Origin of the sequence: Massilia sp. MS-15 (assembly GCF_020176695.1) — a bacterium.
In the GTDB taxonomy this organism is placed as follows: Bacteria; Pseudomonadota; Gammaproteobacteria; order Burkholderiales; family Burkholderiaceae_D; genus Telluria; species Telluria hydrophila.
Window position 1 is genome coordinate 334534 of record NZ_JAIWIA010000001.1, and the last position, 50466, is coordinate 384999.

Annotated in this window: 37 protein-coding genes (1 of these 37 only partly in view); 10 read left to right on the forward strand and 27 right to left on the reverse strand. The window is 67.2% G+C overall.

What is annotated here, in order from left to right; all coding sequences use genetic code 11:
- From leuB to LCI23_RS01655, 6 genes are all read right to left on the reverse strand, one after another.
- Positions 1 to 372: the 5' portion of a 3-isopropylmalate dehydrogenase gene (gene leuB / locus LCI23_RS01630; protein ID WP_224942900.1), read on the reverse strand. Its footprint begins 699 nt before the window's first position; only the first 372 of its 1071 coding nucleotides appear in the window; its start codon is at positions 370 to 372; its stop codon lies beyond the left edge, outside the window.
- On the reverse strand, positions 369 to 1028 hold the full coding sequence (gene leuD / locus LCI23_RS01635; protein ID WP_224942901.1) for a 3-isopropylmalate dehydratase small subunit: 660 nt from the start codon (positions 1026 to 1028) through the stop codon (positions 369 to 371). The genes leuB and leuD overlap by 4 nt, the downstream gene beginning before the upstream one ends.
- A gap of 16 nt (positions 1029 to 1044) precedes the next feature.
- A complete protein-coding gene (locus LCI23_RS01640) occupies positions 1045 to 1167 on the reverse strand; it encodes an entericidin A/B family lipoprotein (protein WP_224942902.1) in 123 nt (40 codons plus the stop codon).
- Positions 1168 to 1206: 39 nt separating this feature from the next.
- On the reverse strand, positions 1207 to 2607 hold the full coding sequence (gene leuC / locus LCI23_RS01645) for a 3-isopropylmalate dehydratase large subunit (RefSeq protein WP_224942903.1): 1401 nt from the start codon (positions 2605 to 2607) through the stop codon (positions 1207 to 1209).
- Positions 2608 to 2962: 355 nt separating this feature from the next.
- Positions 2963 to 4837, reverse strand: a complete 1875-nt coding sequence (locus tag LCI23_RS01650) for a chemotaxis protein CheA (protein ID WP_224942904.1) — start codon at positions 4835 to 4837, stop codon at positions 2963 to 2965.
- Positions 4837 to 5682: a protein phosphatase CheZ gene (locus LCI23_RS01655; protein ID WP_224942905.1), complete on the reverse strand. Its 846-nt coding sequence runs from the start codon at positions 5680 to 5682 to the stop codon at positions 4837 to 4839. Before LCI23_RS01655 ends, LCI23_RS01650 begins: the two co-directional genes overlap by 1 nt.
- Before the next feature lie 384 nt (positions 5683 to 6066).
- Here LCI23_RS01655 and LCI23_RS01660 point away from each other — a divergent pair, with 384 nt between their 5' ends.
- The 3 genes from LCI23_RS01660 (at position 6067) to LCI23_RS01670 (ending at position 8496) form a co-directional block, all read left to right on the forward strand.
- Positions 6067 to 6573: a universal stress protein gene (locus LCI23_RS01660; protein WP_224942909.1), complete on the forward strand. Its 507-nt coding sequence runs from the start codon at positions 6067 to 6069 to the stop codon at positions 6571 to 6573.
- 72 nt (positions 6574 to 6645) lie between these two features.
- On the forward strand, positions 6646 to 7290 hold the full coding sequence (locus LCI23_RS01665; protein WP_224942912.1) for a response regulator transcription factor: 645 nt from the start codon (positions 6646 to 6648) through the stop codon (positions 7288 to 7290).
- Between the two features lie 414 nt (positions 7291 to 7704).
- Positions 7705 to 8496, forward strand: coding sequence for a Crp/Fnr family transcriptional regulator (locus LCI23_RS01670; RefSeq protein WP_224942915.1), 792 nt, complete (start codon positions 7705 to 7707; stop codon positions 8494 to 8496).
- 68 nt (positions 8497 to 8564) lie between these two features.
- Here the strand turns inward: LCI23_RS01670 and LCI23_RS01675 are convergent, their stop codons facing one another.
- From LCI23_RS01675 to LCI23_RS01770, 20 genes are all read right to left on the reverse strand, one after another.
- Positions 8565 to 9647, reverse strand: a complete 1083-nt coding sequence (locus tag LCI23_RS01675; RefSeq protein WP_224942918.1) for a glycine zipper 2TM domain-containing protein — start codon at positions 9645 to 9647, stop codon at positions 8565 to 8567.
- 95 nt (positions 9648 to 9742) lie between these two features.
- On the reverse strand, positions 9743 to 10417 hold the full coding sequence (gene pdeM / locus LCI23_RS01680) for a ligase-associated DNA damage response endonuclease PdeM (protein WP_224942921.1): 675 nt from the start codon (positions 10415 to 10417) through the stop codon (positions 9743 to 9745).
- A complete protein-coding gene (locus LCI23_RS01685; protein WP_224942924.1) occupies positions 10414 to 12876 on the reverse strand; it encodes a ligase-associated DNA damage response DEXH box helicase in 2463 nt (820 codons plus the stop codon). Before LCI23_RS01685 ends, pdeM begins: the two co-directional genes overlap by 4 nt.
- Positions 12873 to 14534: an ATP-dependent DNA ligase gene (locus tag LCI23_RS01690; RefSeq protein ID WP_224942928.1), complete on the reverse strand. Its 1662-nt coding sequence runs from the start codon at positions 14532 to 14534 to the stop codon at positions 12873 to 12875. Before LCI23_RS01690 ends, LCI23_RS01685 begins: the two co-directional genes overlap by 4 nt.
- Complete coding sequence (locus LCI23_RS01695) at positions 14527 to 15582, reverse strand: ligase-associated DNA damage response exonuclease (protein ID WP_224942931.1); 1056 nt, start codon at positions 15580 to 15582, stop codon at positions 14527 to 14529. The genes LCI23_RS01690 and LCI23_RS01695 overlap by 8 nt, the downstream gene beginning before the upstream one ends.
- A gap of 16 nt (positions 15583 to 15598) precedes the next feature.
- Positions 15599 to 17323, reverse strand: coding sequence for an ATP-dependent DNA helicase RecQ (locus LCI23_RS01700; RefSeq protein WP_224942934.1), 1725 nt, complete (start codon positions 17321 to 17323; stop codon positions 15599 to 15601).
- Positions 17324 to 17701: 378 nt separating this feature from the next.
- On the reverse strand, positions 17702 to 20530 hold the full coding sequence (locus tag LCI23_RS01705) for a PAS domain S-box protein (RefSeq protein WP_224942943.1): 2829 nt from the start codon (positions 20528 to 20530) through the stop codon (positions 17702 to 17704).
- Between the two features lie 112 nt (positions 20531 to 20642).
- Positions 20643 to 21170, reverse strand: a complete 528-nt coding sequence (locus LCI23_RS01710) for a GNAT family N-acetyltransferase (protein WP_224942946.1) — start codon at positions 21168 to 21170, stop codon at positions 20643 to 20645.
- Entirely contained in the window at positions 21167 to 21745 is a 579-nt protein-coding gene (locus LCI23_RS01715) for a helix-turn-helix domain-containing protein (RefSeq protein ID WP_224942948.1), read from the reverse strand. The genes LCI23_RS01710 and LCI23_RS01715 overlap by 4 nt, the downstream gene beginning before the upstream one ends.
- 106 nt (positions 21746 to 21851) lie before the next feature.
- Positions 21852 to 23429 carry an alkyl hydroperoxide reductase subunit F gene (ahpF, locus tag LCI23_RS01720; protein WP_224942951.1) on the reverse strand — a complete coding sequence of 526 codons (1578 nt, stop codon included), beginning with the start codon at positions 23427 to 23429 and terminating at the stop codon, positions 21852 to 21854.
- Between the two features lie 88 nt (positions 23430 to 23517).
- Positions 23518 to 24081: an alkyl hydroperoxide reductase subunit C gene (gene ahpC / locus LCI23_RS01725; RefSeq protein ID WP_224942955.1), complete on the reverse strand. Its 564-nt coding sequence runs from the start codon at positions 24079 to 24081 to the stop codon at positions 23518 to 23520.
- Positions 24082 to 24311: 230 nt separating this feature from the next.
- The gene (locus tag LCI23_RS01730; RefSeq protein ID WP_224942958.1) at positions 24312 to 25526 is read right to left on the reverse strand and encodes a hybrid sensor histidine kinase/response regulator; all 1215 of its coding nucleotides are present in this window, start codon (positions 25524 to 25526) and stop codon (positions 24312 to 24314) included.
- A complete protein-coding gene (locus LCI23_RS01735) occupies positions 25523 to 26140 on the reverse strand; it encodes a chemotaxis protein CheB (RefSeq protein ID WP_224942960.1) in 618 nt (205 codons plus the stop codon). The genes LCI23_RS01730 and LCI23_RS01735 overlap by 4 nt, the downstream gene beginning before the upstream one ends.
- Positions 26137 to 26928 (reverse strand): protein-glutamate O-methyltransferase CheR, encoded by a 792-nt coding sequence (locus tag LCI23_RS01740; protein ID WP_224943039.1) that lies wholly within the window; start codon positions 26926 to 26928, stop codon positions 26137 to 26139. The genes LCI23_RS01735 and LCI23_RS01740 overlap by 4 nt, the downstream gene beginning before the upstream one ends.
- A gap of 47 nt (positions 26929 to 26975) precedes the next feature.
- A complete protein-coding gene (locus tag LCI23_RS01745) occupies positions 26976 to 30485 on the reverse strand; it encodes a response regulator (protein WP_224942962.1) in 3510 nt (1169 codons plus the stop codon).
- Between the two features lie 122 nt (positions 30486 to 30607).
- The gene (locus tag LCI23_RS01750; protein WP_224942964.1) at positions 30608 to 33172 is read right to left on the reverse strand and encodes an excinuclease ABC subunit UvrA; all 2565 of its coding nucleotides are present in this window, start codon (positions 33170 to 33172) and stop codon (positions 30608 to 30610) included.
- Positions 33173 to 33271: 99 nt separating this feature from the next.
- On the reverse strand, positions 33272 to 34522 hold the full coding sequence (locus LCI23_RS01755) for a glycosyltransferase (protein WP_224942966.1): 1251 nt from the start codon (positions 34520 to 34522) through the stop codon (positions 33272 to 33274).
- A gap of 10 nt (positions 34523 to 34532) precedes the next feature.
- Positions 34533 to 35069, reverse strand: a complete 537-nt coding sequence (locus tag LCI23_RS01760; RefSeq protein ID WP_224942968.1) for a pyridoxamine 5'-phosphate oxidase family protein — start codon at positions 35067 to 35069, stop codon at positions 34533 to 34535.
- Between the two features lie 302 nt (positions 35070 to 35371).
- Positions 35372 to 35839, reverse strand: a complete 468-nt coding sequence (locus LCI23_RS01765; RefSeq protein ID WP_224942970.1) for a DUF1854 domain-containing protein — start codon at positions 35837 to 35839, stop codon at positions 35372 to 35374.
- Positions 35840 to 35853: 14 nt separating this feature from the next.
- Entirely contained in the window at positions 35854 to 38130 is a 2277-nt protein-coding gene (locus LCI23_RS01770) for an ABC transporter ATP-binding protein (protein ID WP_224942972.1), read from the reverse strand.
- 334 nt (positions 38131 to 38464) lie between these two features.
- Here LCI23_RS01770 and cphA (LCI23_RS01775) point away from each other — a divergent pair, with 334 nt between their 5' ends.
- The 5 genes from cphA (LCI23_RS01775) to LCI23_RS01795 all read left to right on the forward strand — a co-directional run bounded on the left by cphA (LCI23_RS01775) (position 38465) and on the right by LCI23_RS01795 (position 47935).
- Positions 38465 to 40642, forward strand: coding sequence for a cyanophycin synthetase (gene cphA / locus LCI23_RS01775; RefSeq protein WP_224942974.1), 2178 nt, complete (start codon positions 38465 to 38467; stop codon positions 40640 to 40642).
- Positions 40643 to 40655: 13 nt separating this feature from the next.
- Positions 40656 to 43226 (forward strand): cyanophycin synthetase, encoded by a 2571-nt coding sequence (gene cphA / locus LCI23_RS01780; RefSeq protein ID WP_224942976.1) that lies wholly within the window; start codon positions 40656 to 40658, stop codon positions 43224 to 43226.
- A complete protein-coding gene (locus tag LCI23_RS01785; RefSeq protein ID WP_224942979.1) occupies positions 43226 to 44095 on the forward strand; it encodes a MaoC/PaaZ C-terminal domain-containing protein in 870 nt (289 codons plus the stop codon). The genes cphA (LCI23_RS01780) and LCI23_RS01785 overlap by 1 nt, the downstream gene beginning before the upstream one ends.
- Positions 44096 to 44258: 163 nt before the next feature.
- Entirely contained in the window at positions 44259 to 46934 is a 2676-nt protein-coding gene (mutS, locus tag LCI23_RS01790) for a DNA mismatch repair protein MutS (RefSeq protein WP_224942981.1), read from the forward strand.
- Positions 46934 to 47935: a hypothetical protein gene (locus LCI23_RS01795; protein WP_224942984.1), complete on the forward strand. Its 1002-nt coding sequence runs from the start codon at positions 46934 to 46936 to the stop codon at positions 47933 to 47935. Before mutS ends, LCI23_RS01795 begins: the two co-directional genes overlap by 1 nt.
- A 72-nt stretch (positions 47936 to 48007) precedes the next feature.
- Here the strand turns inward: LCI23_RS01795 and LCI23_RS01800 are convergent, their stop codons facing one another.
- Positions 48008 to 48544, reverse strand: coding sequence for a peptidylprolyl isomerase (locus LCI23_RS01800; protein WP_224942987.1), 537 nt, complete (start codon positions 48542 to 48544; stop codon positions 48008 to 48010).
- Positions 48545 to 48640: 96 nt separating this feature from the next.
- Between LCI23_RS01800 and LCI23_RS01805 the strand changes: the two genes are divergently transcribed.
- Both LCI23_RS01805 and LCI23_RS01810 read left to right on the forward strand, forming a co-directional pair.
- Positions 48641 to 49762, forward strand: coding sequence for a cupin domain-containing protein (locus tag LCI23_RS01805; RefSeq protein WP_224942990.1), 1122 nt, complete (start codon positions 48641 to 48643; stop codon positions 49760 to 49762).
- 30 nt (positions 49763 to 49792) lie between these two features.
- Positions 49793 to 50272, forward strand: a complete 480-nt coding sequence (locus tag LCI23_RS01810; RefSeq protein ID WP_224942993.1) for a hypothetical protein — start codon at positions 49793 to 49795, stop codon at positions 50270 to 50272.
- The last annotated feature ends 194 nt before the right edge of the window (positions 50273 to 50466 follow it).

A 50466-nucleotide genomic window follows, 5' to 3' on the forward strand; every position in this document is an offset into this window, starting at 1 on the left:
GATGTCCAGCCCGGACACGACCTCGGGCTTGAGGGTGGACGCGCCGGCCAGCTCCGGATACAGGATGGCCGGGCGCAGGTTGGCGAACAGGCCAAGTTCGCGCCGCAGGCCGAGGATCGCCTGCTCCGGACGCAGCGCGCGCTCCAGCGTGTCGTAGCGGTAGTCGCCGACGGCGCCGAACAGCACCGCGTCGGCCTGGCGCGCCAGCTGCAGGGTGGCCTGCGGCAGCGGATGGCCATGGGCGGCATAGCCGGCCCCGCCCACCTCGGCGCGCTCCATCTCGAAGCCTTCGCCCAGGGCCTGCAGCACTTTCACCGCTTCGTCCATGATTTCGGGGCCGATGCCGTCGCCCGGCAGGATCGCGATCTTCATGCGCGCTCTCCGATCGTGTTGGCCAGCCAGGGCTGGGACGCCAGGTGGCGCGCTTCGAAAGCGCGGATCTCGTCGGCATGACGCAGGGTCAGGCCGATGTCGTCCAGGCCCTTGAGCAGGCAGTACTTGCGGAAGGCGTCGATCTCGAAACCGTAGGAAATGCTGCCGTCGCGGGTGCCGATGCGCTGCTGTTCCAGGTCGACCACCAGGCGAAAGCCCGGGTTCGCCGCCACCGTCCGGAACAGGCCGTCGACCTCGACTTCCGACAGCACGATCGGCAGCAGGCCGCTCTTGTAGCAGTTGTTGAAGAAGATGTCGGCGAAGCTGGGCGCGACGATGGCCTTGATGCCGAATTGCTGCAAGGCCCAGGGGGCGTGCTCGCGCGAGGAGCCGCAGCCGAAGTTCTTGCGCGCCAGCAGGATCGAAGCGTCCGCGTAGCGCGCCTGGTTCAGCACGAAGTCCGGGTTCAGCGGGCGGGTGCTGCAATCCTGGCCCGGCTCGCCGTGGTCCAGGTAGCGCCACTCGTCGAACAGATTGGGGCCGAAGCCGGTGCGGCGGATCGACTTCAGGAACTGCTTGGGAATGATGGCATCGGTATCGACATTGGCGCGGTCGAGCGGCGCCACCACGCCTTCGTGTACGGTGAACTTGTCCATGGTCGCGCCTTCCCGCTTACCTGCCGCCGGCGCTGGTGACCACCTGGCCGACCTTCTGCACGTCGCGGCCGATGCCGGAAATGGTGTTGCAGCCGCTCAGGACAATGGCGGCGAGGACGAATGCGAATGCTTTTTTCATGATGTTCCTAGTTCGGTACAACGGATTGCGTGGATCGGTTCAGAGGGCGCGCACGTCGACGAAGCGGCCGGCGATGCCCGCCGCCGCCGCCATCGCGGGCGAGACCAGGTGGGTGCGGCCGCCCTGGCCCTGGCGGCCCTCGAAGTTGCGGTTCGAGGTCGAGGCGCAGCGCTCGCCCGGTTCGAGGCGGTCGGCGTTCATGGCCAGGCACATCGAGCAGCCCGGCTCGCGCCATTCGAAACCTGCATCCCTGAAGATGCGGTCCAGGCCTTCGCGTTCGGCCTGCTCCTTCACCAGGCCGGAGCCCGGCACCACCATCGCCAGCTTGACGCTCGCCGCGCGCCGGCGGCCGCGCACCACTTCGGCGGCGGCGCGCAGGTCCTCGATGCGCGAATTGGTGCAGGAACCGATGAAGACCTTGTCGATCCGGATGTCTTCGATCGGGGTGTTCGGCGCCAGGTCCATGTAGGCCAGCGCCTTCTCGATGGCGTCGCGGCGCACGGCGTCGGGCTCCTGGCCGGGGTCGGGCACGCGGCCGTCCACCGGTATCACCATTTCGGGCGAGGTGCCCCAGGTGACCTGCGGGAGGATCTGTGCCGCGTCGAGTTGCACGACGGTGTCGAACACCGCGCCCTCGTCCGAATGCAGGGTGCGCCAGTAGGCGAGCGCCCCCTCCCATTGCCCGCCCTGGGGCGAGAACGGGCGGCCCTTGACATAGTCGATGGTGGTGTCGTCCACCGCCACCATGCCGGCGCGCGCGCCCGCTTCGATCGCCATGTTACAGACCGTCATCCGGCCTTCCATCGACAGCGCGCGAATCGCCGAGCCGCCGAACTCGATGGCGTAGCCGGTGCCGCCGGCGGTGCCGATCTTGCCGATCACGGCCAGCACGATGTCCTTGGCGGTAACGCCCGGCCCGAGTTCGCCGTCGACCTGCACCAGCATGGATTTCGACTTCTTGGCCAGCAGCGTCTGCGTGGCCAGCACGTGTTCGACTTCCGAGGTGCCGATGCCGTGCGCCAGGCAGCCGAAGGCGCCGTGGGTCGAAGTATGCGAGTCGCCGCAGACCACGGTCATGCCGGGCAGCGTGGCGCCCTGCTCCGGGCCGATCACGTGGACGATGCCCTGGCGCTTGTCGTTCATGTCGAAATAGGTCAGGCCGAAGCTTTTCGCGTTGGCGTCCAGGGTCTCGACCTGCAGGCGCGAGGTGGCGTCCAGGATGCCGTGGGCGCGGTCGGTGGTCGGCACGTTGTGGTCGGCCACGGCCAGGTTGGCGGAGGTGCGCCATAGCCCGCGCCCGGCCTCGCGCAGGCCCTCGAAGGCTTGCGGGCTGGTGACTTCGTGCACCAGGTGGCGATCAATGTAGAGGACCGTGGTGCCATCGGCGTCGGCACGCACGACATGGGAATCCCAGAGTTTGTCGTAGAGCGTTTTTTGCATGGTCTGTCCGGTGAGGGCGGCCCCGCGGCGATGCCGGGACGGGGTGGATTTTGATTATGCCATAATTGTGCAGTGCCGCACCAAGCCGGGGAGGCGCATTTTTCTGCCAATCAATCCGCCCTCATGCAAATTTTATTTGCATAGACAACTTACAGTGCAAATAAAAAAAGCCTGAGCAGGCTTGCCCAGGCTTTTGTATGCGCTTTTGTCACAGAGTGGCGCAACGGTCATATTGCGCGTTGCACCGTAGGGTGGGCGGCTTTGGCCGCCCACATGGTGATCGATGCGGGCTCCGCTCTCGGGCGCAATGATCTTGCTGCTGACTATCACCGCGTGGGCGGGAGACCCGCCCACCCTACGCCGCCAGGCGGACGTTCGAACGGCACCCGTCCATCAGGAAGGACAGGCCCACCACCAGCACCAGTTCGCCCTCGGCCGAACGCGCGGTACCGGTGATGCCTTCGACCGACAGCGCGGTCATCGGCTTGATCACCAGGTCGGCCGTGCCATCCACGGCCTCCACCGCCAGGATGTAGGGCTGGGGCGCGTTGACGACGATGCCGACCCGTTCCGAGCACGCTTCGTAGCCCAGCGCCAGCGCCAGCGAACGCACCGGCAGCGGGCGGCCCTGGTCCTTCAGCACCGGAGCGCCGCCCACGCACTGGAACTCTTCCGGCAGCTCGACCACGCGTTCGACCACGGCCATCGGCAGCGCCAGCGAGGCGCCCGAGGTCGAGACCAGCATGGTCGGCACGATCGACAGCTCGATCGGCAGTCGGATCGCGAAGCGGGTGCCCGCGCCCAGGGTCGATTCGATCCGGATCGCGCCGCGGTTCTTCTCGACCGCGGTCTTGACCACGTCCATGCCCACGCCGCGGCCCGACACCGAGGACGCCACTTCCTTGGTCGAGAAGCCCGGCAGGAACACCAGCTGGTAGGCATCGTCGTCGTTGGGGGCGCCGTTCTCGCCGATCAGGCCCTTGTCGATCGCCTTGCGGCGCAGCTTGACCGGATCCATGCCCTTGCCGTCGTCCTGCAGCACGATCATGACGCTGTTCGCTTCCTGCCAGGCTTTCAGCAGGATGAAGGCCTTGGCCGGCTTGCCGGCGGCGACGCGCTCTTCCGGCGACTCGACGCCGTGGTCGAGCGCGTTACGGAGCATGTGCACCAGCGGGTCGTACAGGCTGTCCACCACGACGCGGTCGACCTCGGTCTCGGCGCCTTCGATGGTCAGCTCGACGTCCTTGCCGAGGTCCTTGGCCAGCTCGCGCACCAGGCGCGGGAATTTCTGGAACAGGCGGCCCACCGGCTGCATGCGGGTCGCCAGCGTGGCGCGCTGCAGTTCGGCCGAGTAGCGCGAAGCGCGTTCCAGGGTCTCGGTGAGCGTGGCCATGAGCGCGGCGGCCGGCCCCTCGAACTTGAACTGCTGCAGGCGCTCGAGCAGCACGGCGGCCTGGTTGGCGGCCTGCACCGATTCGCCCGCCACTTCCAGCAGGGCGTCCAGCTTGACCGCATCGATGCGGATGCTTTCGTCCTTGGCCGGCGCGGCGGCGGCGCGCGCATCGGCCACCTTGTCGTTCTGGCGGCGGTCGATGCCATCCCAGCCGCCCTGTTTCGCCGCCGGCGTGGCTACGGCGGCCACCGGTGCCGCAGCCGGCGCGGCGCTTCCCGCCGTGGCGGGAGCCGCAGCTGCCGCGATCGCGGAAGCGGCAGGCACCACCGCGTTGTACATGCCGATCCAGTCCAGTTCGTCCCCGCCCACCGCCGGCGCAGCCGGCGCAACCGCGACCGCAGGGGCGGCCGCGACCGGGGCAGGCGCGGCGACCGGCGCCGGTGCGCTCGCGCCCTTGCCTTCGATCGCATCCTTCAGGATGCGCTCGAGCGCTTCCGGCATCGAGGCCAGGCCTTCCGGCGGCGTGCCGTTGTTCAGGTCGTTCAGCTGGTCCGCCACGAAGCCGGAGGCTTCGAGCGCCGCTTCGATCGCCAGCGGCGTCACCGGCGCGGCGCCGGTGCGCAGCGCATCGAACAGGTTCTCGGTGAGGTGGCAGGCGGCGACCAGTGCGGGCAGTCCCATGAAGCCCGCCCCACCCTTGATGGTGTGGAAGGAACGGAACACCGCGTTCAGCGTTTCCTTGTTGTCCGGATCGCGTTCGAGGCGCAGCAAATGTTCTTCAACATTCACCGCAAGGTCCATCGCCTCGACGACGAAGTCCTTGAGCATATCGTCCATTAGAACCCCAGATCGGCCAGAAGATCGTCAACGCTGTCCTGGTTCAGTGCCGTGTCCGGCACCGACGGGCCCTGCATCAGCGGCGCAGGTGCTGGCGGGGCTTCCTTCTTCGCCAGCTTTTCCTTCAGGTCGGCCGGCGCGTTGTCGCGCAGTAACTGGGCCAGTTCCGATTCGACGGTCTGGGTGATCTTGACCACTTTCTTGATCAGCTGGCCGGTAATGTCCTGGAAATCCTGGGCCATCATGATTTCGAGCAGGCGGGCCTTCTCGGCTTCCGTGGCTTCGTTGACGGTGGCGGCGAACTGGCGCGCGTCGCCAGCCAGGGCCTTGAACTCATCCAGGCTGAGCTTGCCCGAGAACAGGTCGGCCCAGCGGCTTTCCATGTCCTTGGCCTGCTTCGACAGCAGGTCCTGGGCCGGCATGCCTTCGTCCAGGGTATTCAGCACCTTGTTGGCGGCCTGCTCGGTGAGGGTAGCGACGTATTCCAGGCGGTCCTGGGCGTCGACGATGGCCGACGAGGCCTCGGTCAGCGCCTTGTCGTAGCCGAGTTCGCGCAGCGAATCGTGCAGCAGGCGCACGATGCCGCCGAGGCGCTCGTACATGCCGTGCTCGCCATCGCCGCCAGTGGCCGCCGCCGGCGCCGGCGCCGGATCGGCGGCGTCCGTAGTGGGCGCCGCTGCGGGCGCCGCGACGCTGGCTGCGGCCACCTGGTCGAACAGGGATTCGAGGTCGTCTTCGTCAGTCACGACGGCGACCGGCTCGGGCGCCGGGGCGGCGGGAGCGTTGGCGCGCTGCGCCGCCACTTCCTCGAATAGTGCGTCGAAATCGTCAGCGGCGTCGGTCATAATCCCTGCTTCTCCATGAATATATAAGTTCGCAATGCGCTCTTGCGTCGGTATTGGATGCGTCCATCCGGCCGCGCCCTGGCGCCGTCAAGGATGGTGAAAATCTGCATGGGAGTGTAGCAGTGTGGTTGCCGTAGGTAAATCTCAGAGACTGAGACACAACAAAATGGACAGCGAAACTTAATTCCGCGACAATTAAACAGCTGGGTTCCTGAATATTTACGCAAGCCAGGTGTTGTTTTTCGTAACGTATGCACTGTTGACATCGTTTCCTGCGACCCGGTTGCAGTTTCGAAAGTTTGACCGGGATCAATAGCTTGAGTTTTTGCAATGACGGCCGCGACCGCGACGTTCCAGAATGGCGTGGCCCTTGGAGGAATGACCATGTACCGCAAAATCCTGATCACCACCGATGGCTCGGCCGTCTCGCAACATACGGCCTGCGCCGGCGTCAAGTTTGCACAGCAGATGGGCGCAGAAGTACTGGCCCTGTTCGTCGCGCCCGACTACCAGTATCCGGTGTATGTGGAAATCATCCCGCCCTCCTACCCCAGCGAAGAGGAATACATCGCCCAGATGCGCCGCATGGGCGAGGAATACATGGGAAGGATCATGCGTTCCTGCGCCAATGCCGGCCTGCAGCATAGCTGCATGACCGCGTTTTCCGACAACGCCGCGCTGAAGATCGTCGAGGTCGCCGAGCAGGAAGGCTGCGACCTGATTTTCATGGGTTCGCACGGCCGCAGCGGCTGGGGCCAGCTGCTGCTGGGCAGCGTGACCAACAAGGTCCTGTCGCACACCAGCAAGCCGGTGCTGGTGCACCGCCTGATCAGCGAACCGTCGCCGGACAGCCACGACACGCCGCCAGCGCCGGGTGCCGTGCCCGGCTAAAGTGGGACGAATTGCCGGCAATCCTGTGTTAGCCTGCCCAAGCCCAGTCGCTGCCACCTGAAGGAAGGATCCATGATACGCATCGTAATTGCCGACGACCATACCATCATGCGCGAAGGCCTCAAGCGGATCCTGGACGGCGCCGCGGATATCGCCATCACGGGGGAAGCAACGAATGGCTTCGAAGTCCTGGCGCAGGTGCGGCAAGGGGGCTTCGACCTGCTGCTGCTCGATCTGTCGATGCCGGGCCGCAGCGGCGTCGACCTGATCCGCCAGGTGCGCAGCGAAGCGCCCAAGCTGGCGATCCTGATCCTGACCATGCACGAGGAAGAACAGTACGCGGTGCGCGCCATCCGCGCCGGTGCCGGGGGCTATCTCACCAAGGAAAGCGCCGGCACCCAGCTGGTGGGCGCGATCCGCAAGGTCGCTTCGGGACGGCCCTATATCAGTACCGAAGTGGCCGAGCAGCTGGCGCTAAACATCATGGCGCCGAGCGAGCAGCTGCTGCACAAGCAGTTGTCGGACCGGGAGTTCGAGGTCTTTTCCCACCTCGTCGGCGGCAGGTCGATTACCGAGATCGCGCACGGCCTGCACCTGTCGGTCAAGACCGTCAGCACCCACAAGACGCGCATCATGCAGAAGATGGGCATGAGCTCGCTTTCCGAAATGGTGCAATACGCCGTGGCGCACCGCCTGCTGTCACCCATGAACGCCTAGGTCAAACGAATTAGACAAAAAACCGCCGGTTTGGTGCCGACGGTTTTTTTTTGCGTTGCCTCCTCGCCACTCATCAACGCTTCCGCGCGCAGGTTCGCATGCCACTTCTCCTCTATAGGCTAGCGATCGACGTCAGAGCATTCCTACAAAGCGATCATCCGTCCTACATACATATTCAGCACTTGCTGATATCCGAGCCGGACTCGTGTTGGCATACTGAATTCAGCGTTTTGACTTGCTTGCGATCCAAGTCCCAGTGAGCCAGCCTGCGGCGGGGCCTTAGCCTCCACCGCGGTGCCTGCGGCTCCACCCCGTGGTCGCCGCCTGAAACCCAGTCTTTCACCGGAGATGAGCATGCAGTCCCAGCCAACGTCAGAACAACGCAACCTCACCCAGCCCACCCTGCATACCCCCATGGAAGCCGGTCGTCAGCGCCAGGGGCGCCTCTGGTCGAATCTGAAGGAAGTCTGCGACCTGCTGCGCATTCCCGCCAGCGTCTCGGTCACCTCCGAGGAACTCCTGTTCCAGCACGTGCAATTCAAGACCGGACAACGCGTGCACACCATCGGCCAGGCGTTCGACACCCTGTACATCGTGAATTCGGGTTTCCTGAAGACCGTGCTCATCGACGAATTCGGCAACGAGCAGGTGCTGAGCTTCCCCATGAAGGGCGACATGCTCGGCGTGGATGGCATCCATACCCGCCACTACGCGTCGGAAGCGGTGGCCCTGTCCGACTGCGACCTGATCCTGCTGCCGTTCAAGAAGCTCACCGCCCTCGGCCGCGTCCACGCCGAACTCGAGAACATGATGTACGGCGTCATGAGCCGCGAACTGGTGCGCGAGCAGACCATGATCGGCATGCTGGGCGCGCTGTCGGCCGAAGCACGCGTGGCGCGCTTCCTGGTCTCGCTGGCGGACCGCTTCGCCGCCATGGGTTATTCGAGCAAGCTGTTCAACCTGCGCATGACGCGCCACGAGATCGGCAGCTACCTGGGCCTGACCCTGGAAACCGTGAGCCGCACCTTGTCGGCCTTCAATGAAATCGGCCTTATCACCGTCGACCAGCGCACCATCGGCATCAAGGACGCCGACGCGCTCAAGACCCTGCGGCGCCTGCCCCCATCGCGCTCGCGCACCAAGGGCGCGCGCCAGAAGGCGGAAAGCGAACTGCCGGGCGACGACCAGGTCCTGGCGACGGCCTGAACGACCAGCCAGCAGCAAACGGCCGGCCTCCCGATGGGACGCCGGCCATTGCTTTGCCCCGCTGCGCCTTACTGGTCGCGCACGAGCACGCCCTTGTTGACGCGCACCCGGTCGCCCTGGCGGAAGCCCGGATCGTTCTCGTACTGCAGGGTCTGGAGTGCGCCACTGTTGGTATAGCGCACCACGACCTCGTAGCGCTGTTCGCGGTGCATGTTGCGCTCGATATTCCGGCCGGCGATACCGCCCGCCACCGCGCCGGCCACCGACGCCGCGGTACGGCCACTGCCACTGCCGACCTGGCTGCCGAGCAGGCCGCCGACCACGGCGCCGCCCACCGTGCCCAGGTAGCTGCCATTGCCCGACACCTCGATCACATTCACCGTTTCCACCACCGCGCAATTGCTGCAGTAGCGGGCCTGGCGTGGTGCCTCCATGCGCCCACCGCCCAGCAGCGGCCGGCCCAGCACCGAGGTGGTATAGCGGCCATTGGCGCGGATGGTGGCGGTGACGCGGCTGTCGGGCGCGATGCGGTCGGCGCCGCGGATCGTGTAGACGGCATCGTATTCGCCGGGACGCACTTCCGGCAGGAAGAACACGCCGCGCGCGCCCGCGATCGCGACCTCGACCCGGCCGCCCGGCGTGCCGAACACGGTGAAGCGCAGTTCGTTGCCCGGGCTCAGTTCCGGGCTGCCCTGCACTTCGAAGCGCTCGATGGCCGGCATCGAAGCCAGCTGGCCGCTGCGGCTGCGCGGCGCATTCGCCCGCAGCAGCGATTCGCGCAGCAGGCTGGTCGCCACCTGGTTGCCCAGGCGCAGGTTGGCGGTGACGCCGCTTTCCGGACGGATGCGGTCATGGGTGCCAATGATGTAGGTGCCGCTGTACTGGCCGGGCTCGACCTCGGTCAGGTTCAGGTTGCGCGTGGCGCCATCGATGCGCAGCGTGGCGCTGCCGCCCGGGGTGCCGTAGAGCTCGAAGTGCAGCTCGACGCCGGGCGTCAGGCGCCGCACTTCCTCGACGTTGAATCCATTGATGATGGGCGTGTAGACGCGGTTGCTCTGGTATGACTGCGCCTGGGCATGCGCGCCCATGGCGAGCGGGCCCAGCGCCAGCAGCGCGGCGCACACGGCTTGCAGCAGCTTGCGGAAATACATGGTCATTCCTCCCTGTCGACGATGTGATGGGAACACCTTGCTATCCGGGTGGAATGTACGCCCGCCCGTGCTGGGGGTCGGTACGCTAACGAACGCTAGCCTATGCCGTGGACGGCCTCGCCCGAACTGACGTAGATGCGTTCGCCCGGCGCGGGGCGGATCGCATGGCCGCCGGTGAACGCGCCGAAGGAAGGCAGGATCATGCGCTCGGGTCCGACCACGAAACAGGGCAGGCGCAAGGCGTCGAAGCGGGTCGCCAGCACGTACACCGGGTGGATGTGGCCGGCCAGCGCATAGCCCGCGGCTGCCCGGTCCAGCGCCAGGTCCGGATGGTGGCAGAAGGCGAAGGGGCCGAGCGTGTGCGGCTCGTCGACCAGGGCGATGCGCAGCAGCGCGGCCGGGTCGCCCGCATGGCGATCATGGTTGCCGCGCACCAGGGTCAGCGCCAGGTCGCGGCGCCGCTCGCGCCAGGCCAGCATCGCTGCCTGGGTGGCGCTGGCGTGCGCCGCGCGCGCATGCAGGAAGTCGCCCAGGAACACCACGTGGCGCGCGCCGTGCGCGTCCACCAGGGCGTCCAGCCCGGCCAGGTTCTCGCTGGTGGTCCCGCGTGGCACCGGCACCCCGAGGGCGCGGAAGGCGGCCGCCTTGCCGAAGTGGATGTCGGCGATCACCAGCATCTGTTCATGGGGCCAGTACAGGGCCTTCTCGGGCAGCAGCAGCACCCGCTCGCCCGCCACCTCGACCGCCAGCGCGCCCTGTGCGGCCGTCATGCCGCGGCCGCCTTTTCCAGTTCGCGCACCATGCGCGCCACGCGGTCGGACAGCTTCTCGGTGCTGACCTTTTCGCGGAAACGCTCCACCATCAGCGCGAAGCCGAAGGGCGTGGCGCGCCTCACCTCGCGCAGGACGATGCGGCGCCGGTGCAGTTCGTCCAGCGTCCCGCGCAGCCGGGTCAGTTCCAGCTCCTGCTCCAGCACCTCGCGCTGGGCCTGGGTGAGCAGCAGGTTGCCGCTGTCATGCTTGCGGAAGACTTCGAAGAACAGCGAGGACGAGGCCTGCAGTTGCCGGTTCGATTTCGGCTGGCCCGGATAGCCCTGGAACACCAGGCCGGCGATGCGCGCCACCTCGCGAAAGCGCTGTTGCGACAGCTGGGTCGCGTTCAGGCTGTCCAGCACGTCCTCGAGCAGGCAGCCGGTACCGAGGAGGGCGACATCGGCGCCGGTGGCGCCGGCGAACAGGCGCTCCCAGCCCACCGGCTCCGGCGTGAGCAGCTCGAACCCGTAGTCGTTGACCGCGATCGAGAAGGTCGCGGGCTGCATGCGCCCCAGCCGGTAGGCCAGCAGCGCGGCCAGGCCGGTATGCACCGAGCGGCCGCCGAACGGATACACGAACAGGTGGTGGCCTTCGCGGCTCTTCATGCTTTCGATGACCAGGGTCTCGTTGGTCGGCAGCGCCGACCAGCGGCACTGGATCTCGATCAGCGGGCGCAGCGCCTGCATTTCCGGGCCGTCGTAGATGCCCTGCGAGGCCAGGCGCAGTTCTTCCAGCGCCGCGTGCGCCAGCTCCGAGGACATCGGCATCTTGGCCCCGCCCCAGCGCGCGATGGCGCCGCGGCTGGCGTTCGCGCGCTTCACGAAGGCCGTCATCTCGTGCACCCGCACGAATTCCAGGATGCGCCCGCCGAACAGGAAATGGTCGCCCGGCTTCAGGCGCGCGATGAAGGATTCCTCGACGCTGCCGATGCGCCCTCCGCTCATGTACTTCACCGAGATGCTGGCATCGGACACGATGGTGCCGATGCCCATGCGGTGGCGGCGCCCGATGGCGGCGTCGGGCACGCGGTAGACGCCCTCCTCGTCCGGCAGCACGCGCCGGTATTCCGGGTACACGGTCAGGCTCTGGCCGCCGCGCGCGACGAAGTCGAGCGCCCACTGCCATTCTTCCTCGTCCAGGTGCCGGTAGGACCAGGCGCGCCTGACTTCCTGGTACAGTTCGCCGGAGCGGAACCCGCCGCCCAGCGCCACCGTCACCAGGTGCTGCACCAGCACGTCGAAGGGTTTGTTGGGCACGTAGCGGCCCTCGATGCGGCGCGCCGCCACCGCTTTCTTGGCGCCGGCGGCCTCCAGCAGTTCCAGGCTGTTGGTCGGCACCAGGGTCACGCGCGACACCCGTCCCGGTGCGTGGCCACTGCGTCCGGCGCGCTGCAGCAGGCGCGCGATGCCCTTGGCGCTGCCCACCTGCAGCACGCGCTCGACCGGCAGGAAGTCCACGCCCAGGTCCAGGCTGGCGGTGCAGATCACGGCCTTCAGCTCGCCCTTCTTCAAGCCCGCCTCGACCCATTCGCGCACCTCGCGGTCGAGCGAACCGTGGTGCAATGCGAGCACGCCCGCCCAGTCGGGGCGCGCATCGATGATGTTCTGGTACCAGATCTCGGACTGGGCCCGGGTGTTGGTGAAGACCAGGGTCGCAGCGTGTCCTTCGATCTCGCGGATCACCGGCTCCAGCATCTGCAGGCCCATGTGGCCGCCCCAGGGAAAGCGCGCCACGTTCTCCGGGATCAGGCAATCGACCTGGATCTTCTTGCGCAGGTCGCCCTCGACCAGCACGCCCTCGTCGCCGCCCAGCAGCACCTGGCGCGCCAGGTCGAGGTCGCCCATGGTGGCCGACACGCCCCACACCAGCAGCTCCGGACGCCAGTGGCGCAGCCTGGCCAGCGCCAGCTGCACCTGCACCCCGCGCTTGCTGCCCATCAGTTCGTGCCACTCGTCGATGACGATCATGTCCAGCTGCCGGAACTGCTCGGCCGCCTGCGCATGGCTCAGCATCAGCGACAGGCTCTCGGGCGTGGTCACCAGGGCGGCCGGCATCCTGCGCGTCTGGCGCGCGCGCTCGGCGCTGGACGTGTCGCCGGTGCGCGCGCCGACCTGCCATTCGGGCAGCAGCTGGGCGGTGCTCTCTTCCAGCGCGCGCATGGTGTCGGCCGCCAGCGCCCGCATCGGCGTGATCCACAGCACCCGCAGACCGCTTCCTGCGCGGCCGCCCTGCAGGCCGGCACGCTGCAGGGCCGCGAACCAGACGGCGAAGGTCTTGCCGGCGCCGGTGTTCGCATGCAGCAGGCCGGACTCACCCTGCAGCGCCGCCTTCCACACCGCGCGCTGGAAGGGAAAAGGCTTCCAGCCGCGCGCCGCGAACCAGGCGTCGACGCGCTCGGTGACGGGGTTTTTACTCATGCTTGGCCCATGCCTTCGCCATGGCCCGGCCCTGCCGCGGCCAGCAGGCCCTTCAGGGTGTCGAGGGTATCCGCGTCCTCGACCGGCTTGTCGTCGCGGCGCCGCAGGATGCGCGGGAAGCGCACCGCGATGCCGGCCTTGTGGCGGGTCGACAGGGCGATGCCCTCGAAGCCGATCTCGAACACCATGGTCGGCTTCACCGAGCGCACCGGCCCGAATTTCTCGATGGTGGTCTTGCGCACGGCATGGTCGACCTGCCGGATCTCGGCGTCGGTCAGGCCGGAATAGGCCTTGGCGAACGGCACCAGGCGGCGCTCCTCCGCTTCACCATCCCAGACCGCGAAGGTGTAGTCGGTGTACAGCGAGGCGCGCCGCCCGCTGCCGGCCTGGGCATAGATCAGCACCGCGTCCACCGTATACGGATCGATCTTCCACTTCCACCAGGTGCCGACATCCTTGGTGCGGCCCACCCCGTAGCGGGCGTCGCGCGCCTTGAGCATCATGCCCTCGACGCCGCGCGCGCGCGACTCGGCGCGCAGGACCGCGAGCGCGTCCCAGCTGTCGGACCGGATCACCGGCGCCAGACGCAGCTGCGGCGCCGCGATCGCCGCCAGTTCGGTCTCCAGCAGCGCGCGCCGTTCGTGCTGGGGCAGCGCACGCAGGTCGACGCCACCGAATTCGAGCAGGTCGTAGCAGCACAGCACGGCCGGCAGCTCGGCCAGCAGCTTCGGGCCGAGGGTCTTGCGCCCGATGCGCTTCTGCAGGTCGGCGAAGGGCGCCGGCGCCTCGCAGCCGGGCTGCCAGATCAGCACTTCGCCATCGAGCACCGTCCCTTCCGGAAGGCGCAGGTTGGCCAGTTCCGGGAAGCGTTCGGTGATCAGGTCTTCGCCGCGCGACCACAGGAAATTCTGGCCGCCGCGGCGCACCAGCTGGGCGCGGATGCCGTCGTACTTCCACTCCACCTGCCAGTCGTCGATCTCGCCCAATGCCGCCGGCTCGCCCTGCAGCTGGTGGGCCAGGAAGAAGGGATAGGGCTGGCCGCCGCGCAGCTGGTGCTCTTCGTCCGACTGGGCGGCGATCAGCTGCAGGAAGCTGGCGGCAGTCGGCCGCACCGAATTGTCGGTCCAGCCCATCAGGCGCTGCGCCACCAGCTTGCTGTCCACCGCGGCGATCGCCGCCAGCGCGCGCGTCACCAGCAGGCGCGAGACGCCGACCCGGAATCCGCCGCCGATCAGCTTGACGAACAGGAAGCGCTCGCGCCAGTCGAGTTCATCCCAGGCCGCGAACAGGGCTGCGCGGATGGTACCCGGGTCGGCGCCGCGCAAGGGACCGATCCTCTCCTCCATCCATTCGGCCAGGCCGACATCGCTGCGCCGGCTCGGCGGCGGCAGGATATGGGCGATGGTCTCGGCCATGTCGCCCACGGCGTGGTAGGACTCGTCGAACAGCCACTCGTCCAGGCCCGCGTATTCGATCGCGTACTGGCGCAGCAGCTTGGTGGGCACGGCCTGGCGCGGCTTGCCGCCGGCCAGGAAGTACACCGCCCAGGCCGCGTTCTCGGGCGCGGCCTGCGAGAAATAGGATTGCAGGGCGTCGAGCTTGCGGGTGGTGGACGTGGTGTCGTCGAGTTCGGCGTAAAGGCGGGCGAATTCACGCATCGGGCGCTCCTTCCGGCGCCGCCTCCCTGCCCGCTGCCGCCCCGGCCGGCGGCAGCGCCTCGTCCTCTTCCTCGTCGCCGTACTCGGTGTCGAAACCCTTGGCGTCCAGGCCGTTCTGGCACAGCCAGCGCACCATGGTCGGGATCGAACCGTGGGTGACGATCACCTGTTCGGCGCCGGTGGCCTGGATCGCGCTCATCAGCCCCGGCCAGTCGGCATGGTCGGACAGCACGAAACCGCGGTCCACGCCGCGCCGGCGGCGCGCCCCGCGCAGCAGCATCCAGCCGCTGGCGAAGGAATCGCTGTAGTCGCCGAAGCGCTTCATCCAGGGCGAGCCGCTGCTCGACGGCGGTGCGATCACGATGGCCCGGCGCAGCAGGGCCTTGTCGATCTCGCTGACCATGTGGGTTTCCGGCAGCGCGACGCCGCCCGCGCGGTAGACGCGGTTGAGCGGCTCCACCGCGCCGTGGCAGACGATCGGGCCGATCGATGGATCCAGGCGCGACAGGATACGCTGGGCCTTGCCGAAGGAATACGCGAACACCACGCTGCAGCGCCCCTCGTCCGCGTTGCGGCGCCACCAGGCGTTCATCTCGTCGATCACCTGCTGTTCCGGGTCCCAGCGGTAGATCGGCAGGCCGAAGGTCGATTCGGTGATGAAGGTGTCGCAGCGCACCGGCTCGAAAGGCGCGCAGGTTTTATCGGGTTCCACCTTGTAGTCGCCCGAGGCGACCCAGACTTCGCCGCCGCACTCCATGCGGATCTGGGCCGAACCAAGCACGTGGCCGGCCGGGTGCAGTGAAATGCGCACGCCGTTGTGGGTGACCGTCTCGCCGTATTCCAGGCCCTGTACGTGGATGTCGCCGAGGCGCGACTTCAGCACGCCGACGCCGGGCGCCGCTGCCAGGTAGTGGCCATGGCCGTAGCGCGCATGGTCGCCGTGGGCATGCGTGATCACGGCGCGGTCGACCGGGCGCCAGGGGTCGATGTAGAACCCGCCGGGCACGCAGTACAGGCCCTCCTTGCGAACGACGACCATGTCTCCCATGCGGTCCTTTCCCGGTTCAGTGCTGTGCGTCGGCCGGCGCGAGAAACTCGGCCAGGAAGGTGCGCGGCTCTTCCTGGTCCGCGAACGCCAGGGTCACCTGGTCGCCGGCGATGGCGACCACGGTCCCTTCCCCATATTTCGGCGACTTCGCGCGGCCGCCGACTTCGAACTGCGGACCACTCGGCGCAGGCACAGGGTCATGGGCGAACTCGTCGTCGCGGATGACGATGTCCTCCGTGAGCGTGAGCGCCGGCGGATTCAGGCAGTTGTCGCACTTGCAGCACTTCTCGAAGCCCTCGACCGTGTCGCCAAAATAGTCCAGCAACAACTTCCAGCGGCAAAAACCGCTGACGGCATAGCCTACCATCTGGTCAAGCGCTTCGCGATCCCGTTCGGCCTTCTGGACATAGACCTCGGCCAGTTCCGTGAACTGTCCCGGGTCAGGTTCCTTACTCGTCAACAAGAACTCGAGCTTGCGGTTCTGGCGCAGCAGCTTGCCGTCCTTGAGCAGCTTGAGGCAGACCTTCAGCTTGGCCTCGCCCGCCTCTTCCAGCGTCTCACCGAGGCGTTCGTAGATGACCGCGCCCTCCTGCGCCAGTTCGCGCACGGCGCCATACACGGTCTGCAGCTCGGCGGCGCTCGGATAGTGCTTCACCAGGAAGAATTGCTGGATGCGCTTGTCGTCCTGCAGGAAGAGCAGCGTGCAGTGCGCATCCAGACCGTCACGTCCGGCGCGGCCCGATTCCTGGTAGTAGGACTCGAGGTTGGCGGGAATCTGCAGGTGGATCACGAAGCGGGTGTCGCTCTTGTCGATCCCCATGCCGAAGGCATTGGTGGCCACCATCACGCGGCGTTCGCCGTTCATGAACATGTCCTGGTTCAGCTTGCGCTCGGCCGCCGGCAGTTTGCCGTGGTAGATCGTGACCGATTCGCCCGCCTCTTCCAGCACGGCCAGCATCTCCTCGGCCACCTTGACGGTGGCGGCGTAGACGATGCCGACGCCGTCGGTGTCCTGCACCAGCTTCAAGGCCTGCGCCAGCTTTTCCTGCGGATTGGTCACCTGCACCACGCCATAGTGCAGATTCGGCCGGTAGATGCCGGTGTTAATCACGTTCATCCTGGGGCGGCCCAACTGCTTGCGGATGTCGGCGATCACGTCCTCGGTGGCGGTCGCGGTCAGGGCCAGCACCGGCGGCTTGCCGAGCGCATCGATGGCGGCGGCGATGCCGATGTAGGCCGGGCGGAAGTCGTGCCCCCACTGCGAGATGCAGTGGGCTTCGTCGATCACCACGATGTCGAGCGTGACCCCCTTGAGCACCGCGATGAACTCGGGCGAGAGCAGGCGCTCCGGGGTACAGAACACGATCTCGCAGTCTTCGTTCGCAATCGCCTCGATGGCGGCCGCTTCTTCCTCGGCATTCAGGCTGCTGTTGACCTGGACCGAGCGGATGCCCAGCTCTTCGAGTTTCTCGAGCTGGTCCTTCATCAGCGAGATCAGGGGCGAGACCACGATGGTGATCCCGTCCAGCATCTTGGCGGGGATCTGGTAGCACAGCGATTTGCCGCCGCCGGTCGGCATGATCGCCAGCGTGTCCTTGCCGTCGAGGACGCTGTCGATGACCTGTTGCTGGCCTTCGCGCAGCTGCTCGATACCGAAAACGGAGCGCAGCAGGCGACGGATGGTGTTGCGGCGCACGGCCAGCAGGCCGCGGTGCAGGAGTTTGGGTTCGTGTCGGGTCATGATGGAAGCTACTCTATGCCTGCCCCATGCGCACAACTATAGGACGCCACCTACCAAACCCGTAGGAAGTCATCGATAACACGGCCTCGAACCGTCGTGACAATGTCACAAGGTTTATTCCTACAATTGGACGGAGTTTTTGCCGATGGCAAGCAATGAGGGCGATGCCTAAGATGACACCATCGCTACTACGCATTCAACCGATTAGGAGTCTCATCATGGCACGCCACCATCCAATGACCTGGACCGCAGTCCACCTGGCCCTGGCCAGCGCGGCCACCTGGCTGCTGCTCGAGACCGAAGCGCTGACCGGCGCCCTGTTGGTGGCGTTTCACTGACTGGTGCCCTGGCTACCCTGCTCGATGGAGCAGGAAGTGCTCAGGCGGTGACTGTCGCGGCCTGCAGCGCTGTCCGTAGCATATCCAGGGAATACGGCTTCGGCAGGATTTCCACACCGCTTTCTTCCATGAGCCCGCCAATGCCGCTTGCCATCAAGAATTGGAGGTGGGGGTAACGGGCTTTCGCGAGCTGGACCAGGTCATCGCCCTGGATACCTGGCAACTGGTGGTCAGTCATCAGGATCTGGATGTCGGGTGCGAGCTTTGCCAACGCTTCCTCCGCGCTAGCGACCGCCACTACCGCATATCCCAGGAACTCGACCATGTCGCGCGTATTGGCACGGATATCGGCGTCGTCTTCCACCAGCAATACCTTGACGCATGCAGATGCAGGCGACGAGATTTCGCAAGCGGCCTCGAGTGGCAACTGTGCCTGCGGGGCGACGTGCCGCTGCTTTTCGTTGGCCAAAACATGCCGGATCTTTCTGGCCAGACCCTCCGTGGTGTAAGGCTTCCCAATCAGCTCGACGCCGCGGTCGAGGCGGCCTCCGTGGACAATCGCATTCTCCGTATAGCCTGAAGTGAAGAGTACGGCAAGTGCTGGCAGGCGCTCTTTCGCCTTACGCGCAAGTTCCGGGCTGCGCAAGGGCCCCGGCATCACGACGTCGGTGAACAGCAGGTCGATGTGCACGCCGCTGTCGATGACGGTCAGCGCGGCGCTGGCATCATTGGCCTTGAGCACGCGGTATCCCAGCGTGGTCAGGATATCGACCGCCGTCGCCCGCACAGCATCGTCATCCTCGACCACCAGGACGGTTTCGCTGCCCCCCACCACCGGCTGCGTCTCCAGAGGGACATAGGCATCTTCTGCATCGAGCGAACGCGGCAGGTAAAGCTTGATGGTCGTGCCTTCGCCGATCTCGCTGTAGATCTTGATGTGCCCTCCGGACTGCTTGACCAGGCCATACACCATCGATAGTCCCAGGCCCGTGCCCTTTCCTTCCGCCTTGGTCGAAAAGAAGGGTTCGAAGGCCTGGCGCATGACTTCGGGTGTCATGCCGCTGCCCGTATCGGTGACGGCGATGACCACGTATTGCCCAGGAGAAACATCCGGATGGGTGGTGCAGTAAGCGGCATCGAGCAAGGCGTTGTTGACTTCGATCGTCAGCTTGCCGAGGCCGTCCATCGCATCGCGCGCGTTGATGGCCAGGTTGAGTATGGCGTTTTCCAGTTGCACGATGTCGACCGAGGTGCTCCAGAGGCCACCGGAGACTACCGATTCCATCTCGATTTCCTCGCCCAGGCTGCGGCGCAGCATGTCTTCGATGCCCGTGATCAGGCGACCGACCTTGATCACCTTTGGTTCAAGCGGCTGCTTGCGCGCGAAGGACAGCAGGGAGCTGGCCAGCTTGGCGCCGCGCTCGACGCTGGCCAGCGCATTCTCGGCCCTGCGGCGAACGGATGGCATGGCGTTCACCTCGGCCGCCATCAATTGCAGGTTACCGGAGATCACCTGCAGGAGATTGTTGAAGTCGTGGGCCACGCCGCCGGTCAGCTTCCCGATCGTTTCCATTTTCTGGGCTTGTTGCAGGGCCGCTTCGGTCTGCCGCATGGCCTCGGCATGTTGCAGCTCCGCGGTGATGTCCCTGCCGATCGCGTGGATGAAATGCGCATCGGGCACGGCCGTCCACGACAGTGTGCAATACGTGCCATCCACCCGGCGGTAGCGATTCTCGAAACGGAACACATGGGCGCCACTGCTCAGTGAGCTGACGCGCTCGATGGTAGCCTGCACATCGTCGGGATGGACGAAGTCGAGGAAGGACGTCCCGATGACGTCCTGCTCGCGCCAGCCCAGGGTGGACATGAATGCGGGGTTGACGGCCGTCAGGCTGGCATTGAAGTCGGCGATGAGCATGATGTCTTTCGACAGGCGCCAGATGCGGTCGCGCTCGGCAGTCCTGACCGAGACCTGTTCCTCCAGGGTTGCGTTGAGGCTGACGAGTGCCTGGGCGGTCGCCTTCTGCTCTTCGATATCGGTGTTACTTCCGATCCAGCGCACCACCTCGCCATGCTCGTTGCGCATCGGCACGCCCCGCACCAGGTGCCAGCGGTAGGCGCCGTCCTGGCGCCGGATGCGGAACTCCACTTCGTATTCGATCCCGGCCGCGATCGATGCGGACCAGCGCTCGACGACAGTCGGCAGGTCGTCCGGGTGGATGATGCTGGCCCAGGCATCGCCATCGAGTTCGCCTTCGCGGACGCCGGAATACGCATAGACGCGCTGGTTGAACCAGTCGAGCCGGCCATCGGCCGGCGCCGTCCATACGTGGTGCGGCATTGCCTGGGCAAAGGTGCGGAATTTGACCTCGCTCTCACGCAGTGCCGCTTCGGCCTTGATCTTCAGGCTGGTTTCGATAACGACCGCTAGCACGCCGACGATGCCGCCGTTCTCGTCGACGACCGGAGAATAGTCGAGGTTCATCCAGACCTGTTCCGGCGCGCCGCTTCGGTGCAGGGTGAGCTCCTGGTCAACATAACTGAGCGTTTCGCCACGCATGACGCACTTCATCACATTGTCGTTGAAGTCCGCCACTTCGGGCCACCCTTCCCGCACTTTCGAGCCGAGCAGCTGCGGATGACGTCCTCCGGCAAAGCCCGAGTACGCATCGTTATAGATCATGAAGCCATCCTCGCCCCACAAGGTCACGATGGGTACCGGCGAGCGAAGGATCGCGCCGACCGTGGTCTTGAGCACACCAGGCCAGCCATGAATCGGCCCCAGTGCGGTCCGGTCCCATGGATAGGCGCGAATCAGTTCTGCGGTCTTGCTACCGACGTTCATGAAGCCGAAAGGATCGAGTGGCATGTGCGACGCCCGGATGAGCCAAAGAGCACGATTTTACGCGGACACGTGCGCGGATGGTAGCGCCACGCCAAGCGTGCGCGGGCTTGGGCAGCGTTCCGGCTGCATCGCCTGCTCAGAGATGCTTGTAGAAGAAGCTCGTCGCGCAGAATGTGCCGTCGGGCATCAGCGCAAACTTCGGCACCACGCCCGCGCGCTGCCAGCCGGCCCGCGCGTACAGGCGTTCAGCGTCGCCGCCCGTCACCGTATCGAGCACCAGCACCGTTCTGCCCTCTTCCCGCGCCACCGCGTCGAGCGCCGCCAGCAGCCGCTGGCCGACGCCGGCGCGGCGCGCGCGGCGGTGCACAAGCATCTTGGCGACGTCGGCCCGGTGTGGCTGGTTGTCCGGCAGCGCCATGAGCAGCTGCACGGTGCCGGCGATGCGGCCGGCGCCGTCCTCGGCAACCAGCAGGGCGCGCTCGCCGCGGGCGACGGCGTCGGCCACGCCACGCCAGAACCCCAGCGCCCTGTCGCGCGCCAGCGGCAGCATGAAGCCCACCGAAGCACCCCCTTCGACGCAGTCGACCAGGACGTCGGTCAACGCCTCGACCGCGGCGGCGGCTTCGCGGGAGCCGAGGCGCCGTACGGTGATGGTGCCGCTCATGGCTTCCTCCAGTTCGACGTGACCAGGCTCACCAGGTAGCGCGCCGCCTTGCCGCCTGGATTATGGAAGCTGACCGGCCGGTCCACGCGCATGGCCAGGCAGTCGCCGGTATCCAGGTGCCATAGCGCGTCGCCGACCGTGATATCCATGCCTCCTTCGAGCATCCACACCTGCCGCTGGATGTCGACGTCGCGGGTCGAGCTGTCGAAGGCGACCCGCTGCCCGGGCGGGAACACCACTTCGACCAGCTGGATCGGAGACGGCGCCGCGGGCGACAGGTGGCGGCGCAGGTAGCCGCTCACGGGATCGGTCCATACCGGCTGCTGCGCGGCACGCGCCACTGGCGAGGGCTCGGAACTGTCACCATCAGGCTGCTCGAACAGCGAGGCGAGAGGAACCCCAAGGGCGCTGGCCAGCTTGTCGAGCACCGTGGCAGTGGCACTGCTCTCGCCGCGCTCGATGAGCGAAATGGTGGAACGGCCAACGCTACTCCGCTCGGCAAGTGTCGCCAGGGAGTGGCCACGTTCCTCGCGCAATGCCCGCACGCGGCGGGAAATCACATTGTTGATGTCCATGATTCCATCATACTGGATTATTTCTTCCAGTAAAGCGGATTCTACAGACAAAGAAACACGCCATCCCCATAACAGGAATGGCGTTTTTGCTTAGCCGGACGTCAGCTTACGCGGCCTTGGCTTGCTCGGTCTCGTCTTCCACCGGCAGGCGCATCAGGTAGTCGAATGCCGCCAGCGAAGCCTTGGCGCCCTCCCCCACCGCGATGACGATCTGCTTGAACGGCACCGTGGTGACATCGCCCGCTGCGAACACGCCCGGCACCGAGGTCTGGCCCTTGGCGTCGACCTCGATCTCGCCGTGCGCCGACAGGTCCATCGTGCCCTTGAGCCATTCGGCGTTCGGCACCAGGCCGATCTGGACGAACACGCCTTCCAGGTCAACGCGCTTGAGTTCGCCACTGTTGCGGTCCTTGTAGGACAGGCCGTTGACGATCTTGCCGTCGCCGTGGATCTCGGTGGTCTGCGCCGACTTGATCACGGTAACGTTCTTCAGCGAGTACAGCTTGCGCTGCAGGACCGCATCGGCACGCAGCTCGGCGCCGAACTCGATCAGGGTCACTTCCCTGACGATGCCGGCCAGGTCGATCGCCGCTTCGACGCCCGAGTTGCCGCCGCCGATCACGGCCACGCGCTTGCCCTTGAACAGCGGACCATCGCAGTGCGGGCAATAGGCCACGCCCTTGTTGCGGTACTCGCGCTCGCCCGGCACGTTGATCTCGCGCCAGCGCGCGCCGGTGGCAATGATCACCGATTTCGACTTGAGCACGGCGCCGCTCTCGGTATGCACCTCGATCAGCTTGCCCTCGACCAGCTTGCTGGCGCGCTGGGTGTTCATGATGTCGACCTCGTAGTGCTTCACGTGCTCTTCGAGGGCAACGGCGAATTTCGGGCCGTCGGTTTCCTTCATCGAGACGAAGTTCTCGATGGCGAGCGTATCGAGCACCTGGCCGCCAAAGCGGTCGGCCAGCACGCCGGTACGGATGCCCTTGCGGGCGGCGTAGATCGCCGCGGCCGCGCCGGCAGGACCGCCGCCGACGATCAGCACGTCGAACGGGTCTTTCTGGTTCAGTTCTGCGGCCTTGCGGGCGCCGGCCTTGGTGTCGATCTTGGCCAGGATCTCTTCCACGCTGGTGCGGCCCTGGCCGAAGTGCTGGCCGTTCAGGAACATCATCGGTACCGCCATGATCTGGCGCGCTTCGACTTCTTCCTTGAACACGCCGCCATCGATGGCGACGACCTTGATGCGCGGGTTAATCACCGACATCGAATTGAGCGCCTGCACCACTTCCGGGCAGTTATGGCAGGACAGCGAGATAAAGGTTTCGAAGACGTAGTCGCCTTCCAGGTTCTTGATCTGGTCGATCACGGCCTGGTCCAGCTTGATCGGGTGGCCACCCACCTGCAGCAGGGCCAGCACCAGCGAGCTGAATTCGTGGCCGAGCGGGATGCCGGCGAAATCCACGCCGATATCGGTGCCCACGCGGCGGATCGAGAACGAAGGCTTGCGGGCGTTGTTGCCATCATTGCGCACGGTGATCTTGTCGCTCAACGCGGCAATTTCGCGGAGCAGTTCATCCATGTCGCGCGCCTTCGGCGAATCATCCAGCGATGCAACGAGCTCAATCGGCTGCACCACTTTTTCCAGATAGGCTTGCAACTGCTTCTTGAGGGTTGCGTCCAGCATGATGTATTTTCCTTAAAATTCGTTAAACCAGACCAGAAAAGAAACGGGCCGCCGCGGCGGCCCGGCTCCGTACTACTGCACTACTTGCTTAGATCTTGCCGACCAGGTCCAGCGACGGGGTCAGGGTTTCCGCGCCTTCGGTCCACTTGGCCGGGCACACTTCGCCCGGGTGCGATGCGACGTACTGGGCAGCCTTGACCTTGCGCATCAGTTCCGATGCGTCGCGGCCGATGCCATTGTCGTGCACTTCCATGACCTTGATCTGGCCTTCCGGGTTCATCACGAAGGTGCCGCGCAGTGCCATGCCTTCTTCTTCGATCATGACTTCGAAGTTGCGCGCCAGGGTGCCGGTCGGGTCGCCGATCAGCGGGTAGTTCACTTTCTTGATGGCGTCCGAGGTGTCGTGCCATGCCTTGTGCGCGAAGTGGCTGTCGGTCGACACGCCGTAGACGTTCACGCCCATCTTTTCGAATTCAGGCTGGAAAGCAGCGAGGTCTTCTAGTTCGGTCGGGCAGACGAAGGTGAAGTCGGCCGGGTAGAACATCAGGATCGACCAGGTGCCCTTGAAGTTCTCTTCCGTCAGATCGATGAACTTGCCGTTGTGGTAAGCGGTGGCTTTGAACGGCTTGATCTGGGTGTTGATGAGGGACATGTAATCTCCTGTTTTCGGGTGGTTGAAAGATTTGATAGACGCCAGTGTACCGACCTGGACGACTTTTGTGAAATTGATTGATGCGATACTCGCGATTGATTTTAACTATCGTGCAAGTATTGCTCTTCCAATTCGAGGGCCATCACGCCGGCACGCCGGCGCAATCCGTGAAGTGTGGACGAAATGACAGCGGCGTGCAACCCGCGCTTCGTTTGGGCCGCTGCGCCGGCTCAGCTCATGGTGGCGGCCGGCACGGTCTGCTCGCAGGTCGGCAGCACCAGCGTGAACGTCGAGCCCTCGCCCGGCCTGCTCGTCACGCGCAGCTCGCCGCCGTGCGACAGCGCCAGCTGGCGCGAAATGTACAGGCCCAGTCCCAGGCCCTTGGGCTCGCCGTTGCGCGCGCCGCGCTCGTAGGGTTCGAAGATGCGTTCCAGGTCGTTCGGCGAAATGCCCTTGCCTTCGTCGCGCACGTGGATGCTGACCAGGTCCTGCGCATACTGCACGCTCACCTCGACCGGCTGGCCGCCGCCGTAGCGCAGCGCATTGGTGAGCAGGTTGACCACCACCTGCTCGATGCGGAACTCGTCCCAGCATCCCTGGACCGGCGGGTGCGGCAGCAGCGACAGCCTGCAGCCGGTGGCCGCGGCCTGCAGCGACAGGTCGCTCACCACCCGCTCGAGCAGGTCCATCAGCTGGACCTGGCCGGGCCGGATCGACAGCTGGCCGCTGCGCATGCGCGACACGTCCAGCATGTCGTCGATCAGGCGGATCATCGACTTGATCTGGCGCTCGTCGCGCCGGATCATGGCCTCGAACTGCTCCGGGGCGATGGTCGCCAGGGTGCCCCGCTTGAGCTGCAGGCTGCGCATCTGCGCTTCCAGGAACAGGGTGTTGAGCGGCGTGCGCAGCTCGTGCGCCACCAGCGACATGAACTCGTCGCGCATGCGCAGGGAGCGCTGCAGCTCTTCCTGGGTCTGGTGCAGCTCGCGCAGCAGGGTTTCCTGCTCCTGGCGGCTGTGCTCCAGGGCCGCCATCTGGCGCTGCATCTGGCGCCGCTGCTGGTCGAGCGTGACGAACACGTTGACCTTGCTGCGCACCGCATCGGAGTCGAGCGGCTTGTACAGGAAATCGACCGCGCCCGTCTCGTAGCCCTTGAAGGCGTAGTTCAATTCGCGTCCGGCGGCCGACACGAACACGATCGGGATGTTGCGGGTGCGCGAGGTCGAGCGCATCACCTCGGCCAGCTCGAAGCCGTCCATGCCCGGCATCTGCACGTCGAGGATGGCGAGCGCGAAGTCGTGCTCGAGCATCAGCGTCAGCGCTTCCTCGCCCGACGCGGCCTGGTACACCGCGCGGTCCTCGCCGCGGATCAGGGCATCCAGCGCGCGCAGGTTTTCCGGCAGGTCGTCGACGATCAGGAGTTTGCTCGGATCTTGGGAATTCATGGGGTCCTCAGCATGGGAAGCAGGGTCCGGATGCCGGACAGGGGCAGCACGAGATGCGGCGCGCAGCGGCGGATCGCTTCCTCGGGCATCGCGCTGGAGGAGGCCTCGGCCGGGTCCTGCACCACGGTCAGGCCACCGCGCTCGCGGATCCGGCGCATGCCGTCGGCGCCGTCGTGGTTGGCGCCGGTGAGCAGGATGCCGGCCAGGCGCGGTCCGTAGGCGTCGGCGGCGGACTCCATCAGCACGTCGATCGCCGGCCGCGCGAACTGCACCGGCGGCTCGCAGCTGAGCGAGAAGCAGCGCTCGCGCTCGACCGACAGATGATAGCCCGAACCGGCGAAATAGATCACCCCCGGCATCAAGGGCTCCTTGTCGCGCGCCTCGCGCACCGGCAGCGCGGCGCGCAGTTCGAACAGTTCGGCCAGGCGGCTGTCGCGGTCGGCCGGCACGTGCAGGATGCAGACCACGGTGGGGCCGTAACCGGCCGGCAGTTCCGGCAGCAGGCCGATCAGCGCGTCGACGCCGCCGGCCGAGCCGCCGATCACGACCAGCTCGATGCGCCGGCCCTGCAGCGCCGGACCGATATCGCCGATGCGGTCGGCCGCGCTGCTCATGCGGCGCTCTTGCGGTAGAGGCGCTCGCGCCGGGCCAGCACGTCGAAGCGCCCGGCGTAGCTGGAGAACTCGATGCTCTCCTTGCTGCCCAGGCCCAGGAAGCCACGGTAGCACAGCGACTCGTGGAACAGGCCCAGCACGCGGTCCTGCAGCTTGCGGTTAAAGTAGATCAGCACGTTGCGGCAGCTGACGAAATGGGTTTCCGAGAACACGCTGTCGGTGGCCAGGCTGTGGTCGGCGAAGGTCACGTTCTCGACCAGCGCACGGTCGAACAGGGCGCCATCGTAGGCCGCCGTGTAGTAATCGGAAAAAGCGCGCTTGCCCCCCGCCTTCTGGTAGTTCTCGGTGTACAGGCGCATGCGCTCGAGCGCGAACACGCCGCGCCGCGCCGCCTCCAGCGAGGCCGGGTTGATGTCGGTGGCGTAGATCAGGCTGCGTTCCAGCAGGCCTTCTTCCTGCAGCAGGATGGCGAGCGAATAGACCTCTTCCCCGGTGCTGCAGCCGGCGACCCACAGTTTCAGCGAAGGATAGGTCCTGAGCAGCGGCACCACATGCTCGCGCAGCGCGACCCAGTATTCCGGGTCGCGAAACATCTCGGTGACGGGAATCGTCAGGTACTGCAGCAGCTGGGCGAAGCCGTCCGGCTCGTGCATCACCCGGGCCTGCAGCGCGGACACGGTATCGCAATCCATCTCGCGCATCGCGACCAGGACGCGCCGCTTCTGCGAGGCCCCCGTATAGTCGCGGAAGTCGTAGTTGTACTTCAGGTAGACGGCCTCCACCAGCATCTTCAGCTCGATGTCGAAGTTGTCCGGCTCCTGCGGGTCGAGCGGCTTCACATGCGCTCCAGTGCCGGCATCCAGACCCGCAGCAGCGAGTACAGGCGCGACAGGTCGATCGGCTTGGCCAGGTAGTCGTTGGCGCCCGCGGCCAGGCACTGCTCCTGGTCGTCCTTCATGGCCTTGGCCGTGATCGCGATCACCGGCAGGCGGTCGAAGCGTCCGTCGGCACGGATGCGGCGCGTCGCTTCCAGCCCGTCCATGCCCGGCATCATCACGTCCATCAGCACCAGGTCGATGCCCGGCACCTCGTCCAGCTTGGCCAGGGCCTCGAAGCCATTGCGGCCTACCTCGACTTTCGCCCCACGCGACTCCAGTGCGCTGGTCAGGGCGAACACGTTGCGCACATCGTCGTCCACCAGCAGGATGGTACGGCCTTCGAACACACGGTCGCGTCCGCGCACCGCCTTCAGCATGGTCTGGCGCTCGGACGACAGCTCGCTCTCCACCTTGTGCAGGAACAGCGTGACCTCGTCCAGCAGGCGCTCGGGCGAACGCGCGCCCTTGATGATGATCGAGCGCGAATACTTGAGCAGCTGGGCTTCCTCGTCGCGCGTCAGGTTGCGGCCCGTGTAGACGATCACCGGCGGGAACGAGCAGACTTCCTCCCCCGCCATCCGTTCCAGCAGCTCGCCGCCCTGCATGTCGGGCAGCTTGAGGTCGATGACCATGCAGTCGAAGATCTGCTCCTTCAGCAGGGCCAGGGCCTCGCCGCCGGTGCCGACCGCGCGGATTTCGACGTCGGCGTCGGCGATCAGCTGCACCACGCTCTCGCGCTGGCGTTCGTCGTCCTCGACCAGCAGCACGCGCTTGATCTTCTGGCTCGATTTCTCCTGCAGCTTGCGGAACACCTCTTCGAGCTGCTCGCGGCTGGCGGGCTTGAGCGCATAGCCGATCGCACCCAGGTGCAGGGCCTCGCCGCCGTTCTCGACGCTGGAGACCACGTGTACCGGGATGTGGCGGGTGGCGGGATTGTCCTTCAGCTGCTGCAGCACCGTTAGGCCCGAGCTGTCGGGCAGGCGGATGTCGAGCAGCACCGCGTCCGGCTTCTGGCTGGCGGCCAGCGCCAGGCCTTCACCGGCGCTCAGGCCCACCAGGCAGCGGTAGTCGAGTTCGTGCGCCAGGTCGAACAGGATGCGCGCGAATTCCGGCTCGTCCTCGATCACCAGCACGGTGCGCCGGCCCGGTGCCGGCTGGTCGCGGTCATCCGGGAAGCTGGCCGGCGGCATGGTATCGGCGGGTCCGCCGCCTGCGGCCGGCGCGGCTGCGAACGCCGGGGCCGCGGCCGGCGCTGGCGCCGCAGCCGGCGCTGGCGGCGCACCGGGTGGCGGCAGCATAGGCGCGGCCGGCGGGGTGGCCGACACCGCGCCGCTGCGCGGCAGGCTGAGGGTGAACAGGCTGCCCTCGCCCGGCGTGCTGGCCACCGCCAGGCTGCCGCCCAGCAGGTTGGTCAGGTCGCGCGAGATCGACAGGCCCAGGCCGGTGCCGCCGAAGCGGCGGCTGGTAGTGCCGTCGGCCTGGTGGAAGGCATCAAAAATCTTGTCCTGCTGGTCGGGCGCGATGCCGATGCCGGAATCGCGCACCCCGAACTGCACCCAGCCCTCGGGCGTGGCCGACACCGTCATCTCGACCTGGCCGCTGTCGGTGAACTTGACGGCATTCGACAGCAGGTTCTTGAGGATCTGCTCGACGCGCTGGCGGTCGGTGGTGATCGCGGCCGGCACGTTCGGCGCCACCGTCACGCTGAAGGACAGCGACTTCTGGCGCGCCAGCGGCTCGAAGGTGCGCGCCAGGCCCTCGACCATGCGGCGCAGCGGCACCTCTTCCGGCAGCAGTTCGAGCTTGCCCGCTTCGACTTTCGAGATATCGAGGATGTCGTTGATCAGGTGAAGCAGGTCGTTGCCGGCCGAATAGATGGTCTGGGCGAAGCGCACCTGTTCCTCGCTCAGGTTGCCGCCCGTGTTATCGGCCAGCAGCTTGGCCAGGATCAGGGAACTGTTCAGCGGCGTGCGCAGCTCGTGCGACATATTGGCCAGGAATTCCGACTTGTAGCGGCTGGCGCGTTCGAGTTCCAGCGCGCGCTGGCGCAGCTGCTCCTGGGCGCCGGTCAGGGCCGCGTTCTTCATGTCCAGGTTCAGGGCCTGTTCGGCCAGCTGGTCGTTGGTGGCGCGCAGCTCGGACTGCTGGTTTTCCAGCGCCGTCTGCGACTCTTCCAGCGCGCGTGACTGCTCTTCGAGTTCCTCGTTGGCGGTACGCAGTTCTTCCTGCTGCACCTGCAGTTCCTCGTTCAGGGTTTGCGTTTCCTCCAGCGCGTGCTGCAGGCGCAGGCGGTACAGCACCGCCGCCATCGAGGCGCCGACCGCCGGCGCGATCAGTTCCATGAACTCGCGGTCGCGCGCTTCCACCTTGTGCAGGAAACCGATCTCGATCACGCCCTTGATCTTGCCATGATTGTGGACCGGGGCGATCAGGAGTTCGCGCGGCGCCGCATTGCCCAGGCCCGAGGCCACCTTGATGTAGCCGTCCGGCAGGTCGTGCAGCACCAGCGACCGGCGCTCGATGGCGGCGCGGCTGGCCAGCGAATCGCCCGGCATCAGGACCTGGGCGTCGTCGGCCTTGTCGAAGGCGAAGCCGTAGGCGCCGATGCGGCGCAGCACGCCGTCCTCGCCGTGCACGTACATGGCCGCCACCGCGCCGTCCAGGTAGCGTACCAGGTAGTTGAGGACGGCCTCGGCCAGCGGTTCCAGCGCGTGGATGCCGGCGCTCAGCGCGGCCAGCTCGGCCTGGCCGGAGCGCAGCCAGTCCTGGTGGCGCAGCTGGGCATTGTGCTCGGCCTCGTGTTCCAGCGTTTCCTGGTAGGAATCGGACAGCATCATCAGCTGGCGACGCCCGAACAGGGCCAATCCGACGCCCGCCAGCAGGCTCAGGACCAGGAATCCCACCACAGACCAGGTCGTGACGCGGCGCGCTTCGTCATTCCGTTCACGTAGCTGGCGCCGTTCAAGGTCGAGAAAATCCTCGAAGGAGCGGCGGATCTCGTCGGTCAGGATCTTGCCGCGGCCGCTGCGCACGGCGTCGAGGTAGCTGGGATCGTTGCGGCGGCGGCGCTCGATCATCTCGGCGGCAAACTCTTTCCACTGGGCCTGCGAGCCACGGATGCGCTGGATGCGCTGGATCTGGAACGGGTTGTCCGCCACCTGCTCGGTCATGATTCCGAGTCCGCTCTGCACGCGCTGCATCGCCAGCAGATAAGGGGAGAGGAAAGCTTCGTCCCCGGCCAGCAGGTAGCCGCGCATGCCGGCCTCCATGTCGGCCACCATCTTGCTGGTTTCCTGGGCAGTGCCGATCGCCCGCTCGGACTGCTCGACCCGGTTCAGGACATTGATCAGATAGGCGATGATGGCGACGAAGACGATCGCGGTGACGACGCTCAATCCCAGCGGCAAGGCCACATTGCGGGTCAGGATGCGGCGGAATTGTGAATTATCGATGGATGAGCCGGTCATTCGCTGTGGGAAATGCGGAAAAGTTAGGAAAAAAATATCCTAAGTGTAACGCATGACCCTGGTTTTGGTCACACAATTGAATGCACATCCAGCATCTCAATTGCATGCTGGAAATAGCATTCCTAGGGATGCGCCTGGCCGAGCTGGCGCGCCAGGTAGGGCGCCGTTCGGCTGGCCTTGCAGCGCGCCACCTCTTCCGGCGGCCCTGCACAGACCAGCTTGCCGCCTTCGTCGCCCGCGCCGGGGCCGACGTCGATCACCCAGTCGCATGCCGCCACCACCCGCATGGTGTGCTCGACCAGGATCACGGTGTTGCCGGCGTCGACCAGGCGGTCCAGCTGGAGCACGAGGCGGTCGGCATCGAACGGATGCAGGCCGGTGGTGGGCTCGTCCAGCACGTACAGGGTATTGCCCTTGCCAGCGCGCTGCAGCTCGGTCGCCAGCTTGATGCGCTGCGCCTCGCCGCCGGACAGTTCGGTGGCCGGTTGCCCCAGGCGCAGGTAGTCCAGCCCCACCTCGCGCAGCACCGCCAGCGCACGTTCGACCAGCGGCTCGCCCGCGAAGAAGTCGATCGCCTCGCCCACCGTCATGCCCAGCACCTCGGCGATGTTCCTGCCGCGGTAGCGCACCTCCAGCGTCTGCGCGTTGTAGCGCGCCCCCTCGCAGGTCGGACAGGGCGCGTACACGCTGGGCAGGAACAGCAGCTCGACCATGACAAAGCCCTCGCCGGCGCAGTGCTCGCAGCGGCCCTTGGCCACGTTGAAGGAAAAGCGCCCGGCGTCGTAGCGGCGCTTCCTGGCGTCCGGCGTGGCGGCGAACAGCTTGCGCACGCCGTCGAACAGGCCGGTGTAGGTGGCCAGGTTGGAACGCGGGGTACGGCCGATCGGCTTCTGGTCGACCCGCACCATGCGCCGGATGCCTTCCATGCCGGCCGCGATGCGTCCTTCGAGTGGCAGGGCCGCTTCCTGTTCCAGGCCGGCTTCCTCGCCCTCCGCCACCTCCGCCTCGGCGCCGCCCGGGCCGAGCGCGGCGCCTACCAGTTCCACCAGCACCTGGCTGACCAGGCTCGATTTGCCGGAACCGGACACGCCGGTGACCGCCGTCATCACTCCCAGCGGAAACGCGGCGCTGATGCCGTCCAGGTTATTGCGGCGCACCCCCTCCAGGCGCAGCCAGCCGGCCGGCTGGCGCGGACTGCGCGCTGCCAGCGGCGCCTCGCCGAACAGGTAGCGCCGCGTATGCGATGCCTCGACCGTCTTCAGTCCTTCCGGCGCCCCGCTATACAGGATCTGCCCGCCCTTCTCACCCGCCTGCGGGCCGACGTCGACGATCCAGTCGGCCTGGCGGATCACGTCGAGCGCATGCTCGACCACGAACAGCGAGTTGCCGGCCGCCTTCAGCTGGGCCAGCGCGTCGAGCAGGGCTTCGGTATCGGCCGGATGCAGGCCGGCCGAGGGCTCGTCCAGCACGTACACCACGCCGAACAGGTTGGAGCGTACCTGGGTCGCCAGGCGCAGGCGCTGCAGTTCGCCGGGTGACAGGGTCGGCGTGCTGCGGTCCAGCGCGAGGTAGCCCAGGCCCAGGTCGAGCAGCACGCCAAGGCGCGCGCACAAGTCCTGGGCGATGCGCTGGGTGACGATCATCTGTTCCGGGTGTTCTTTTGCGCGCGTCTTGTCCCTGGCCGCCTCGCCCGCCGCATAGGGCTTGAGCAGCTCGGCCAGCCGGGCCAGCGGCATGCGCGACAGCTCCATGATGTCGATACCGGCAAAGGTCACGGAGAGCGATTCCTGGCGCAGGCGCTTGCCGCGGCACAGCGGGCATTCGGTACTGACCATGTAGCGCGCCACCCGCTTCTTCATGGAGGCGCTCTCGGTATTCGCGAACGTCTGCAGCACATAGCGGCGCGCGCCGGTGAAGGTGCCCTGGTAGCTGGGGGTTTCCTTGCGCTTGAGCGCCGCCCTGGTTTCCTTCGGACTCAAGCCGGCATAGACCGGCACGGTCGGCGTCTCGTCGGTGAACAGGATCCAGTCGCGGTCCTTTTTCGGCAGCTCGCGCCAGGGGGTGTCGACGTCGTAGCCGAGCGTGACCAGGATGTCGCGCAGGTTCTGGCCGTGCCAGGCCGGCGGCCACGCCGCCACCGCTCGCTCGCGAATGGTGAGGGTATCGTCCGGCACCATCGACTGTTCGGTCACCTCGTACACCCGGCCCAGGCCGGAGCACTGTGGACAGGCGCCTTCGGGGGTGTTCGGCGAGAAGGATTCGGCGTACAGCAGCGCCAAGCCGGGCGGATAGTCGCCGGCGCGCGAATACAGCATGCGCAGCGAGTTCGACAGGGTGCTGACGCTGCCCACGGAGGAGCGCGCGGTGGGCGAGCCGCGCTGCTGCTGCAGGGCGACCGCCGGCGGCAGGCCGTCGATCGCGTCCACCTCCGGCACCGCCATCTGGTGGAACAGGCGGCGCGCGTAGGGCGAGACCGACTCCAGGTAGCGCCGCTGGGCCTCGGCGTACAGCGTGCCGAAGGCAAGCGAAGACTTGCCGGATCCGGACACCCCGGTAAACACCACGAGCGCACCGCGCGGGATGTCGACGTCGACGTTCTTCAGGTTGTGCTCGCGGGCGCCGCGTACGTGAACGTAGCCTTCCCGGCTCTCGCCCGCGGCGGACGGCGCAGTGGTCTTGTGGCGCATGGATTCCCCGGCATGGTCAGCTCGATGCCCTATTTCAACGCAGGCGCGCGGAACCGTCGGTGCGCTTCCCAACAGTGCGGCCAGGGCGGCCGGCTGCGCTCAGGCGGCCAGCGCTTCCAGGCGCCGGCACAGCGGCTCCAGGTCGGCCGGGCCGGCGATGGCGGACAGCCGGCTGCAGGCCTGCGCCACCGCGGCGTTGTCCAGCAGTGCCGCCAGGCGCTGCTCCAGCCGTGCCGGGGTCAGGCGGGTGGCGCGCAGGCTGGCGCCCACGCCCAGTGCCCGCACCCGCGCGGCATTGTCGAACTGGTCGTGCGCCAGCGGCACCACCAGCTGCGGCGTGCCCGCGCGCAGGGCTTCGGCCAGCGTGCCGATCCCGCCGTGGTGCACCAGCGCCGCCACCTGCGGCAGCAGCAGGCGCAGCGGCACGTAGTCCTGCCACAGCACGGAATCCGGCAGCTCGGCCGGCAGCTGCGCGCGGTGCGGCGTCAGCAGGATCGCGCGCCGGCCAAGCCGGGCGCAGGCCTGAAGCGCGCAGCGGAAGTAATGGGCCGCCTGGCGGTTGCCGGTGCCGGGCGTGAACACCAGCGGCGGCGCGCCCGCGGCCAGGAAGGCCGCCAGCTGGGGCGCCAGCGCGGCGTCGGGCGAAGGGTCGTACAGTGGAAAACCGGCGCGCAGCAGCGGCTGCGGCCAGTCCGGCTGGGTCGGTGCGAACCAGTCGGGGAACAGGGTCAGGGACAGGTCCGGCACCGCCATGATATGGCCGAGCAGGTCGCGTACCGGCGCCAGGCCGTGGGCGGCGCGCGCCGCGTTCACGTCCGGCAGCGCCACCGGATTGACCAGCCGCCGGGCCAGGCAGCGCCACAGCCAGCCGCGCACGTCCAGCGGTATCCAGCGCGGTACCGGCCATGGTCCGAGCAGCAGCGGGTCGTGCACGGTCGGCAGGTTCGAGGGCGCAAGGTAGGCCGCCGCCACCCGCAGACCGGGACGCAGCGCGCGGCACAGGTCGGCCTCGGGCAGGGCCAGCGGATGCACCAGCAGCAGCCCGCGCTCGTCCGGCGGCAGCGTGGCGGCGAAGGCCGGCAGCTGCGCCATGGCCGGGCGCGTGGCGCGCCAGACCAGGGGCAGGCCGCGGGTTGGATGCCACAGGTCGGGATGGTCGAGCACCGCTTCGTCGGCCGGCAGGCCGACGAAGCGCAGGCCGGTCGGCTCCACGAACGGGGCGTGCTGCACGGGACCGAGCATGCTGACCCGGTGCCCCGCATCCCGCAAGGCCAGCGCCACGCGCATGAAGGGAAACAGGTCGCCGGCCGAGCCGATGGTGGCGACGATGAAGTGACGTGAACCGGTCATGCGCCACCCGTCAGAAGCTGAGCGTGCCTTCGATCGAGTCGTCGAGCGTCTTGCCGAGGACGGCGCCCACCACCACCTTGGCCCCGGCGACGGCATCGCCGTGCTTGTTGTCCCAATAATAGCCGTGACGCGGAATCACGCGGATGGCGGTGATGCGCGGGTCGTCTTCGCCCTCGGTGAACCAGGTCTTGAGCATGAAATTCCACAGTTCACCGATGCGCCGGCGGTCCGTGACGAGCTCGGCGTGGCCGTCGACCTCGAGGAAGCCGGAGTGCGCGCCCTGCTGGAAATACAGCTTCACGCCGGGCTGCGCCGCGATCTCCGCGTTCTTGTGGCTGTCGTTGGCGCTGAGGAACCACAGGTGGCCCGCCTCATCCACTTCGCGCACGCTCATCGGCCGCACGCCCCGGTTCGGGCCAAGGCCGCCATCGGTGACGAAGAAGCAGCTGTCGGCATCCTTCGCCATCTCGCGCAGGCGCTGTACCGCCTGCGGGCCGCTGAGGTCGAGCCGGTTCGGTTCCGCCTGGTTGCGGTTGATCGAGTCCATCGCATCTCCTGCTAGCTTGTCGGATGGGTCGACTCTACCCGGAACACGATTGCCGGTATGTTGGCGCGCGTACACTCCGCGTCAACTTCCTGTCAAAGGCTGGTTCACGGAATGAGAGGACCGGCGATCCCACCCAGAGCCAGCTCCAGCGGAACAGGTCGCCGCCGACGATCTTGAATGCGTCGACTGAAACAGGCGCCGGTCCCCTTGCAGATGGTCGCGTACATGGCCAGCATGGTACCGGGCTTCATTCGAGAAAAACGGTAGCGCGAGCGGACGAGCAAGCGGGTTCGACAGGCCGATTACAGGAAGCGGTCCAGGATCCTGCGGCTATTCTTATCGATGCGGAACATGTCGCGCACCAGGAAGTTGATGCCGTGGTTGTCCGCGACCAGCAGCGAGGTCTCGCCGACGCGGCGGATGTCCTCGTCCACCTTCAGCACGAACTCGGTGTCGCCGCGATCGGTCTGCACGTACCAGGTGCAGGGCGTGGCGAAGCTCGAGACGTCCTTGATGCGCAGGATCTCGGGAATGAACTCGCGGCCCGCGATCTCTTCCTGCACCAGCCGGCGCACGGCCTCGGGCGCCGCGTCCAGGTCGTCGATCCAGGCCACTTCCTTGCCGCCCTCGCGCACCAGCGAGATGCCGCGCGTCGGCGCCTGGATCGGAAAGGCGCGCACCGGTATCACGCCGACGTGCTCCTCACCCTCGGCGGTGGTAAGCACCAGCTTGCCGAATGCATCGCGGCGCAGTTGAAAAGTCGTACCCATCAGTCTTCCCGCATTTATTCGTTATCGTCCGGATCCTGGTCCACGTTGCGCGCCTGCGCTTCGTAGAGGCGGTGGTAGGCGCCCTCGCGCGCCATCAGCGCGTCGTGGCTGCCCTCTTCCACCACCACGCCGCGGTCGAGCACCACCAGGCGGTCGGCCCGGTGCAGCGTGGACAGGCGGTGCGCGATGGCGATGGTGGTGCGGCCCTGCACCAGGTTGTCGAGCGCCTTCTGGATTTCCTTTTCCGTTTCCGAATCCACCGAGGACGTCGCTTCGTCGAGGATCAGGATCGGCGGGTCGATCAGCAGCGCGCGCGCGATCGAGATGCGCTGGCGCTCGCCGCCCGACAGGCCCTGGCCGCGTTCTCCCACCATCGAGTCGTAGCCCTGCGGCAGGCGCAGGATGAACTCGTGGGCGTGGGCCGCGCGCGCCGCCGCGATGATTTCTTCGCGGGAGGCCCCTGGCTTGCCGTAGGCGATGTTCTCGGCAATCGTACCGAAGAACAGGAAGGGCTCCTGCAGCACCAGGCCGATATGGCGGCGGTAGTCCGCCACCGCGAACGAGCGGATGTCGGTGCCGTCGAGCAGGATCGCGCCTTCGGCCACGTCGTAGAAGCGGCAGATCAGGTTGACCAGCGTGCTCTTGCCCGAACCCGAATGGCCGACCAGGCCGACCATCTCGCCCGCTTTGATGTTGAGCGAGATGCCACGGTTGACCGCGCGGTTGCCGTAGCGGAAACCGACTTCGCGCAGCGCGATGTCGCCGCGTACCTTGTCCACCTTGACCGGGTTGACCGGGTCCGGCACGCTCGAGACGTGGTCGAGGATGTCGAAGATGCGCTTGGCCGCCGAGGCCGATTTTTGCGTCACCGAGACGATGCGGCTCATCGAATCGAGCTTCACGTAGAAGCGGCCGCTGTAGGCGATGAAGGCGGTCAACGTGCCGACCGTGATCTCGCCGCGCGAGACCTGCCAGATGCCGAAGATCCAGATCACCAGCAGCCCCATTTCGGTCAGCAGGGAGACGGTCGGCGAGAACAGCGACCAGACCTTGTTCAATTTGTCGTTGACGGCCAGGTTGTGCCTGTTCGCTTCGCGGAAGCGCGCCGCTTCGCGCTTTTCCTGGGCAAAGGCTTTGACCACCCGGATGCCCGGGATGGTGTCGGCCAGCACGTTGGTCACCTCGCCCCACACGCGGTCGATCTTCTCGAAACCGGTGCGCAGCCGGTCGCGCACCACGTGGATCATCCAGGCGATGAAGGGCAGCGGCACCAGGGTCACCAGCGCCAGCCAGGGATTCATGCTGAACAGGATCACGCCCGTCATGATGATCAGGAGGACGTCCGACAGGAAGTCGAGCAGGTGCAGCGACAGGAACACGCTGATCCGGTCGGAGCCGCTGCCGATGCGCGACATCAGGTCGCCGGTGCGCTTGCCGCCGAAGTATTCCAGCGACAGGCGCAGCAGGTGTTCATAGGTGGTCGATCGCAGGTCGGCGCTGATGCGCTCGGAGGCCAGCGCCAGCACGTAGGTCTTGCCCCAGCCCAGCGCCCAGGCCAGCAGCGCCGCGCCGAACAGGCCGCCCATGTATAAATAGACAAGCGAGCCGTCGATGGTCTGGCCGTTCTGGTACGGGATCAGGACATTGTCCATCAGCGGCTTGGTCAGATACGGGGGAATCATGTGCGCCCCGGTCGACCCCACCATCAGCAGGAAGCCCAGCAGCAGCTGGCCCTTGTAGGGCCGGGCGAAGCGCCACAGGCGCAGCAGCGTCCAGGTCGAGGGCGGGGTGTGCAGCACCTTGGCGCACACCGCGCATTCGGCGTCGTCGGCCTCGAGCGGCGCCTTGCAGCTCGGGCAGGCATGGCCTTCCGGCAGGGTCACGGGCACGCCCGTCACCGCGCTCTTGAGCTGCTCGCCGAAATGGTCCACCACCCGGATCGCGTTCAGGTTCTGGCCCAGGGTGAAGCGCCAGGCGGCCAGCAGGCCCTCGGTATCGACCAGCTCCAGGTGGCCGACGCCGGCATGGTCGTGGTGGCGCAGCGCCAGGCCGGGACGGTAGGTCCAGTCGCGCCAGGCATCCTCGCCGGGGCCACGGGCCAGCAGGCGGCGCTCGGTCACGACCACCAGGCCCTTCCTGAAATGTAATTTCGCATCGAGGTCAACCTCGACGCTGGTCAAAACGTTTTCCCCAGGTGCAAGCTGTTTCGCAACGTCATTTTGCCAGTGTTCAGGCAATACAGCGCTGGCCACCGCCAGGGACGACGGGATAGCAAGTTGTTGAGTTGTCATGTAGTGCGCCCGACATCAGGCATGGGTTCTGGTGGAGTGAGCAGCATGCGGCAAACGCGCGCCAGACATGTGCTACATCGGCAGCGTTGCACGGGAGTGCCGGAATGTCCGTTTGCGTGAAACGCTCCACAAACAGGCATAACGTTTCTGCCTATCCTTTGGATGACAGGAATATCCCTAACTGGCAGAAAAGGTTTCGGCCCGGTAAGCTGCGGGCCGGCAAGTATACAGGATGTGCGCAACGGACCGGCGGCAAGCTTCCGTCGTGACAGGCAGGCAACCACAGGCAAGATCGGCGGCACGCACAGCGCGCAGCCAGCAAAGGCACTATTTCATGAACAAGAAGAACGACATCCAGTTCCTCCGCGTGACCCACCTGCGCGGCCCGAACATCTGGACCTACCGCCCGGTGATCGAGGCCTGGCTCGATATCGGCGAACTCGAAGACTATCCCTCGAATACCCTGCCCGGCTTCACCGAGCGCCTGGTCGCCTGGCTGCCGGGGCTGGTGGCGCACCACTGCGGCGTCGGCCGCCACGGCGGCTTCGTCGAGCGCCTGCAGGACGGCACCTGGGCCGGCCACATCCTGGAACACATCGTCCTCGAGCTGCAGAACCTGGCCGGCATGCAGACCGGCTTCGGCAAGACCCGCTCCACGGCCCAGCGCGGCGTGTACAAGATGGCCTTCCGCACCCGCGACGAGACCGTCGGCCGCGCCGCCCTGGAAGCGGGCCACGCGCTGATGATGGCCGCCATCAACGATACCCCCTTCGACCTGGACGCCGCCGTGCGCGGGCTGGCCGAACTGGTGGACCGCTGGTGCCTGGGCCCGTCCACCGCCCACATCGTCGATGCCGCCACCGAGCGCCGCATTCCCTCGATCCGCCTCACCGAGGGCAACCTGGTGCAGCTCGGCCACGGCGCCGCCCAGCGCCGCATCTGGACCGCCGAGACCGACCGCACCAGCGCCATCGGCGAAGGAATCGCCAGCGACAAGGACCTGACCAAGACCCTGCTCGCCTCCTGCGGCGTGCCGGTGCCGGAAGGCGCGCTGGTGCGCAGCGCCGACGCCGCCTGGGAAGAAGCGCAGGACATCGGCCTGCCGGTCGTGCTCAAGCCGGTCGACGGCAACCACGGGCGCGGCGTGACCCTGAACCTGGTGAGCGAGGCGGACGTGCGGGCCGCCTACGCGATCGCCGCGCAGGCCGGCGACAGCAGCGCCGTGCTGGTCGAGCGCTTCATCACCGGCAACGAACACCGCCTGCTGGTGGTGGGCCGCGAAGTGGTGGCCGCCGCCCGCGGCGAATCGCTGTGGGTCACGGGCGACGGCCAGTCCACCGTGCAGGCCCTGTGCGACAGCCAGATCAACACCGACCCGCGCCGCGGCGAGAACGAGGAACACCCGCTCGGCCGCGTCAATCCGCACGACAGCGAGATCCTGCTCGACCTGCAGCGCCAGGGCATGCGGCCGGACTCCATCCCCCAGGCCGGGCAGAAGGTGCTGATCCAGGTGAACGGCAACGTCGCCGACGACGTCACCGACCTGGTCCACCCGGAGGTCGCCCGGGCGGCAGCCCTGGCGGCGCGCATCGTCGGCCTGGACGTGGCCGGGATCGACCTGGTCTGCGAGGACATCGGCCGCCCGCTGGAAGAACAGCGCGGCGCGATCATCGAGGTCAATTCCAGCCCGGGCCTGCTGGCCCATATCAAGCCGGCCAGCGGCCAGCCGCGCAAGGTCGGCAAGGCCATCGTCGAACACCTGTTCGCCGATGGCGAAACCGGGCGCATCCCGGTGGTGGGCGTCACCGGCACCCTCGGCACCAGCCTGATCGCGCGCCTGGTGGGCTGCCTGGTGCACATCACCGGCAAGCACGTCGGCGTGGCCAATGGCGAAGGCCTGTACCTGGATGCGCGCCAGGTCAGCAACCGCGATGCGACCGGCTTCGCGGCCGGCCAGCGCCTCCTGATCAACCGCATCGTGCAGACCGCCGTGTTCGAATCGAACGCGCGCTCGATCCTGGCCGAAGGCCTGCCCTACGACCGCTGCCTGGTCGGCGTCGTCACCGACATGGAAGGCCTGCCGGAGCTGGCCGGCTTCCACATCCACGACGACGACGCCATGCGCAACGTGATCCGCAGCCAGGTCGACGTGATCCTGCCCGAAGGCACGGCCGTGCTGAACGCCGCCAACGAGGCGGTGGCGGCGCTGGCCGAACTGTCCGACGGACGCGTGATCTTCTATGCGCTCGACGAGAACAACGAGGTGCTGGCCAATCACCGCGCCCAGGGCGAGCGCGCGGTGTTCGTGCGCGACGGGCGCATCGTGCTGGCCGAAGGCTTCGATACCGAGGAAGCGCTGCTGGAACTGGCGAAGATCCCGCCGGCCACGGTGAAGCATCCGGACAGCGTGCTGGCTGCCGTGGCGGCGGCATGGGCGCTGGGCGTGCCGGCGGACCTGATCTGCGGCGGCCTGCGCGCCTTCGATGCCACCCCGAAGAAGACGACTCATTAAGGATTGAAGATTCATGGAAGTATCTCGCGTACGGGCCCTGCGCGGCCCCAACCTCTGGAGCCACCATACCTCGGTGGAAGCGATCGTCGCCTGCACGCCTGACGAAGAGTCGATCGGGCAGCTGGCCGGCTTCGAGACGCGCCTGCGCGCGCGCTTCCCGCAAGTGGGCGAACTGCAGCCCTACGGCCATGAAGACACCGTCTCGCTGGCCCAGGTGCTCGAGCGCGTGGCGCTGGCCCTGCAGGCCGAAGCCGGCTGCCCGGTCACCTTCAGCCGCACCACCGCCACCGTAGAACGCGGCATCTACCAGGTGGTGGTCGAATACAGCGAGGAAGAAGTCGGCCGCCTGGCGCTTGAACTGGCCCGGGAACTGGTGCAGGCCGCGCGGGTGGACGGCGCCTTCGACCTGGCCGGCGCCCTTGCGCGCCTGCGCGAACTGGACGAAGACGTGCGCCTCGGCCCGTCCACCGGCGCCATCGTGCAGGCAGCAAGCGCACGCAACATCCCGTTCCGCCGCCTGACCGATGGCAGCCTGGTGCAGTTCGGCTGGGGCAGCCGCCAGCGCCGCATCCAGGCCGCCGAGATCGACGCCACCGGCGCGATCGCCGAGACCATCGCCCAGGACAAGGAACTGACCAAGAAGCTGCTGGACGCCGCCGGCGTGCCGGTGCCGATGGGACGCAGCGTGAGCGACCCCGAGGACGCCTGGGCCGCCGCGCAGGAAATCGGCCTGCCGGTGGTAATCAAGCCGAAGGACGGCAACCAGGGCAAGGGCGTGACGGTGAATGTCACCACGAAGGAACAGCTGAGTGCGGGCTTCCACGCGGCCTCGGAATTCCGCGACGACATCCTGGTCGAACGCTACCTGCCGGGCCACGACTACCGGGTGCTGGTCATCGGCGACCGGCTGGTGGCCGCCGCGCGCCGCGATCCGCCGCAGGTGACGGGCGACGGCGTGCTGACGGTGCGCGAACTGGTGGAGCAGGTCAACCGCGACCCGCGCCGCGGCGACGGCCACGCCACCTCGCTCACCAAGATCCGCTTCGACGACATCGCCCTGGCCACCCTGGCCAAGCATGGCCTGCATGCCGACTCGGTGCCGGCCAACGGCCAGCGCGTGGTGCTGCGCAATAACGCCAACCTGTCCACCGGCGGCAGCGCCACCGACGTCACCGACGACGTCCACCCGGAAGTGGCGGCGCGCTGCATCGCCGCCGCCCACATGGTCGGCCTGGACATCTGCGGCGTCGACCTGGTGTGCGACAGCGTGCTGAAACCCATCGAGGACCAGAACGGCGGCATCGTCGAGGTCAACGCGGCGCCCGGCCTGCGCATGCACCTGGCGCCCTCGTTCGGCAAGCCGCGCCCGATCGGCGAAGCGATCGTCGACACCCTGTTCGCCAGCGGCGACGACGGCCGCATCCCGGTGGTGGCGGTGACCGGCACCAACGGCAAAACCACCACCGTGCGCCTGATCGCGCACCTGTTGACGGCCTCCGGCCTGCGCACCGGCATGACCAATACCGACGGCGTCTACATCGAGGGCCGCCGCATCGACAGCGGCGACTGCTCGGGCCCGCGCAGCGCGCGCAACGTGCTGCTGCACCCGGACGTGGACGCGGCCGTGTTCGAGACCGCGCGTGGCGGCCTGCTGCGCGAAGGCCTGGCGTTCGACCGCTGCCAGGTGGCGGTGGTGACCAACATCGGCGCCGGCGACCACCTTGGCCTGAACTACATCACCACGCTGGAAGACCTGGCCGTGCTCAAGCGCGTGATCGTGCAGAACGTGGCCGAGGGCGGGATGGCCGTGCTGAACGCGGCCGATCCGGCGGTGGCGGCGATGGCCGACGTCACCCGCGGCGACGTTACCTTCTTCGCGCCGGACGCCGGCCACCCGCTGATGGCGATGCACCGCGCCCAGGGCCGGCGCGTGGTGTTCGTCGAGGATGGCGCGCTGGTCGCCGCCCAGGGCCGTTTCGAGGAACGCGTGGCGCTGTCGGAAGTGCCGGTCACGCGCGGCGGCACGGTTGGCTTCCAGGTGGAGAACGTGATGGCCTCGGTGGCCGCGGCCTGGGCCGTGGGCACCGCCTGGGACAAGATCCGCCTCGGGCTGAAGACCTTCGTCGGCGAGAGCGACAACGCGCCGGGCCGCTTCAATGTGTTCGACTACCGCGGCGCCACCGTCATCGCCGACTACGGCCACAACCCGGATGCGATCGCCGCGCTGGTCAATGCGGTCGAAGGCATGCCGGGCAAGCGCCGCTCGGTGGTGATCAGCGGCGCCGGCGACCGCCGCGACCAGGACATCACCCAGCAGACCGAAATCCTCGGCAAGGCCTTCGATGAGGTGCTGCTGTACCAGGACCAGTGCCAGCGCGGCCGTGCGGACGGTGAAGTCTTGGCGCTGCTGCGCCGTGGCCTGCAGGGCGCCACCCGCACCAGCCACGTGGAGGAGATCAACGGCGAATTCGTCGCGATCGACCGCGCGCTGGCGCGCCTGGCGCCCGGTGACCTGTGCCTGATCCTGATCGACCAGGTGGACGAGGCGCTGGCCCACATCAAGCAGCGCGTGGCCGAGGGCTGATGCCGGCGGTGTCGTATCCGCTTGCGCCGGCGCTGCCGGCCATGGGGCTGTCGCTGCTGCTGCGGGCGCTCTTCAAGCGTGCGCGCCCTGCCCCGCCTTCTTCCGTGCCGGAACTCGTGACCGAGTACCGGCTAGAACGCCTGCCGCTGGCGGACATCGCGCGCTACCGCAGCGCCTTCGGCTTCGCCGACGGACCGGTTCCGCTGACCTGGTGGTACCTGTGCGCGCAGCGCGCGCACCTGGCGACCATGCTCGACCGGCGCTTTCCCTTCCGGATCGCGGGCCTGGTCCACATGGAAAACGTCCTCGACGAGCACGGCGCCGTGGCGCCCGGGCAGCCGCTGCTGCTGCGCACCGTGCTGCGCCTGCCGCCGCCCTCGGCCGGCGGCGCCCTGCGCTGCGTGCTGGAGACCATGGGCAGCGCGGATGGCGCGCCGGTGTTCACCTGCAGCAGCACCTATCTGATCCGGCGCGGGCAGCGCAGCCAGGGCGGCGGCGCGCGGCAGCCCGAGGCCGCCGCCCTGGCTGCGCTGGCCGGCGCCCCGCTGGCGCAATGGACGCTGGATCCGGCGGCGGGCCGGCGCTACGCGCGCCTGTCGGGCGACTGGAATCCGATCCACCTCTACGGCTGGAGCGCGCGCCTGATGGGCATGCGCGCGCCGATCATCCACGGCATGCACACGCTGGCGGCGAGCTGCGCCGCGCTGGAAAACGCGTACGGCCGCCATGCAAGCCGTATCGCCTGCCGCTTCCGCGCCCCGGTCGCGCTGGGAGCCAGCGTGGCCCTGTTTGCCAGCGCAGGCGGCGCCACCTTCATCGTCCACGGCGGCGATCAGCCGGCGGCCAGCGGGACCTGCACCCTGGCTTGACGGAGACGCTGCTGCCGCAGGCGAGCCTGCCTGCGGCATTGCAACAGCGGGACAGCGGATTGTCCGTTTTGCAGCTCTGCCCGATCCGATCGCGGTAGAATGGCAAGCCCTGGCCCCGCACTTGTTTTCCGCACCTGCGCCCGCCGTACCGAATCACGACCACATGAACGCTCCCAACGAAATCAACGCCGCCGCCCTCAAGACCAGTCCGGCGGAAAAAGTCACCCCGATGATGCAGCAATACCTGCGCATCAAGGCCGATTACCCCTCCATGCTGGTGTTCTACCGCATGGGCGATTTCTACGAGCTGTTCCACGACGATGCGGAAAAGGCGGCGCGCCTGCTGGGCATCACCCTGACGGCGCGCGGCACTTCCAATGGCCAGCCGATCAAGATGTGCGGCGTGCCCTTCCATTCGCTGGACGGCTACCTGGCCAAGCTGGTGAAGATTGGCGAGTCCTGCGCCATCTGCGAGCAGATCGGCGACCCGGCGCTGTCCAAGGGCCCGGTCGAGCGCAAGGTGGTGCGCGTGGTCACGCCCGGCACCCTGACCGACAGCGACCTGCTGCCGGAAAAAGCCGAGCGCCCGCTGCTGGCCCTGTGCATGCTCTCGCAGCGCAAGACGGTCACCGTGGGCCTGGCCTGGCTGTCGCTGGCCAGCGGCGTGCTGCGCCTGATGGAGTTCTCCGGCGACGCGCGCGCCGCCGAAGCGCGCCTGGCGCACGAACTCGAACGCATCGCGCCGGCCGAGATCCTGCGCGCCGATGGCGATGCCGACCTGTTCGCATCCGAGCCGGTGGCGCACACCAACCGCGTGCCCGAATGGCATTTCGACGTGCTCAAGGGCCACCAGGCCCTGCTCGAGCAACTGGGCGTGGCCACCCTCACCGGCTTCGGCGCGGACGGCCTGGGCGCCGCATTCGGTGCCGCCGGCGCGCTGCTGCGCTACGCGCAATCGACCCAGGGGCGCGGCCTGCAGCACGTGAAGAGCCTGGCCTGCGAAACGGAGAACGAATACATCGGCCTGGACGCGGCGACCCGCCGCAACCTGGAACTGACCGAGACCATCCGCGGCCAGGAAGCGCCGACCCTGTTCTCGCTGCTGGACGGCTGCCGCACCGCGATGGGTTCGCGCCTGCTGCGCCACTGGCTGCACCATGCGCGCCGCAACCAGGCCCTGGCCCGTTCGCGCCACCAGGCCATCGCCGCGCTGGCGCGCCACGATGCGACCCAGGCCCTGTCGGCGATCCTGTCGAACGTGCCCGACATCGAACGCATCACCACCCGCATCGCGTTGCTGTCGGCGCGCCCGCGCGACCTGTCCTGCCTGCGCGACGGCCTGGCGCAGTTGCCGGCGCTGCGCGAAGGCGTGGCGCGCTGCTTCGCCGCCGGCGACACCTCGCTGCTGGGCGAGATCCATGCGCAGCTGTCGCCGCCCGATGCCTGCCTCGATCTGCTCGGACGCGCCCTGATGGAAGAGCCGAGCGTGATGGTGCGCGACGGCGGCGTGTTCGCGCGCGGCTTCGACGCCGAACTGGACGAACTGCGCGCGCTGTCCGAGAACGCCGGCCAGTTCCTGGTCGACCTGGAAGCGCGCGAGCGCGCCCGCACCGGCATCGCCAACCTGCGCGTCGAGTACAACCGCGTGCACGGCTTCTACATCGAAGTCACCAACGGCCAGGCCGACAAGGTCCCGGACGACTACCGCCGCCGCCAGACCCTGAAGAACTGCGAGCGCTATATCACGCCCGAACTGAAAGCGTTCGAAGACAAGGCGCTGTCGGCCCAGGACCGCGCCCTCGCGCGCGAGAAGATGCTGTACGACGCCCTGCTGGGCGACCTCGCGCCCTTCATCGGCTGCCTGCAGTCGATCGCCGGCGGCCTGGCCCAGCTCGATACCCTGGTGGCGCTCACTAGCCACGCGGTGCGCAACAACTGGTGCGCGCCGCAGCTGGTCGACGAACCCTGCCTGAACATCGTCGAAGGGCGCCACCCGGTGGTGGAAAACCAGATCGAGCGCTTCATCGCCAACGACTGCCGCCTCGCCGACGAGCGCCGCATGCTCCTGATCACCGGCCCGAACATGGGCGGTAAATCGACCTTCATGCGCCAGGTGGCATTGATCACCCTGCTGGCCTACGTGGGCAGCTATGTGCCGGCTTCGGAAGCCTCCATCGGCCCGATCGACCGCATCTATACCCGCATCGGCGCCAGCGACGACCTGGCCAACGGCCGCTCGACCTTCATGGTCGAGATGACCGAGTCGGCCGCCATCCTGAACGGCGCCACCGAGCACTCGCTGGTACTGATGGACGAAGTGGGCCGCGGCACCTCGACCTTCGACGGCCTGGCGCTGGCCTGGGCCATCGCGCGCCACCTGATCGAGACCAGCCGCAGCTTCACCCTGTTCGCCACCCACTATTTCGAGCTGACCCAGCTGCCGGAAGCCCATCCGAGCGCGGCCAACGTGCACCTGTCGGCGGTCGAGCACAAGGACAGCATCGTGTTCCTGCACGCGGTGCAGGATGGTCCGGCATCGCAGAGCTACGGCCTGCAGGTGGCCCAGCTGGCCGGCGTGCCGCCCGCGGTGATCCGCGCCGCGCGCAAGCACCTGGCCCGGCTCGAGTCGCAGGCGCTGGACAGCACGCCCCAGCTCGACCTGTTCGCCGCGCCGTGCGCCGAGGATGCGGACGCGCCGGCCGGCCCCGCCGCTGCCGGCGACGGCGATGGGACTCAGGAAAGCGCATTGAAACACGCACTGGATGCGATCGATCCGGACGCCCTCAGCCCCCGCGAAGCGCTCGAACAGCTCTACGAGCTCAAGCGCCTCGTCGCCTGATGCGGGCGCGCCGTCCGCTCCTGCTTGCCGCCCTGCTCGCCGCGTGCATGGTGGCGGCGCCGGCCTGCGCGCGCGACAAGAAAAAGAAAGCGGCGCCAGCCGATCCGGATGCCCACCGCTTCGCCGTGGTGGGCCGGCGCGCGGCCGAAGGCGGCGAAGCGGCGCTCAAGGCCGTGCTGGACGACACCAGCGACGACGACCTGGCTTTCCTGGTCGTCACCGGCATCAAAGGGGCGCAGGAAGCCTGCGGAGACCGTGTGTACCAGAAGCGGCGCGCCCTGTTCGACAAGGCCAGGCGGCCCGTGATCCTGTCCCTGAGCGGGGACGACTGGACCGGCTGCCGCAACTCGGCCGGGCGCACGAATGCCATCGAGCGCCTGAACCGGCTGCGCGAGCTGTTCTACAGCGAGCCGGAAGCGCTCGGCAGGAACAAGCTGCCCTTGACGCGCCTGTCGAGCAGCCCGCGTTTTCGCAGCTACGCCGAGAACGCCCACTGGCAGGTCGGCAAGGTGCTGTACGCCACCATCAACCTGCCGGCAGCGAACAACCACTACCTGCCGGCGGCCGGGCGCAACAGCGAGTACGAAGACCGCGCCGTCGCCAACCGCTTCTGGCTGAACCGCCTGTTCGCGATCGCCAAGCAGGACAAGGTGGACGCCGTGGTCCTGTTCGCGGAAGGGAACATGCAGCCGCTGCTGCAGCCGGCCAACGGCCTGCGCGCCCTGCTGCAGCGGGCGCCGACGGGACACGACGGCTTCGCCGACACGCGCCGCCAAGTACAGCTGCGCGCCGCCGGCTTCCAGGGGCGGGTGCTGGTGATCGACAGCGGCAAGCTGCCGCTGGATGCGCAGCCGGCCATCAGCTGGCGCGGCAACCTGGGACACCTGTCGGTGGGGACCGAGGCCATCGAGCTGCGCGTGGCCGGCAAGGGCGACAACGTGTTCAGCCTTGGCGCGACGCTGCGCGCGCCGGCTGCCTCGGGCCAGTCGGGCCGGCAATAGAAAAAGCGTGCACGCCCTGGCCGGCACGTGCACGCCTTCATCGATACTCGCCGGCGCGGCAGGCGCCGCGTTTCAGTTCAGCGGCTGGCTGCGGAAGTGGTCGCCCGCTTCGCTGTCGTCCATCTCTTCGTGATGGTGGCCGTGCGCGCCGTGCACGTGGCCGTGGGCGATCTCCTCGGCCGTCGCTTCGCGCACGTCGATCACCGACAGCTCGAAGCGCAGGGCCATGCCGGCCAAGGGGTGGTTGCCGTCCAGGACCACCTTGTCGTCCGCGATGTCGGTGACGGTGAAGATGGTCGGCTCGTCGTCCGCGCCATCGGCCACGCCTTCGAACTGCATGCCCACTTCCAGCGGCTCCGGCAGGCGCTTGCGGTCCTCGACCTTGACCAGCTCCGGATCGTAGTCACCGAAGGCATCTTCCGGCTCGACCTGGATCGTCGACGCGTAGCCGGTTTCCTTGCCGTCGAGTTCCTCTTCGATCTTCGGCAGGGTGTTTTCATAGCCGCCGTGCAGGTACACCATCGGCTGGGCGCCCTCCTCGATCAGGTTGTTCTGGGCGTCCGACAGCTTGTAGTTGACCGACACGACCGTATTCTTGGCAATCTTCATCGCAGATCCTTTCAATGTAAGCTGCGGATTATACCCTCCGCTGGCGGCTGGCCGCTTCCCGGTAGTTCGCCCCGGCCGGGCTGGTTATAATGGCGCATGAAAAAATTACCGCTACTCGGGAATATTACTCCCGCCCAGTTCCTGCGCGATTACTGGCACAAGAAACCGCTGCTCATCCGCCAGGCCATCCCCGGCTTCAAGCCCCTGCTCAGCGTAGCGAAACTGGCCGAACTGGCGCGCCAGAACTACGTCGAATCGCGCCTGGTCACCCTGCGCGACGGCCAGTGGGACATGCAGCACGGCCCGCTCACCGAACTGCCGGCGCGCGGCGAGCGCGAATGGACCATGCTGGTGCAGGGCGTGAACCTGTACGACGAACGCGCCGACGAACTGCTGCGCCAGTTCCGCTTCGTGCCGGACGCGCGCCTGGACGACCTGATGATCAGCGTGGCCGGCGATGGCGGCGGCGTCGGTCCCCATTTCGACTCCTACGACGTGTTCCTGTTGCAGGCGCAGGGCCGGCGGCGCTGGAAGATCAGCGCCCAGCAGGACTTGAGCTTGATCGAGGGCCTGCCGCTCAAGATCCTGGCCAACTTCGAGGCGGAACAGGAATTCGTGCTGGAGCCGGGCGACATGCTCTACCTGCCGCCGCACTACGCCCACGACGGCGTGGCCGAAGGCGAATGCATGACCTATTCGATCGGCTTCCGGTCGCCTTCCTACCAGGAACTGGGAGAAGCCTTCCTGCAGTTCATGGCCGATTCGATCGACCTGCCGGGCCGCTATGCCGACCCGGCGCTGCAGGTGCAGAAGAACCCGGCCGAGATCCCGCGCGAGATGCTGTCCACCATTGCCGAGGAACTCAACAAGGTGCGCTGGGACGAACAGGACGTCGCCATCTTCCTGGGCGAATACCTGTCCGAGCCGAAGCACAATGTGTTCTTCACCGGTCCGGCCAAGCCGCTGACCGTGGGACGCTTCATGGAGACCGCGGCCAGGAAGGGCCTGCGCCTGTCGAGCAAGACGCTGATGCTCTACCGCGGCAAGAACGTCTTCATCAACGGCGAATCCTTCGCCGTCGGCCGCGCCGACAAGGCCGTGCTCGATGTGCTGGCCAATGAGCGCCGCATCGGCGGAGAACTGCTGGGCAGCGCGACCGACGACGTGCTCGAGGCGCTGTATACCTGGTACCAGGACGGCTGGGTCGAACTCGGCTGAACGTTCCGGCTGACAGCGAAGGAGCAGACCATGGGGGCGCCAGCCATCACGCATTTCGATACCCGGGCCGAGTTCGAAGCGCAGTGGCGCGCCTGCCTGGCCACGGCGTGCGAGCGGATCGACCTGTTCGATCCGGACTTCGCCGTGTTTCCGCTGGGCGCGAGCGAGGTCGACGCGGCGCTCAGGACATACTTGAAAGGCGGTGGCAGCCTGCGCCTGGCCATGCACAGTCCGGCCCACATCGAGCGCCATTACCCGCGCTTCCTGCGCCTGCTGCGCGACTACAGCCACGCCATCGCCTGCCGCGCCACACCCAGGACGCTGCACGGCTTGACCGATTCCTTCTGTATCGTCGATGACCGGCACGTCTTGCGCCGCTTTCACAGCGGCCACATGCGGGGCGAGGCGGCCTTCGATATACCGGAAGCGGTCGACCTGCCGGGCCATCGCTTCGAAGCGATCTGGGCAGAATCGCAGGCCGTCCTGCAGTCGGGTACTACCGGGCTGTAGGGACCAAAAACACGCTGCCGGACGACGCATCTCCGCCGCGGTTGCAACTTGTAACAAACTAAAGTTTGTTAAGTCGCAAAATACTTTCAATACAGCACGGGTTCGCTATTGCGATTCAGTAAATTTAGCTATAATATCAGGTCAGGAAGGTTCCGTTGCCTATCTGGCAGTATTGCTTTTATTGAAAGCACGAA

What these genes read in the sequence shown, in the direction of transcription:
- leuD (WP_224942901.1), bottom strand. Translation starts at nt 1,028, where the DNA reads ATGGACAAGTTCACCGTACACGAAGGCGTGGTGGCGCCGCTCGACCGC.
- LCI23_RS01640 (WP_224942902.1), bottom strand. Translation starts at nt 1,167, where the DNA reads ATGAAAAAAGCATTCGCATTCGTCCTCGCCGCCATTGTCCTGAGCGGC.
- leuC (WP_224942903.1), bottom strand. Translation starts at nt 2,607, where the DNA reads ATGCAAAAAACGCTCTACGACAAACTCTGGGATTCCCATGTCGTGCGT.
- LCI23_RS01650 (WP_224942904.1), bottom strand. Translation starts at nt 4,837, where the DNA reads ATGGACGATATGCTCAAGGACTTCGTCGTCGAGGCGATGGACCTTGCG.
- LCI23_RS01655 (WP_224942905.1), bottom strand. Translation starts at nt 5,682, where the DNA reads ATGACCGACGCCGCTGACGATTTCGACGCACTATTCGAGGAAGTGGCG.
- LCI23_RS01660 (WP_224942909.1), top strand. Translation starts at nt 6,067, where the DNA reads ATGTACCGCAAAATCCTGATCACCACCGATGGCTCGGCCGTCTCGCAA.
- LCI23_RS01665 (WP_224942912.1), top strand. Translation starts at nt 6,646, where the DNA reads ATGATACGCATCGTAATTGCCGACGACCATACCATCATGCGCGAAGGC.
- LCI23_RS01670 (WP_224942915.1), top strand. Translation starts at nt 7,705, where the DNA reads ATGGAAGCCGGTCGTCAGCGCCAGGGGCGCCTCTGGTCGAATCTGAAG.
- LCI23_RS01675 (WP_224942918.1), bottom strand. Translation starts at nt 9,647, where the DNA reads ATGTATTTCCGCAAGCTGCTGCAAGCCGTGTGCGCCGCGCTGCTGGCG.
- pdeM (WP_224942921.1), bottom strand. Translation starts at nt 10,417, where the DNA reads ATGACGGCCGCACAGGGCGCGCTGGCGGTCGAGGTGGCGGGCGAGCGG.
- LCI23_RS01685 (WP_224942924.1), bottom strand. Translation starts at nt 12,876, where the DNA reads ATGAGTAAAAACCCCGTCACCGAGCGCGTCGACGCCTGGTTCGCGGCG.
- LCI23_RS01690 (WP_224942928.1), bottom strand. Translation starts at nt 14,534, where the DNA reads ATGCGTGAATTCGCCCGCCTTTACGCCGAACTCGACGACACCACGTCC.
- LCI23_RS01695 (WP_224942931.1), bottom strand. Translation starts at nt 15,582, where the DNA reads ATGGGAGACATGGTCGTCGTTCGCAAGGAGGGCCTGTACTGCGTGCCC.
- LCI23_RS01700 (WP_224942934.1), bottom strand. Translation starts at nt 17,323, where the DNA reads ATGACCCGACACGAACCCAAACTCCTGCACCGCGGCCTGCTGGCCGTG.
- LCI23_RS01705 (WP_224942943.1), bottom strand. Translation starts at nt 20,530, where the DNA reads ATGCCACTCGATCCTTTCGGCTTCATGAACGTCGGTAGCAAGACCGCA.
- LCI23_RS01710 (WP_224942946.1), bottom strand. Translation starts at nt 21,170, where the DNA reads ATGAGCGGCACCATCACCGTACGGCGCCTCGGCTCCCGCGAAGCCGCC.
- LCI23_RS01715 (WP_224942948.1), bottom strand. Translation starts at nt 21,745, where the DNA reads ATGGACATCAACAATGTGATTTCCCGCCGCGTGCGGGCATTGCGCGAG.
- ahpF (WP_224942951.1), bottom strand. Translation starts at nt 23,429, where the DNA reads ATGCTGGACGCAACCCTCAAGAAGCAGTTGCAAGCCTATCTGGAAAAA.
- ahpC (WP_224942955.1), bottom strand. Translation starts at nt 24,081, where the DNA reads ATGTCCCTCATCAACACCCAGATCAAGCCGTTCAAAGCCACCGCTTAC.
- LCI23_RS01730 (WP_224942958.1), bottom strand. Translation starts at nt 25,526, where the DNA reads ATGAATTCCCAAGATCCGAGCAAACTCCTGATCGTCGACGACCTGCCG.
- LCI23_RS01735 (WP_224942960.1), bottom strand. Translation starts at nt 26,140, where the DNA reads ATGAGCAGCGCGGCCGACCGCATCGGCGATATCGGTCCGGCGCTGCAG.
- LCI23_RS01740 (WP_224943039.1), bottom strand. Translation starts at nt 26,928, where the DNA reads ATGCTGGTGGAGGCCGTCTACCTGAAGTACAACTACGACTTCCGCGAC.
- LCI23_RS01745 (WP_224942962.1), bottom strand. Translation starts at nt 30,485, where the DNA reads ATGACCGGCTCATCCATCGATAATTCACAATTCCGCCGCATCCTGACC.
- LCI23_RS01750 (WP_224942964.1), bottom strand. Translation starts at nt 33,172, where the DNA reads ATGCGCCACAAGACCACTGCGCCGTCCGCCGCGGGCGAGAGCCGGGAA.
- LCI23_RS01755 (WP_224942966.1), bottom strand. Translation starts at nt 34,522, where the DNA reads ATGACCGGTTCACGTCACTTCATCGTCGCCACCATCGGCTCGGCCGGC.
- LCI23_RS01760 (WP_224942968.1), bottom strand. Translation starts at nt 35,069, where the DNA reads ATGGACTCGATCAACCGCAACCAGGCGGAACCGAACCGGCTCGACCTC.
- LCI23_RS01765 (WP_224942970.1), bottom strand. Translation starts at nt 35,839, where the DNA reads ATGGGTACGACTTTTCAACTGCGCCGCGATGCATTCGGCAAGCTGGTG.
- LCI23_RS01770 (WP_224942972.1), bottom strand. Translation starts at nt 38,130, where the DNA reads ATGACAACTCAACAACTTGCTATCCCGTCGTCCCTGGCGGTGGCCAGC.
- cphA (WP_224942974.1), top strand. Translation starts at nt 38,465, where the DNA reads ATGAACAAGAAGAACGACATCCAGTTCCTCCGCGTGACCCACCTGCGC.
- cphA (WP_224942976.1), top strand. Translation starts at nt 40,656, where the DNA reads ATGGAAGTATCTCGCGTACGGGCCCTGCGCGGCCCCAACCTCTGGAGC.
- LCI23_RS01785 (WP_224942979.1), top strand. Translation starts at nt 43,226, where the DNA reads ATGCCGGCGGTGTCGTATCCGCTTGCGCCGGCGCTGCCGGCCATGGGG.
- mutS (WP_224942981.1), top strand. Translation starts at nt 44,259, where the DNA reads ATGAACGCTCCCAACGAAATCAACGCCGCCGCCCTCAAGACCAGTCCG.
- LCI23_RS01795 (WP_224942984.1), top strand. Translation starts at nt 46,934, where the DNA reads ATGCGGGCGCGCCGTCCGCTCCTGCTTGCCGCCCTGCTCGCCGCGTGC.
- LCI23_RS01800 (WP_224942987.1), bottom strand. Translation starts at nt 48,544, where the DNA reads ATGAAGATTGCCAAGAATACGGTCGTGTCGGTCAACTACAAGCTGTCG.
- LCI23_RS01805 (WP_224942990.1), top strand. Translation starts at nt 48,641, where the DNA reads ATGAAAAAATTACCGCTACTCGGGAATATTACTCCCGCCCAGTTCCTG.
- LCI23_RS01810 (WP_224942993.1), top strand. Translation starts at nt 49,793, where the DNA reads ATGGGGGCGCCAGCCATCACGCATTTCGATACCCGGGCCGAGTTCGAA.